Raw genomic sequence first — 55,791 nt, 5'->3', positions numbered from 1 at the left:
GCACCCCCGTGACGCGGCGATGGTCCGCCGTTGAGATCAGGCCCAAGATGCTGTGGTCGTCGAGCAGCGTGACGTTGGGGATCTGACGCAGCCGGACGCGGACGTGATCCTCGAGGAAGGGCCGGGTCGCGCTGTAGGCCGTCAACCCCGTCGCGCTGCCGCGCCGCGCCAACAGGTGGCCGCCCACGTCGTAGTACAGCCCGGACAGATCCTGGCCGTCGAAGTACTGCGCGCCGTCGAGGATCATCTCGTCGAGGACGCCGGGGAACATCCCCTCGATCACCTGGGCGCCTCGGGCCAACAGCGCGTGCAGGTGCCGGCCCTGGGGCACGCCCCGTCGGGCGGTGTCGGCGTCGGGGAGCGGGTCGCGCTCCACGACGGTGACCGTGTCGAAGAAGTCGGCGAGCGACCGCGCGGCCAGCAAACCGGCCATGCTCGCTCCCAATACCACCGCGTGGTTACCGATGCTGCCCTTCATGTCGGACATGGCCTCCGCCTTTCTGACCCGCAAGCTGACAAAAGCCATGCTCACGGCGCGCGCTGGGCGCCGATAGCGTAGTCCGCTACGCGACTTGGGTGAGCGGACCCGGCACGGCGCACCGAAACGCCGGCAATCCGCCCCGCCGGTGCCGCCGCGCGGTTATAGTCGCCGCGTGATCAGCGGCGATCTGCTGATTGGGCGCGACAACGAGTTGGCAACCATTCGACGCGCCCTGAGCGGGGCGGACCAGCACTCCGGGGTGCTGATCGCGGGCGCCGCCGGGGTGGGCAAAACCCGGCTGGCCCGCGAAGCGCTGCGGCGCGCCGCGGCGTCGGGTGAGCGCATCAAATGGATTGTCGGCACCCAGTCGGCCCGCGCTCTGCCGCTCGGAGCCTTCATCGGCCTCCTCGGTGACGCGATGTCCGATCCGCTGACCAACGTGCGACGCGTGATCGAGTCGTTCGTGGCGCGCCAGCATCGCGGCCGCGTGGTGATCGGGGTCGACGACGCGCACCTGCTGGATGGGTTGTCGGCGCTGGTGATTCACCAGCTGGCCCAGTCCGGCGGGGCCCGGCTGGTGGTCACGGTGCGCACCGGCGGCGAAGAGCCCGACGCGGTGACGGCGTTGTGGAAGGACGGCCTGCTGAGTCGCCTCGACCTGGAGCCGCTTTCCGCCGCGGCGACGCGCGAGGTGATCGAGCGAACGCTGGGCGGTCCGGTCGACGCGCGTTGCGCGGCCCGGTTCCGGCGGCTCACCGGCGGCAACACTTTGTTTCTTCGGCAGCTGCTGAGCGATCAGATGGCGGCCGGACGGGTGCGGCAGGTGGCCGGGGTGTGGATGTGGGACGGCGACGTCGCGGTCTCGGCCAGCCTGTCCGAAACGGTGGGGCGCCAGCTTGGCCGCCTGACCCCGCCGCTGGCGCTGGTTGTCGACACGCTGTCGCAGTGCGAGCCACTCCCGGTGGACCTGTTGTGCGACTTGGTTTCTCGCGAGGACTTGGTGGCGGCCGAAGCGATGGGCCTGGTGAACGTCGAACGCACCGCAGGCGGGTTGGTGGCCAGGCTCGCGCACCCGCTGTTCGGGGAACTTCGCCGCGCGGGCGCCGGCGAGATGTATCTGTCGAAGATCCGGGGCAGGCTGGCGACGCGGCTGGCGCAGGATGGCGACGCCGACATGCAGGCCACGGTGCGCCGGGCGTTGCTGGTCCTGGAGTCGGATCTGGACCCGCAACCGCAGCTGTATCTGGAATCGGCGCGGCACGCGATGTCGCTGTTGGACCTCGAGCTGGCCGACCGGCTTGCCAACGCCGCCGCGCAGGCCGGGGCACCGGGGGCGGCGGGCGTGCGCGCGACGAACCTGGTGCTGCTCGGTCGCGGCGAGCAGGCCGAGGAGGCGTTGCGCGCGATCACCGACGGCCCCGGCGGCGATGCGGCGGACGGCCATTACTGGGCGACCCTGCGCGCGGCCAACCTGGTGTGGATGCTGGGCAGGCCGGCCGACGCCGCGGTGATCCTCGACGGCCTTAGCGAGGTGTCCGAGACGCCGGCCCAGGTGGCCGCGCGGTTGGCGGTGCAGGCTTGCCTGGATGCGGTGGCCGCGCGCTGTGAGCTGGCGGCCGAAAGGGCAAGGGCTGCATTGGATTCTGCTGGTCTTCCGGATTTCCACGCGATGATGGCGTCGCTTGCCTTGATCATGGCGATGGGGGCGTTGGGACGGGTCGACGGCCTCGCCACCGAGGCCGAGCAGGCGCTGCGCCGGGCGACCACATCGTTCGAGGCCTCGCACATGCGATTTTGGTTCGGCGCCGTCTACGGGCGGGCTTGCCGGTTGACGGGCCGCATCGACGAGTTCGTCAGCCTGGCAAAGACAATGGCCGACGCCGCGCGCGACGTTCCGGGTCTGGCCTACGCGAACCTGGCCCTGCTGCTGGGCAATGCCGACCTCGCCCGCGGCGCCGTCGCCGAAGCGGCCCGGCTGGTCCACGAAGCCCTCGCGGGCGCCCAAATACACGCCACCACAAGCGGTCTGCGGCCGGCGAGCTACTTCGCCCTGGCCGAGGCGCACGGCAAGCTCGGCCACCCGGCCGAAGCGAACGACGCGGTCGCCGGGGCGCGGTCCTGCGTGCCGGCCGACTACTTGTTCATGCACACGGGCCTGTCGCTGGCCAACGGGTGGGCGCTCGCGGCAAGCGGTCGCCTCGGCGAGGCGGTGGCGACCGCGCAGAGCGCGGCGCGGCTCGCGCGCGAGCGCGGGCAGCCGACCCACGAACTGGCCTGCATTCAGGCCGCGGCGCAATGGGGCGACGCCTCCGGGGCGTCGCGGGCCCGGGAGCTGGCCGGGGCGTTGTCGCTGCCGCTGGCCGACGCCATCGCGTCGCACGCGCAGGCACTGCTGGCCGCGAATGGCGAGGGCCTGCTGGCGGTTTCGGCCGCGTATCGGGCGATCGGTGACCGGGCCGCCGGCGCCGACGCGGCGGCGCAGGCATCCGCGGCGTTCATCGACGGCCAGCAGCACAAGCGCGGCCTGTACGCCGCGGCGTTGGCCGGCGAATTGGCCGATGAATGTGGCGGCTTGTGCACACCGGCGTTGCGGACGCCCGCGGGCCTCAAGCTGTCGGGTCGCCAGCGCGACGTCATCGAACTCGCCGTGGCCGGTCTGTCCAACCGCCAGATCGCGGAGAAGTTGGTGATGTCGGTGCGCACGGTGGAGGGCCACATCTATCGGGCCTGCCAGCGGGTGGGCGCCCAGTCACGCGAGGAATTGGCGACCATCATCCGGTCGGGGCCGGGCGCCGGGTGCGGCTGACCCCGTTTCGAGTAGGCGCCTACTCATGCGCCGAACGTAATCCGGCCCTAGCGTTGCGATCCCGACGAGAAAAGGAGATCGCGATGAAATACGTGGTGGCTTGGACATATCGGCTGAACGGCACGGCGGCCGAGAACGACGAAAGCTTGCGCCGCGGCCTGGCCGCGTACTCGAAGTGGTCGCAACCGCTGACCACGACGTATCACCAGTTCGTCGGCCGCATCGACGGCGGCGGTGGGTTCGCGGTGCTGGAATCCGACAATCCGGCCGATTTGGTCGAGACCACAAGCCAATTCGCCACCGTCCTGGATTACCGGATCTATCCCGTCGTCGACATCGCCGAAGCGGCGCGGGCGCTGCAGCAGGGGGTGGAATTCCGGGAGGCGATCGGCTAGGCGCCGAGCAGCCGCACCGAAGCCCACAGGGCGAGCACCGCGATCACCAGGGAGACGGGCACGGTGCACAACCCGAGGCGGCTGTATTCGCCGACGCCGGCGTCGACATCGTGCTGGCGAAGCACGCGCCGCCACAACAGGTTCGACAGCGATCCGACGTAGGTCAGGTTGGGGCCGATGTTGACGCCGAGCAGGACGGCCAGGATGGCGACCGGTCCGCTCGGCGCGACCAATGGCAGCAACACCAGGGTGGCGGGCAGGTTGTTCACGACGTTCGCCAGCACGGCGGCCACCGCGGCGATGGCCAGCAGCGCGGGCAGCGTCGAGCCGGAGGGCAGCACCGCCGACATCGCCCTGTCCATGCCGTTGACCATGACCGCCCGCACCACCACACCGAGCGCGAGCACGAACACCAGGAACGACACGTGCACCGAGCGGGCGATGTCGACCACCGAGGTGTGCCCCCTGTTCAGGCTGCGCGCGGCCAGCACGACCGCCCCGGCGAGCGCCACCCAGGCCGGCGCCACCCCGATGGACTGTGCCACCGCGAACCCCGCGAGCGTCAGCCCCACCACCACCAACACGAACACCGGCGGCCGCGGCGCCGGTCCCGGCTGCTCCGGCTGCGGCTGCACCCGCAGGTCGCGCGCGAAGAACCAGCGAAACACCGCGTACAGCGTGACCACCACGCCCACCCACGGCAACGCCATCAGCAGGGTGAACCGCGTGAACGAGAGGTGGGCGGCGTGGAACGCCAGCAGGTTGGTCAGGTTCGACACCGGCAGCAGCAGGGAGGCGCCGTTGGCCAGGTGTGCGGTGGCATAGGCGTACGGCCGCACCGGGGTTCGCAGCCGGCGGACGGCCGCCAGCACCACCGGGGTCAGCAACACCACCGCGGTGTCCAGGCTCAGCACGGCGGTGATCAGGGAGGCGACGACGAACACCCGGCGCAACAGACCGCCCGATCCGACGCGCCCGCGCGTGATCGCCGCACCCGCCGCCTCGAACAGGCCCTCGTCGTCGCACAGCTTGGCCAGCACCAGCACGGCACCGAGGAACCCGACCACCCCAGCAAGCCCGGCCACCTCCTCGACCGCCTGATGCACCGATATCGCGCCGACTGCGATCAGGATCAGGGCCGCCGGAACCGCCGCCACCGCCTCGGGCCAGCCCCGCGGGCGCACCACGGCGAAGGCCAGCACGGCAGCGAGCAGCACCAGCGCAAGGGTCAGGGTCAATGTAACCGCTTCAGGCCCAAGGGTTCTCGCGTCGCCACACCGTAGGCAGGTGCACCGCGACACCGTCGGCCGTGGCCAACTCGTCGAGGACTCGGATCGAGGCGTCCAGGTCGTCACCCGCATACGGCAAGGCCCGCAGCGGTTTTGACAGCGGCCGGAAGAAGTCGTCCCAGTGGATGAGGATCACCCGGCGCGCCCCCACCGCGCGCACGGTCTCGTTCCAGTAGTCGGTCAAATAGGACCGTGGTTGCAGCCCGAGCTGCCCAACGGACAGGTAGACGGCGTCGGCGCGCCGGCCGGCCAGCGCGCCCTCGACGAACCCGGCGCTGCCCTGGATCAATAGCCGGCGGCCCGAGGGTCGGTGGTGCACCAGCGTGGACCATGACTCGCCGCAACGGTAGGCCGACGCCTTGACCGGCGGCGTCAGCGGCTCGTCGATCGTGCCGGGGAATCGGTCCGGCGGGCAGTGATGGGACTCCACCAGCGTCACGTCGTAGGCCCCCAACGCGATCGGCTCACCGCTGGCGGCGATTACGATGCGGTCCTCGGGCAGCCCGTATCCGCGCCCGACGTTGGCCGCCGAGGAGCCGCCCACCAGCCGCGCGCCGGTGCGGTCGGCCACCAGCGCGGAGTCCAGCGCGTGATCGATGTGGGTGTGCACCGGGATCACGGCCTGCAGCCGGGACACCTTGGCCCGGGCCAGGCAACCGTCCACGCGGGCCGGTGACGGCGCCACCTTGCCAGCGGCCACCCGCGGCAGGCCGGGCCGGGAGAAGTAGCCGTCGGTGAGCAGCGCCGACGAGCCGTCGTCGACGAGCAGCGTCGCCACGCCCATCCACGTCACCGACAGGGACCCGGGTTCGGCGGCGGGCGCGTCGAACCGGTCCGCGTACCGCGCGATGTCGGGTCGACCGGGCTTGAGCCGCATCAGCGAAACGCCCCGATCTCGACGCCGGCCGCCGTGAGCCGGTCACGCACGGCGGTCGCGATCTGCACCGCACCGGGCGAATCGCCATGCACGCAAACCGATTCCGCCGCGACCGCGACCGATGTGCCGTCGACGGCGGTGACCCGGCCGGTGGTCACCATGCCCAGCACGCGGTCGGCGATCGCGGCCGCGTCGTGCAGCACCGCGCCGGGCTCCCGGCGGGACACCAGCCGGCCGTCCGGCCGGTACGCGCGATCGGCGAAAGCTTCGGCCACCGTGCGCAGGCCACGGGTCGAGGCCTCGTCGAAGAACACCGAACCCGTCATGCCCAGCACCGGCAGCCCCGGGTCCACCATCCGCACCGCCTCCGCGACCGCGGCCGCCTGATCGCGGTTGGCGACGATCGAGTTATACAGCGCCCCATGGGGTTTGACGTAGGACACCGCGGAGCCGGAAGCGCGCGCGATCGCCTGCAGCGCGCCGATCTGATAGACCACGTCGGCGGCGAGGTCGTCGGCGGAGACGTCGATGAAGCGCCTGCCGAACCCGGCCAGGTCTCGATAGCTCACCTGCGCCCCGATGCGGACGCCGCGCTCGGCGGCCGACCGGCAGACGCGCAACAGGCCGGCCGGGTCCCCGGCATGGAATCCGCACGCGACGTTGGCGCTGGTGACGATCTGCAGCATGGCGTCGTCATCGCCCAGGCGCCAGACGCCGAAGCCCTCGCCCAGGTCGGCGTTGAGGTCGATGCGGGCCACCCGCCCAGCTTATGGGGCGGCTGTGGCTACCGGGTGACGACCGCCGCCGCGACTTGTTGGGCGATGTCCACCGCGGACCCACCCGGCAGGAAGGAGCCGCAGGTGGCCACGTCGATGACGATGTTGTTGCGCGCGGTCAGCGCTCGCTGGCACCGCCAGCCGTCCTCGCTGCCCTGCTGCTCTTCGGACGTGCTGAGCGTGCCGCCGACCGTGTGGGAATCGGCCACCGCCCACGCGACCTCGGGATGCCCCGGGGGATGGTCGACGAATCGGCGGTTGGCGCAGGCGGACCACCTGCGCACCGATGCCTCGTAGAACGCGTTGGCCTGCCGGGCGGTGGGGTAGGCGATCACGGCCTGGTCGACGGAATAGTTGCGCACCATGGGGTTGTCGTAGCTGTCGTCCAGTCGCTCGCCGCGCACCGCGGTCCAGCCGGTGTCCGCGTACACGGCCTGCTGGGCGGGCCCGGCCATGGCCAGGCAGCTCTTGTCGCTGAACGTGCCGCTGGAGTCCCACATGTCCTGCGTGCGGTACCGGATCCGCAGTGCCGCACCCAGGATGTCGTAGATCTTCCTGTCATCGAGCAGCAGCCCGTCCAGGGCGGTGACGGCCACCGGGGCCTGAGACAGCGGACCGTGGTTGTCCGCGGGCGCGGCGCTGCCGCCGACGGTGGTGGTGCAGCCGGCCGTCAGGGCACACACCGCCGCCTGCAGGACGCTCGCGAATTGCCTACGCACCAGACCCTTTCGGACGCGGGCTGATCGGTGTCGACAAGCTTAGGCGGCGAACTCCTGCCGGCGCCCCAGCAACCAACAGGCCAGGTAGATCAGGAACGAAATCCCCGCCACGAAGACCGACACCGGGACCCCCGGTGCCAGCGACAGCACGATGCCCCCGACCGCGGAAACCTCGGCGAAGATCACCGAGGCCACCAGCGCCGCCGCCGGCGAGGTCACCACCCGGGCGGCCGCGGCCGCGGGCGTGATCAGCAGCGACATCACCAGCAGCGCGCCGACCACCTGTACGGCCTGGGCGGCCACCACGCCGACCAGCGCGGCGAACACGATGCCGAGCGCGCGAACGGGCACGCCGCGGGCCGCGGCGACGTCGGGATCGACGGTCGCGAACAGCAGTGGGCGGTAGCACGTCGCGATGACCGCGATCACGAGCAGGCACACCAGCGCCAGCATGGCCAGCCCCGTGTAGCCGACGCCGACGATCTGTCCGGTGAGCAACGCGAAGCTGGTCGCGGTCCGGCCCGGGTAGAGGTAGAGAAACAGCACCGCCAGGCCCAGCCCGAAGGCCAGCACCACCCCGATGACCGAATCACGCTCGCGGGCCCGCCGGCCCAAAACGCCGAACAGCGCCGCCGCCAGTGCGCTGCCGACCAGGGCGCCCACCCCCACTTCGATGCCCACCAGCAGCGCGAAAGCCGCACCGGTCAAGGACAGTTCGCTGGAACCGTGGACGGCGAACGACATCTGGCGCATGACGATGAACGGCCCGATCAGCCCGGCCACCAGCCCCAGCAGCGCGGCCGCGATCAGCGCCTGCTGGACGAAGTCGTGGCCGAGCAGGTGGGCGGTGATGTCGAAGTCGAGCAGGTGGGCCAGGACGTCGGTGAGCCGGTGATTCACGGGTGGGCCCCGTCGGTCGTATCGCCCACCACCACATAGCGGTCCTTGACCTTGACCACCTGGATGTCGGCCCGATACAGCATCGACAGTGTCTGGGTGGTCATCACTTCCTCCACCGTGCCGATCCGGAACCGCCCGTCGACCAGGTAGATCAGCCGGTCGACGTACGGCAGGATCGCGTTGACGTCGTGGGTGACGACGATGACGGTGGTCGCGGCGTCCCGGCGGCGGCGGTCGATCAGCGCGGACACCAGCTTCGCGTTCGCCGGGTCGAGCGCCAGCAGCGGCTCGTCGCACAGCAGCAGCATCGGGTCGCTCACCAGCGCCTGCGCGACGCGTATCCGCTGCAGCTCGCCACCCGACATCACGCCCACCCGGACATCCGCCAGGTGTTCGGCGTTGACCTGCCGGAGCGCCTCGGCCACGGCCGCCCGGCGGCGGGCGCGGTCGGCGGATCGCAGGGGCATGGCGCCCCAGCGATGGCCGTCGACACCCAGCCGCACCAGGTCGCGACCCCGCAGCATCACCTCGTGGTCCATCGGTCGATGCTGCGGCACGTAGCCCACGCGCCCGCTGCTCGAAGTCATCGGCTTCCCGTCCACCAGCGCGGTTCCAGCGGACAGCGGCAGCTGCCCGAGCAGCACCTTGAGCAACGACGTCTTGCCGCTGCCGTTCGGGCCGAGGACGGCGATGAATTCGCCGCGCGACACCGACAGGTCGAGGTGGTCCCACAGCACCCGGTCACCGAACGCCAGGCGGGCGCCGCGCAGCGAGACGGTGTCCGGGTGGCGGTCGACGGCGTGGACCGCGTCGAGCGTCACGGCTGCACTGACCGGCGTGATTGCAGCGCGGCCAGCAACTGGTTGACCGTATTGCGCTGCCACGTCAGGTAATCCGTGCCCTCGGGCAGGGTCTCGCTCAGCTCGGTCACCGGCACCCCCACGCGCCGCGCGGCGTCGCGCACGCCGTTGATCGCGGCCGTGGACGTCTGCGGGTTGACCAGAAGCGCCGCCACCTGACGGTGGTTGATCAGGTCGAGGACGAACGCCATGTCGGACGGCGAGGGATCCGTCTCGTTCTCGTTGGCCGCGGTGAAGGCGGGCGGCGTGCGGTTGATCAAGCCGGACGCCGAAAGCAGGTAGTGCCCGACGGGTTCGGTCGCGATGACCGCGGTGCCCGGGTAGGCGTTGGCGATGGCGTGTTCGGAGATGGCGATCGCGTCCGCGCCGCGGCAGAACTCGGCGGCGTTGGCACGGTAGTCGGCGGCGTGCGCCGGGTCGATGGCGGCCACGCGGTCCGCGATGGCGAACGCGACCGATTTGGCGACGTCGAGGTCGTAGAAGACGTGCTCGTTGGCCGGTTGCTCCCCGGTGGCGGTTGGCTTCAGGAACGAGTAGGCGCCGATCGACTTCACGCCGGGGTGACTGGCCAGCATCTGCTCCACCCACGGGTCGTAGCCGCCGCCGTTGTAGACGACCAGGGTGGCGTCGGTGATGGCGGCCGCGTCCGACGGGCTGGCTTGGTAGGAGTGCGGGTCGGTGTCGCCCCCGGTCAGGATGGACTTGACCGCGATGTGACGGCCGGTGACGGCGCTGGCCACGCTGCCCCAAACGCCGGTGGAGGCGACGACGGTGGCCGCCCGCGGGTGCGCGACGCCGCCACAGCCGACGGCGGCCAGCAAGACCAACGCGGCGGGCAGCCAACGCAGCCCGGCCATCGGGATCCGCCCCATGCGCACGTTCGATGTCCTCTCGCCGGCCGGTCGGCCGACCCACAATACTAATGAAAATCGTTTCCATTACAAAGTGACTGGTGTACGCCGCGCACCCGCGCACGCGGATTCGCTGTAGCGTCACCGACTGTGAGTCCCGCACCACGCCGGCGTGCGACGCTGGCGTCGTTGGCGGACGAACTGAAGGTTTCGCGCACCACGATCTCGAACGCCTTCAACCGGCCGGATCAGCTCTCCGCCGATCTCCGTGAACGCGTCCTCGCGACGGCCAAGCGGTTGGGTTACCCGGGTCCCGACCCGGTGGCGCGGTCGTTGCGCACCCGCAAGGCAGGCGCGGTCGGGCTGGTGATGGCCGAGCCGCTGACCTATTTCTTCAGCGACCCGGCGGCGCGGGATTTCGTAGCCGGGGTCGCGCAGTCCTGCGAGGAGCTGGGGCAGGGCTTGTTGTTGGTGGCCGTCGGCCCCGGCCGCAGCATCGAAGACGGGACGGGCGCGGTGCTCGGCGCCGGGGTGGACGGCTTCGTGGTGTATTCGGTCTGCGAAGAGGACCCGTACCTCCAGGTCGTCTTGCAGCGCCGATTGCCGGTGGTGGTCGTCGACCAACCGAAGGGCCTCGCCGGTGTGTCCCGGGTCGCCATCGACGACCGGGCGGCGATGCGTGAGCTGGCGGAGTACGTGCTGGGGCTGGGGCATCGCGAGATCGGGCTGCTGACCATGCGGCTGGGCCGCGACCGCCGGCAGGGACTGGTGGACGCCGACCGGTTGCGATCGCCGGCCTTCGACGTGCAGCGCGAACGCATCGTCGGCGTGTGGGAGGCGATGACGGCCGCCGGCGTCGACCCCGGCGCGCTGACCGTGGTGGAAAGCTACGAGCACCTGCCGGACTCCGGCGGCACCGCCGCCAAGGCCGCGCTGGAGGCCAATCCGCGGATCACCGCGCTGATGTGCACGGCGGACATCCTGGCCCTGTCGGCCATGGATTATCTACGCGCACATGGCATTTACGTGCCTGGGCAGATGACCGTGACCGGTTTCGACGGCGTGCCCGACGCGATCGGCCGCGGGTTGACCACGGTGGCGCAGCCGAGCCTGCAGAAGGGCCGCCGGGCGGGCGAGTTGTTGTTGCGTCCGCCGCGGTCGGGCCTGCCGGTCGTCGAGGTGTTGGACACCGAGCTCATCCGGGGCCGCACGGCGGGGCCGCCCGCGTAACAATCTGGCGGCGACCCGCTTCGCCCGGTCAAGCCGCGCTTGCGATCGCCGCCTAGCCGCTTTCGGTGTCGCCGATCAATAGCCGCACCGCCAGATCCAGTCGCTTGCTGACGTCGGTCGCCGAGGCGCGCCGGGTGAGCCAGGCGAGCAGGTTGGACAGCCAGACGTCGGAGATGACCCGGGCGATGTGGTACTGATCCTCGGTCGGTTCGCCGTCGGCCATCGCGCGGGCGAACATCGAATCGATGAGCTTCTCGACCTGGTCGACCTCGCTGGCCGCGGAGGCGTCGGCGAAGACGTAGGCGCGCGTCATGGCCTCGGTGAGCAGGGGATTGCGCTGCATCGCCCGGTTCAGCTTGCCGACCATGAAGTTCAGCCGCTGGAACGGCGTGCCCCCGGTCATCGAGGAGCGGTCGGTCTTGGCGTCGATGCGGCTGAATTCCCGGCCCAGCGCCGACACCAGCAGGTGCACCTTGGACGGGAAGTACCGGTACAGCGTGCCCACCGCCACGTCGGCGCGGTCGGCGACGGCCCGCATCTGCACCGCCTCGTAGCCGCCCTTGGACGCGATGGCCATGGTGGCGTCCAGGATCCGCTTGCGGCGTTCCCGCTGGGCCTCCGAGCCAAGTTCGGACTCTGCCAATACCGCCACGTTCATCACCTCGCGCGGCTGCGAGTCGGAAGCGCGGCTCGAGTTGGCACTGGCTGGCATGTGACGGGTTGCTCCTGTTCCTGGCGGCTCGCTTGCAAACGATACGCATGCTGAGTGTGAATTTCCCACCTCCGTACCGCCGGGACAGCGGCGTGTGCTGCTGTGATGGCGTTCGACTTGACGGTCGATCGCTGGCACTATTAGAACACGTTCTAGTCTGCGAAGAGGAGGGTTGCGCAGCGACCCGATGCACGCAGGAGAATCGAGAGCTAGGGGTCGTAGGCCCCACGTCACGTCGACGCGAAGGACGCGGAGGTCCCAACGGTGGTAGCGACCGTCACAGACGAGCAGTTCGCCGCGCGCGCCCTGGTGCGCGACTGGGCCCGCAATTCGGCGTCGGGCCCCGGCGGGACCACGGCGATCCGCGAGGTCGAGCAGGGCGATGCCGACGCGTGGCGCCCGGTGTTCGCAGGCCTGGCCGAGCTGGGCATCTTCGGCGTGGCAATCCCCGAGGAGCACGGTGGCGCGGGCGGCAGCGTCGAGGACCTGTGCGCGATGGTCGAGGAGGCGGCCAAGGCGCTGGTTCCCGGGCCGGTCGCCACCACCGCGCTGGCGACGCTCGTCGTCACCGACCCCGGCCTGTTGGCGCAATTGGCGGCGGGCGAGCGCTTCGCGGGGCTGGCGCTCGAGGGTGACGCCCAATTCGACAGCGAGACTTCGCGGGCGTCGGGGGTCCTGCCGTTGGTCCTGGGCGCCGCCGACGGCGGCGTCCTGTTGCTGCCGGCCGGCGACGAGTGGCTGCTGGTGGACACCGACAGCGACGGCGTGCAGGTCGAGGCGCTGGAGGCCACCGACTTCTCCCGGCCGTTGGCCCGGGTGGTGCTGACGTCCGCGCCGGCCACCGTGATCACGGCGTCGCGCCGGCGCGTCGAGGAATTGACGGCGACCGTGCTGGCGGCCGAGGCGGCCGGGGTGACCCGGTGGTCGCTGGACACCGCCGTCGACTACGCGAAGGTCCGTGAGCAGTTCGGCAAGCCGATCGGCAGCTTCCAGGCCGTCAAGCACCTCTGCGCGGAGATGCTGTGCCGCGCCGAGCAGGCCGAGGTGGCCGCCGCCGACGCCGCGCGCGCCGCCGCGGACAGCGACGCCGACCAGTTTTCGATCGCGGCCGCTTTGGCGGCCAGCACCGGCATCGCCGCCGTGAAGGCCAACGTGAAGGACTGCATCCAGGTGCTCGGCGGCATCGGCTGCACCTGGGAACACGACGCGCACCTGTACCTGCGCCGGGCGCACGCCATCGGCCGGTTCCTGGGCGGCGCCGAACGGTGGCTGCGCCGGGTCACCGAACTGACCCAGGGCGGGGTGCGGCGCCGCCTGGGGATCGACCTCACCGAGGTCGAGGGCCAGCGCGCGGAGATCGCCGCGGCCGTCGCCGAGATCGCCGCGCTGCCCGCCGAGAAGCGGCAGGCGGCGCTCGCCGAGGCGGGGTTGCAGGCGCCGCACTGGCCGGCGCCGCACGGGCGGGGTGCGTCACCCGCCGAACAGCTGCTGATCGATCAGGAGCTCGCGGCGGCCGGCGTGGCTCGTCCGGACCTGGTGATCGGCTGGTGGGCGGCGCCGACGATCCTCGAACACGGCACGCCCGAACAGATCGAGCGTTTCGTCCCGGGCACGCTGCGCGGTGAATTCCTCTGGTGTCAGCTGTTTTCCGAGCCGGGAGCCGGGTCGGACCTGGCGTCGCTGCGCACAAAAGCCGTGCGCGGTGAGGGCGGCTGGCTGCTCACCGGGCAGAAGGTGTGGACGTCGGCCGCGCACAAAGCCCGCTGGGGCGTGTGCCTGGCGCGGACCGACCCCGACGCGCCGAAGCACAAGGGCATCACCTACTTCCTGGTGGACATGCGCTCGCCGGGCATCGAGATCCGCCCGCTGCGCGAGATCACCGGTGACTCGCTGTTCAACGAGGTCTTCCTGGACAACGTGTTCGTTCCCGACGAGCTGGTGGTCGGGCACGTCAACGACGGCTGGCGGCTGGCGCGCACCACGCTGGCGAACGAGCGGATCGCGATGGCCACCGGCACCGCGCTGGGCAATCCGATGGAGGAGCTGCTCAAGGTGCTGGAGAAGCTCGACCTCGACGCCGCGCAGCAGGACCGGCTCGGCCGGTTGATCGTCATCGCCCAAACCGGCGCGCTGCTGGACCAGCGGATCGCCCAGCTAGCCGTGGGCGGGCAGGACCCGGGGGCGCAGTCCAGCGTCCGCAAGCTCATCGGGGTGCGCTACCGGCAGGCGCTGGCCGAATACATGATGGACGTCGCCGACGGCGGCGGGCTGGTTCGCAACCACGCGGTGTACGACTTCCTGAACACCCGCTGCCTCACCATCGCCGGCGGCACCGAGCAGATCCTGCTCACCGTCGCCGCCGAGCGGCTGCTCGGCCTCCCGCGCTAGGTCGTTCGCGCCGAGATTGCCGCCACGGTCGTGGATTTCACGGAATCGCAGCCATGGGCGCAATCTCGGCGCGCCACAAGGGCTTACGAGAACGTCGTGACCGCGCAGGTGCTGGGGGAGGTGATGTTGACCCCGGGGTAGACCACCTGGATGTGGGTGCAGACGATGACGTTGTTGTCCGTCTTGGGCTGACCCGTCTGCCAATCGGTGGAGTCGATGCGCCCCGTCGTCTGGTACTTGTCCGGCGGTCCCTCGCCGAAGTAGACCGTGGTGATCTCGTCGGAGCCCATCGACTTCATCACCCGCTCGTACTGACCGGTGGCGTGCGCGTCGAGATAAGCCAGCCGGTTCGACGAGCGGATCTCGGTGGTCTGCCGGGCCCACAGCTCGTGGGGGAAGCCGGTCACCCCGTCGGGCGTCAGCATGTCGGCCCCGGCGGTGAAGTCACAGTGCCCGTCGGCCTTGAAGCAATTGAGGATGGTGCGCGTCTCCAGCTGGTTGGGTCCGTCCAGCGGGAACAACGTGGTGGCGGTGTTGCTGGCCGCGCCGGCGGGCGGTCCGGGCAGCAACGCCAAGGCCGTTGTGGCCACCGCAAACCCGGTGATCAGCCGCTTCATGCCGCTCCCCTCTCGGTTCGCCAACCCTAAGGGTGAACCTAACCCCGCGACTACTCGTCGTAGGTGACTTCTACCGAATCAGATTCCGGGTGAGATTGACAGGCCAGGATGAGGCCGTCGTCGAGGTCTTGCTGCTCGAGCACGTCGTTGACCTCCATGCTCACCTTGCCGCCCTTCAGGGTGCAGGCGCACGCGCCGCAGTGGCCCTCGCGGCACGAGAACGGCGCATCCAAACCCTTCGCGAGCAACACGTCGAGCAACTTGGCGTGACGCGGCCACGACACCGTGTGGGTTTCACCGTCCAGCTCCACCACCGCGGTGGCCGGCGGCTGGTCGCCCGCGGCGGTGTCGTCGATCTTGACCGCCGCGAACGGGTCGGAGTCCAGCGATTTGAACACCTCGATATGCACTTGCGGCGCAGGCACTTTCAGCGAGTCCAGCGCTTCGCGGGCCGCATCCATGAAGGGGCCGGGCCCGCAGATGTACACGGGCCGATCCGTGAACGGGGCGGCGAGCTTCGCCAGCGCGGGCACGCTCGGCATCCCCTGCAGCGATTCCAGCCAGTGCACCACCGTCAGCCGGTCGGGATACTTGGCCGACAGCTCGCGCAGCGCTTCGGCGAAGATCACCGAGCGGTCGTCGCGGTTGGCATACAGCAGCGTCACCTGGCCGCTGCCCTCGGCGAGCGCCGACTTGGCGATCGACATGATCGGGGTGATGCCGCTACCCGCGGCCATCAGCAAGAAGTCGTCGTCGAGCGTCTTGGGCACGAAGTTGCCGGACGGCGCCAGCACGTGGATCCGCATGCCCGCCCGCGCGTGCTCACACAGCCAGTTCGACGCGTACCCGTCCGCGGTCCGCTTGACCGTGACCGTCAGCGCGTCGTCCGTGAACGGCGAGCTGCACAGCGAGTAGCAGCGGGCCACCGAGCCGGTGCGTTCGCTGGGAACGCGCAGCGTCAGGAATTGGCCGGGCGCGTAGCGCAGCCGTTCGGGCGGAATCTCTGGGTCGCCCGGCTCGTCGGGCACCGCGAACACCAGGGATCGCGCGTCGTCGGTTTCCGCGACTACCTCGGCGATCTGCAGCTCCAGGACGTGGTCACCGAGCGGCTCGTCGAGATTGGCCTCGGCCACGACCCATCCTCCCTCTCGTCACAACTAGAACATGTTACAGAAAAGCCGATTCGTATCGCTACCAGCCGCAGGAATACCCTGCTCGACACAAATCGGAACGTGTTCTAGTCTCTGGTGTAAGTCCACTGATTAAGTTTGGCCCAGGAGGCAAACCTAGTGACGTCCATTCAACAGCGCGACGCGCAGTCGGTTTTGGCCGGTATCGATGACCTGCTGCCGCGGATTCGCGAGCGCGCGCAGGCGACGGAGGATTTGCGCCGGCTGCCCGACGAGACCGTTCAGGAGCTGCAGGACATCGGCTTCTTCACGCTGCTGCAGCCCGAACAGTGGGGCGGATTGCAATGCGATCCGACCCTGTTCTACGAGGCGGTGCGGCGGCTGGCCAGCGCGTGCGGTTCCACCGGCTGGGTCAGCTCGATCATCGGCGTGCACAACTGGCACCTGGCGTTGTTCGACCAGCAGGCCCAGGAAGAGGTCTGGGGCGAGGACCCGAACGTGCGGGTGTCGTCGTCGTACGCGCCCATGGGCGCGGGCGTGGTGACCGACGGCGGGTATCTGGTCAACGGTTCGTGGAACTGGTCGTCGGGATGTGACCACGCCACGTGGGCCTTCCTCGGCGGTCCGGTGATCAAGGACGGCCGCCCGGTCGACTTCGGCAGCTTCCTGATCCCGCGCAGCGAATACCGCATCGACGACGTGTGGCACGTCGTCGGCCTGCGCGGCACCGGCAGTAACACCGTGGTCGTCAAGGACGTTTTCGTGCCCCGGCACCGCTTCCTTTCCTACAAGGCGATGAACGACGGCACCGCCGGCGGGTACGAGACCAACACCGCGCCGGTCTACAAGATGCCTTGGGGCACAATGCACCCCACCACCATCTCCGCCCCGATCGTCGGCATGGCCTACGGCGCGTACGACGCACACGTGGAGCACCAGGGCAAGCGGGTGCGCGCGGCGTTCGCCGGGGAGAAGGCCAAGGACGACCCGTTCGCCAAGGTGCGCATCGCCGAGGCGGCCAGCGATATCGACGCGGCGTGGCGCCAGCTGAGCGGCAACGTCGCCGACGAATACGCGTTGTTGAGTGCCGGCAAGGAGATCCCGTTCGAGCTGCGCGCCCGCGCCCGCCGCGACCAGGTGCGCGCCACCGGCCGCGCGATCGCTTCCATCGACCGGCTGTTCGAGGCCTCCGGCGCCACCGCGTTGGGCAATGACCAACCGGTGCAACGTTTTTGGCGCGATGCGCACGCCGGCCGGGTGCACGCGGCCAACGACCCCGAGCGGGCCTACCAGATCTTTGGGAACAACGAATTTGGGTTGCCGCCCGGCGACACCATGGTCTAGTAGATGACCGCTACCGAAGAGCTGACTTTCGAGTCCACCTCGCGGTTCGCGGAGGTCGACGTCGACGGACCGCTGAAGCTGCACTACCACGAGGCCGGTGTCGGCAACGACCAGACGGTGGTGCTGCTGCATGGTGGCGGTCCGGGCGCGGCCAGCTGGACGAACTTCTCGCGCAACATTCCCGTGCTGGCGCAGCGGTTTCACGTGCTGGCCGTCGATCAGCCCGGCTACGGGCTTTCCGACAAGCGCGCCGAGCACGGGCAGTTCAACCACTACGCCGCGCGAGCGCTCAAGGGTCTGTTCGATCAGCTGGGGCTGGGACGCGTTCCGCTGGTGGGCAATTCGCTGGGCGGCGGCACCGCGGTCCGGTTCGCCCTGGACTACCCCGACCGGGCCGGCCGGCTGGTCTTGATGGGTCCCGGCGGGCTGAGCATCAACCTGTTCGCCCCCGACCCCACCGAGGGCGTCAAGCGGTTGGGCAAGTTCTCCGTCGAACCCACTCGGGAAAACCTCGAGGCGTTCCTGCGGGTCATGGTCTACGACCAGAAGCTGATCACGCCCGAGCTGATCGACGAGCGGTTCGCGCTGGCCAGCACGCCGGAATCCCTGACCGCGACCCGGGCGATGGGAATGTCGTTCGCGGGGGCCGATTTCGAGCTGGGCATGATGTGGCGCGAGGTGCACCGGCTGCGCCAGCCCGTACTGCTGATCTGGGGTCGCGAGGACCGGGTCAACCCGCTGGACGGCGCGCTGGTCGCGCTGAAGACCATCCCGCGTGCGCAGCTTCACGTTTTCGGGCAATGTGGACACTGGGCGCAGGTGGAGAAGTTCGACGAGTTCAACAAGTTGACCGTTGATTTCCTGGGAGGTGCGTGATGAGCATCCGGTCGCTGGGGTATCTGCGCATCGAGGCCACCGACATGGCGGCCTGGCGCGAGTACGGCCTCAAGGTGCTCGGCATGGTGGAGGGCAAGGGCAGCACCGAAGGTGCCCTGTATCTGCGGATGGACGATTTCCCGGCCCGGCTGGTAATCGTTCCGGGCGAGCAGGACCGGCTCATCGAAGCCGGCTGGGAATGCGCGAATGCCGCCGGCCTGCAAGAGATTCGGAACCGGCTCGACATCGAGGGCACGCCCTACAAGGAGGCCACCGCCGCCGAATTGGCGGATCGCCGGGTCGACGAGATGATCCGGTTCTCCGACCCGTCCGGCAACTGCCTGGAGGTCTTCCACGGCGCGGCCCTCGAACACCGTCGGGTGGTGAGCCCGTACGGGCACAAGTTCGTCACCGAGGAACAGGGCCTGGGGCACGTGGTGCTGACCACCCGCGACGACGAAGAGACCCTGCACTTCTACCGGGACGTGCTGGGCTTCAAGCTGCGCGACTCGATGCGGCTGCCGCCCCAGGTGGTCGGCCGTCCCGCCGACGGACCGCCGGCCTGGCTGCGGTTCCTGGGCTGCAATCCGCGCCACCACAGCCTGGCCTTCATGCCCGGACAGACCCCCAGCGGGATCGTCCACCTGATGGTCGAGGTCGAGAATTCCGACGATGTCGGGCTGTGCCTGGACCGGGCGCTGCGCAAGAAGGTGCCGATGTCGGCGACCCTGGGCCGCCACGTCAACGACCTGATGCTGTCCTTCTACATGAAGACGCCGAGCGGATTCGACGTCGAATTCGGTTGCGAGGGAAGGCAAGTCGAAGACGACGACTGGATCGCCCGGGAGAGCACCGCGATCAGCCTGTGGGGCCACGACTTCAGCGTCGGCTTCAAGGGCTGATGACTGCCGCGCCGATCGATCCGCGCGCCTTTCGACAGGTGCTGGGCCAGTTCTGCACCGGCATCACGATCATCACCACAATGCACGACGAGGTCCCGATCGGCTTCGCCTGCCAATCCTTCGCGGCGCTCTCGCTGGACCCGCCGTTGGTGTTGTTCTGTCCGACCAAGGTCTCGCGGTCCTGGCAGGCCATCGAGGCCAGCGGCCGGTTCTGCGTCAACGTGCTGACCGAGAAGCAGAAGCACGTGTCCGCGCGATTCGGATCGAAGGAACCCGACAAGTTCGCCGGAATCGACTGGCACGCATCCGAACTCGGCTCGCCGATCATCGACGGGTCGCTGGCCCACATCGACTGCACGGTGGCGTCCGTGCACGACGGCGGCGACCACTTCGTGGTGTTCGGCGCGGTCCAATCGTTGTCGGAGGCACCGAAGATCAAGCCGCGACCGCTGCTGTTCTATCGCGGCGAGTACACCGGGATCGAACCGGACAAGACCACCCCGGCGCAATGGCGCGACGACCTGGAAGCGTTCCTCACCGCCACCACCCAGGACACCTGGCTCTAGCGCGTCCCGCGGTACGTCTCGTGGTGGATACCCTCGACGTCGGTCGTGGGATCGTGGGACTCCGCGGATCGCGCAATGCCGGGATCGTCATGCTCGCCCGCCGGCCTTTCGGCGGCTTGCGGGTGCAGTTCGTCGGCGCGCTTCAACTGCTCATCGAGTTGTTCGCGCGACGCCGCGACCTCGCTTTGGTGGTTGGCGGCCCGCTCCTGCAGCCGCGCGGCTTCGGCCGCTTTGGCCTCCGCCTCGGCCTGGGCGGCGCGGGCTTTAGCGGCGGTTTCCTGGGCGAGGGCCTCGCGCCGTTCTACCTTCGCGGTCTCCAGCTTGGCCTGCTCGCGAATCTCCTCCGCCTGCCGTTGCCGCTGCCGGCTTCTCGTCTTGTTGACCGCCAGCAGCAGCACGGCGATCACCAGAACTGCCGCGATCACGGCGACCACGATCCAGATAGCGCTGCTATTCATCATGGGCTCCCATCAGATCTCGGTTTTCGCCTGGCGCAGGCGCCGGCTCGTAGTGGGATCCCCGTATCTGGCGCAAGTAAAACAACCGGGGCGGGATCGGCGGCTTTGGCCAGGTGACCTTGGCCTCTACCCGGTCACCGTCTGCGCCGAAATCATGAGACCGCGTGAGTCGAGGGCAGGTGAGGTCGATGGCGGGTCGCTGTGACACGCTGCGTTTCGCGTACTGGGCCGGCGCCGCGCTGGATACGGTCATGGTGGTACCGCTGCTGGTGCCCCGCGCGGCCGCCGCGATGCTGGGTCTGCACGGGTTCGCCCCGGCCCCCGATTACCGCTACGCCGCGGCGGTGGGTGCGGCCCTGATGGCCGGGTGGACGGCGCTGCTGGTGTGGGCCAGCCGCGCACCTGTCGACCGGCGAGGGGTATTGCTGCTCACGGTTTTCCCGGTGCTTGCGGGGCTCGCCGCCGCGGGTGCTTACGCGATCGGCAGCGGCCTCGTGCGCGCCGGTTACCTGGCGCCCGTCTTCGCGGTCCAGTTGGGCCTGACGGTGCTGTTCCTCACCGCCTACCGGCGCGCCCGTGCCCTTGCCGGTGAGGCGGATCGTCAAGGGTGATCCGGAAGACGGGGTAGCCGCCGGCGATCCGTTCGAATGCCGTCAACGGCGCGTCGCTGGGCAGGGGGATGTGGGGGCGTGCTCCGGGCGCGACCGCAACGTAGCGGCGCAAGACGGGCGCGCGGTCCTCGACGACGACCTCGACCAGTCGCACCGCTTCTGGATGTCCGCGGCGCAGGACGGCCCGGCCGCCGGCGGCGCGGACATTGCGCACCCAATTCGCCTTGTTGCCGAGCATCGACACCAGGTAACGCCCGCCGTCGTAATCGACCACGACGACCGGTACCGCTACCGTTCGTCCGGATCGCCGGCCACGCACCTCGAGGGTCATCGCCCGCGCCGGGGACAGGACACCGGCCGAATACTGGAGTGCGGAAAGCCGATTCAATACCCGCGCCGGAAAGCCCGGTCTGCCACCGCGATACATCCACCGCTTGGCGCCGTACAACCAGTCGACGACCCCTCGCCGGGCGCTCATGGTCTCGGTTGGCTACATGAAGTCCAGCGCCTCGACCGTCGCGATCGGGCCCTCGTGGGTCGGCCGGTTCGCACCGCCGATGCAGTAGACGGTGTTGCCGACCGTCGCCACCACTTCGGCGTGGCGCGCGGTGGGCATCGGCGCCAACGTGCTCCACTTCGCGTCGGCGATGTCGTACATCTCGACCACGTTCAGCACCATCGTCGGTTCCTCACCGCCGACCACCACGATGCGGCCGTCGATGTAGGTCGCGCCGTAGGACCCGCGCGGGGTGGGCATGCCGACCAGCTTGGTCCAGGCGCCCGACTGCGGGTCGAAGCGTTCGTTCGCGGCGGAGTTCTTGTCGGCGGAAAGGAACCGACCGCCGATCGCGTACACGTAGGTCCCGTCCGACACCGCGGCCAGATGCTCGCGCGGGGTGGGCATGTCGGCGGCGTCGGTCCACGAATTGCCGTCGAAGACCTCGGTCTGCGGAACGAGCTGTTTGGCGTTCTGCCCGCCCACCACGACGAGCTTGTCGCCCACCACCGCCGCGGCCGGCGCCGCGCGGGCGTGCGTGAGATGCGGCAGCTCAACCCAATTGCCGCCGCGCAGCGCGAACACCTTGTCCGAGGCGTCGGCGAGTTGATCGCTCGCACCGCCGAGCACCACCACTTCGTCGCGGTAGGTCGCCGCCGCGGCGTGATGCAGCGGGATGGGCAGCGGCGGACCGGTCTGCCAAACGCCGGTGTGCGGGTCGTAGCTCTCGACGGTCTGCAGCGCGACCCCGTTGCGCAGGCCGCCCAGTACCCAGATCTTGTCGCCCTGGACGGCCCACGCCATCATCAGCCGGGGGGTCGGTGCGTCCGGGAGCGAGCGCCACTGCGACGCCGGCTGGATCCGGCGGGCCGGCAGCTTCAGCGCTTCGGCCGACGAGGTGAGCTGGCCGTCGCCGGGGGCGGTCGACCCGCCGATCGCGTACACGGACTTCTCCACCGCGTCGACGGCCATGCCGTGCCGTGGGGTCGCCATGTCGGGCAGGGCGGACCAGACCTTCGTCATCAGGTCGTACGCGGCGACGCTCTTGAGCGGTTGGCCCGCGGACATGCCCCCGACCGCGACCAGCCGGCCGTCAACGATCGCCACGCCGAGGTCGCTGCGCGGCTGGCTCAGCGCGGGCAGCGACGCCCAGGTCTTCGCGGCCGGGTCGTAGGCCTCGACCGCCGCCAGGTCCGCGCTGCCGTTGGTGCCGCCCACCGCGTACACCAGCTTGCCGTCCGACGCCGCGCCCAGCAGCTGGCGCGGGGTCGGAATGGGCGCGCCGAGGGTCCAGGTGTTGCCGTCGAACACCTCGGTGGTGTTCAGCAGCGCCCCGCTGGCGTCGACGCCGCCGGTGACGATAAGGCGGTCGCCCACCACGGCTGCCGCCGCGGCGGCCCGGGGCTGCAGCAGGTGCGGCAGCTCCACCCAGCGACTGTTGACGACACGCCAAACCTGGTCGGTGGCAACGTTTTTGCCGCCTTCGTATTTCCAGCCGCCGAGCACGACGGGGTTGCCCTGCCAGGTGACCGCCATCGCGTGGGAGACGGCGACCGGTAGATCGTCGCCGCCCTTCCAGCTGTCGATGACGGGGTCGTAGCCCTCCTGCAGTCCGGTGTGGGTGCCGTCGCTGCGGATTCCGCCGAAGATCCAGATGGTCCCGTCGGCCTGCGTGGTGGCCGCCGCGTCCCGCGAGATGCGCGCGTTCGTGATCGGCTTCCACTGCATGGGCGGCTGCGCCGTCGATTGCCCGGACGCGCCCTTCGAACCGTGCTTGTTGTCGGGCGAAAGCGCGAAGAAGACGCCGCCGATGACCAGCAGCAGGACCGCGGCGAGGGCGGCGGCCACCAACGCGATGCGGTTCCGCTTCTTGCCCGGCTCGGCGAACCATGCCGCCGCCCGGGCCCGGGGACCCTGCGGCGGGCCCTGGGCGCCGCCCCGGCCCGGCGGCGCGGCGGCTTGCGGAGGCCGCGCCGTGGGCTGCGTCGACGACGCTTGTGCGGCGCGCAGCAGGCTGGCCGCGTCCGGCACCTCGGCGGGCCCGGCATGCGGGAATGGCGCGGTCTCCCGCGCATGTTGCTGGTCGATCTGGGCGCTGATCGCCGACGTCGGGTCGTCGTGCCCGGTCGGCAACCGCGGTGGGGGCGGCATGCTCGACGTGTTGAGGCCCGTTGGGCGCGCCACCTCGCTGTGCGGCCCGGGCGGGACCGGGGCGGCGTGCGGTACCTCGGTCGCCACGGCAGAGGCGCGCCCCGTGATGGCCATCGCGTCGGGTTTCAGACCGTTGCGGCGCTGGGCGGCCTGCAGTTCGCGGCCGAACTCCTCGGCCGAGGCGGGCCGCTCCGCCGGGTCGATCGACATCGCCTTCTCGATCGCCGAGCACACCGCGTCCGGGATGCCGTCGGGACGCATATCCGGGATCCCGGCGGTACTGATCCGCAGGTATTGCGCGATCAGGTCCTCGCCCTTCTTGCGCTCGTGCGCGGCATTGCCCGCGATGAGGGCGTAGAGCGTGGCGCCCAGCGAGTACATGTCGGAGGCCACCGTGGCGGGATTGCCCGTCATCACCTCGGGCGCGGTGAAGTCGATGGTGCCGGAGAAGAATCCGGTCGCCGTCTCGTACCCGCCTTCGATGTGGGCGATCCCGAAATCACTCAATTGCGGCTCGCCGTAATCGTTGACGAGTATGTTCGCGGGCTTGATGTCGCGGTGCAAGGTCCCGGTCCGGTGCGCGGTTTCCAGTGCGCCGCAAAGCTTTACGCCGATGTGCAAGGCTTCGGGCCAGGGCACCGGCCCCTCCCGGCGCAGCCGCACCGCCAGCGAATCCGCCGAGTGGTAGGGCATCACGATGTACGGCTTGCCGCTCCCGGTGACGCCCACCCGCAGGATGTTGACGATGTTCGGATGCCCGGACAGCCCGCCCATCGCGTAGCCCTCGCGGAGGAAGCGTTCGCGGCTGTCATCGTCGATGTGCGACGGCAGCACCTTCACCGCGACGTTTCGCCCGAGGGCGGTCTCGTAGCAGCAGTAGATGACGCCCGCCCCGCCCCGAGCTACCTGTCGCGCGTCTTCGAACCCGGCGGCCGCCAGCTCCGCGGCGATGCCAGCCGGTACCGGTGCGACACTGTCGGGCCGTGGCTCTTCAGGCATTTGCTGGCGCTCAACCCTCCGCGAAGTGTGTGATTGGCGAGGTCAAGAGTAGCGCCCAGAACCTCACGGATGTGCTTTTCCGGCAACCTTCGTCCGCCCGGTCGGGATCCGAGTGGGCGGCCGCGTTCAGGCGTCGATGGTCGGCGGACCCTGATACGGCCGCTGCAGCGCGGCGAATTCGGGGGCGCCGGCCATCGTCAGCACGGCCTCCAGCAACCGAACCCCGTCCTGCGCCTTCGGTGTTCGGGTCAGCACCGGTCCGGAGAACGCCCGGCCGTCGACCGCGATGATCGGGCTGCCGGCCTCGTCGCCCAGCGCGTCCTGGCTGGCTTGGTGCGCCTGCTTGACGGGTTGGTCGTAGCCGCTGTCGTCGAGCGCTTCGGCAAGGCGTTCCTCGAGGCCGTTTTCGGCCAGGGCTTCGCGGATCGTGGCCGGGGTCAAGCCTTCCTGTTGCACATGGATGCGACGGCCGATGGAGTCATAGAGGCCGGCGAACGCGTCGGGTCCGCGCTCGCCGACGGCCGCGGCGAACAACCGGCCCAGCCGCGTCGACCGCTCCATCATTCGCTGGTGTTTCTCGTCGGTGTCCTCGCCCTCGTTGAGGATGGCCAGGTTCATTTGCCGCAGGGTGACCCGAGTGTGCGTCGATGGCGCGGCGTCCAGCAGCCAGCGCGCCGTCACCCAGGAGAAAGGACAGACAGGGTCGAGGTAAAGGTCGACGTCGGCCACGGGATCCTCCTTCGCGTCGGGGACCGAACTATTGCGACGCATACCCGCTACCGGCCGCCGCACGCCTGCCGATGGCCTTGGCAGCACAATGGCGTCATGACGCTGAACCTGGGCGAGTACTTCGATCGGATCGGCTATGGCGGCGCGACGGCGCCCAACCTCGAGGTCCTGCAGGCGTTGGTGAGCGCCCACACCAGGGCGATTCCCTTCGAGAACCTCGATCCGGTGATGGGCGTGCCGGTCGACGACTTGAGCCCGGAGGCGCTCGCCGGCAAGCTCGTTCGTCGGCGCCGCGGGGGCTATTGCTACGAGAACAACGGCTTGATGGGCTACGTGCTGGCCGATCTCGGCTTTCGGGTGCGCCGCCTGGCCGGCCGGGTGGTGTGGATGCGGCCGCCCGACGCCCCGTCGCCGCCGCCGCAGACGCACACCGTGCTGGCGGTGACGTTTCCCGGCTCGCACGGTTCCTACCTCGTTGATGTGGGCTTCGGCGGGCAGACCCCGACGTCGCCCCTGCGCATCGAGACCGGCACCGTGCAGCAGACGACGCACGAGCCGTACCGGCTCGACGACCGCGGCGACGGCCTGATCCTGCAGGCGCAGGTTCGCGGCGAGTGGCAACCCCTCTACGAATTCGGTACCCGGACCGCACCGGACGTCGACTTGGTGGTGGGCAGCTGGTTCGTTTCGACGCACCCGTCGTCGCACTTCGTGACCGGGCTGATGGCCGCGTGCGTCACCGACGACGCCCGGCTGAACCTGGCCGGGCGGAACCTGTCCATCCACCGCGCCGATGCCAGCGAGAAGATCCGCCTCGACGACGCGGCGGCCGTGGTCGACACGCTCAGAGACCGGTTCGGCATCGACGTGTCCGACGTCGGCGACCGCGGCGCGCTCGAGGCGCGCCTGGACAAGGTCTTGGACGCCTAGAGCCAGGCGCCGATCCGCCGCAGGGCCTCTTCGATGTCGCCCGTCGGTCCGGCGAACGACAGCCGGACGAACGAATTGCCGTGCGTGGTGTCGAAGTCGATACCGGGTGCGATCGCAACGCCGGTGTCGTTCAACAGCTTTGAACAGAAGGCCATCGAGTCGTCGGTGTGCTGCGACACGTCGGCGTAGACGTAGAACGCGCCGTCGGTGGGGGCCAGCCGGTCGATGCCGATTCCGCGCAGCCCGCCCAGCAGCAGCGTGCGGTTGGTGGCGTAGTGGTGCAGGTTGCCCTCGGCTTCGGCGGTCGCCTCCGGGGTGAAGGCCGCCACCCCGGCGAGTTGCGAGAGCACCGGTGGACAGATGGTGAAGTTGCCGGTCAGGCGGTCCACCGCCCGCAGCAGCACGGGCGGCACCAGCATCCAGCCCAGCCGCCAGCCCGTCATCGCGTAATACTTCGAAAAGCTGTTGACCACCACGGCATCCCGTGACGTCTGCCAGGCGCAGCTGGTCTGCGGCGCCCCCTCGTACACCAGGCCGTGGTAGACCTCGTCGCTGATCAGCCTGACCCCGGAGGCCTCGCACCACGACGCGATCGCCGCCAATTCGGCCGGCGCGATCACGGTTCCGGTGGGGTTGGCCGGGCTGGCGACGATCACGCCGTGGGGCGGCGGGTCGAGTTCGGCGAGCATCGCCACGGTGGGCTGGAAGCGGGTTTCCGGCCCGCACGGCAGTTCCACCACCTCACATCCCAACGCGGACAATATGTTTCGATAGCAGGGATATCCGGGACTGGCCAGCGCCACGCGGTCGCCGGCGTCGAAGCAGGCCAGGAACGCGAGTAGGAACCCGCCCGAGGAGCCCGTGGTGATCACCACGTCGTCGAGTTCGACGCGCAGCCCTTGGCGTCGGTAATCGGCCGCGATCGCCGCGCGCAGCTCGGGGATGCCCAGGGTCACGGTGTAACCCAGCTCGTTGTGGTGCAGGGCGGCGGCCGCGGCCGCGCGCACCGGCTCGGGCGCCCCGACGCTGGGCTGGCCGGCGGACAGGTTCACCAGGTCGCCGTGGCTTCGCTGGCGCTCGGCGGCCGCCAGCCACACGTCCATCACATGGAACGGCGGGATGGCGCCCCGCAGCGCGACATGGTCGTTCACGACGTCTCGAGTACCTCGGATTCCAGGCGGCCAAGCAGCTCTCGCGGCGGGCTGAGCAGGTGCGCGCTGCCGTGGGCACGCTTGAAATACAGCTGCATGTCGTGTTCCCAGGTGATCGCGATCCCGCCGTGCAGTTGGATGCCCTCGGCGGACGCGGCGCACAGCGCCTCGGTGGCCGCCAGCCGCGCGATGGCCGCGTTGGTCGGGGTGGGCTCGTCGCACGCCTCGGCCACGACGGCCTTCGCGGCGGCGATCGCCACGTAGAGGTCGGCCATTCGGTGTTTGAGTGCCTGGAAGCTGCCGATGGGCCGGCCGAATTGCACTCTGTTCTTGGCGTATTCGACGGTCAGTTCCAGGCAGCGTTCGGCCGCGCCAATCTGCTCGGCGGCCAGCAGAATGGCCGCGGCGTCGGCCATGCCGGGGTCGGCACCGATCGTCTCGGTTTCCTCCGGCGAAACCGCGGCGACCCGCCGGGTCGGGTCCATGGTCACGACGGGTTGAGCGCTGAAGCGCGTCCAGCGTGCGAGCTGGCCGTCGGTGGCGGCGACGACGACGTCGGCGGTGTCACCGTTGACCACGTAGTCGGCGTCGAACACCAGCGCGCCGATCGAGGCGCCCTCCGCGAGCGCTCCGAGCGTCTCGGCGTCGGGCTCGGCGGCGGCCAGCAGGGCCAGCTCCGCCAGGGTGGTGCCGAGCAGCGGGGAGGGGACCAGGCCCCGCCCCAGCTCCTGCAAAACCGTTGCGGCGTCGGCCAATTCGCCGCCAGCTCCGCCCAGCTCCTCGGGGACGACCAGCGCGGCGGCGCCCACCTGCTCGCACAGCAGCTGCCACAGCGACTCGTCGTAGCCGCGCTCGGACTCGATGGCAACGCGCACCGCCGCCGGGTTCGCGTGCTTGGCCACCAGGGCCGCGACGGTATCCCGCAGCATCTCCCGTTCTTCACTCACGGGCGCCACTCCTCTCCCCCGCAAGCGGGTGGTGCCCCCACATCGCGTAGCTTCTGCATCGTCGCGGCGCGACTCACAGCGCCTCCAGCACCCGCCGCCGATGCGCCTCGGGGGTACCCCAGGCCGAACGCAATGCTTGCACGCGCAGCAGCCACAGCGACAGGTCGTGTTCCTGGGTGTACCCGATCGCCCCGTGGGTCTGCAGCGCCGACCGCGCCGCCAGCAGGCCCGCCTCGGACGCGGCCGCCTTGGCGGCGCTGACGTTCCGGGCGCTCTCGCTCGGACGATCGGCCAGCGCCAGGGCCGCGCCGTACAGCAGCGGCCGGGCCAGCTCGATAGCGATGTGCACGTCGGCGAGCTTGTGCTTGATCGCCTGATACGAACCGATCACCCGGCCGAACTGCGACCGCTGCTTGGCGTAGTCGACGGTGTCGCGCAGCAGCGCCTCGGCCGCGCCGATCAGCTGCGCCGCGGTGGCCAGCGCCCCGAACTCGTAGGCGCGCTGCAGGTCCGCGCGCCAGGTTTGTCCGGTGGGGGACACGTCGTAGAGTGGCCGGCTCGGATCCACCGACTCGTGCCTCTCACCGGCCTCCGCTTCGCTCACGCCGTCGTAGGTGGCCAGCAGCACCAGCCCGGCGGTGTCGGCGTCGACCGCGCGCGGGGTGTGCGGCGGCAGTGCGACGGTGGCGATCAGCTCCCCGGAGGCCAGGGCGGCGCAGCGTTCATCGTCGGCGAGCAAAACCGGTGCCACGGCGATGGATTCGGCCACCGGGCCGGGAACACACCAGCGTCCCAGGCGTTCGAGCGCCACGACGAGGTCGACCGGGTGCGCCTCGATGCCGTCGAACTTCTCCGGGACCGCCAGCGCGGTGACGCCGAGGTCGGCCAGCTGCCCCCACACCTTGCGGCCGGGTGCGGTGTCGCCCGCGGACCACGCTCGGACGGCGCCGGGCAGGTCGGCCGCGCCGAGCGCGGCGTCGATGCTGGCCGCGAAGTCCCGCTGCTGTTCGTCTAGTGCGAAGTCCATTACCGCTTCTCCCGGGGAAGGCCCAACAGCCGTTCGGAGATGATGTTGCGCTGAATCTCGTTGGTGCCGGCGTAGATCGGCCCGCCCAGCGCGAAGAGCAGGCCGTCGGTCCAGCCGCCCGCGAGCTCGCCGTCGGCGGCGAGGATGTCGAGCGCACTCTGGTGCAGGTCCACGTCGAGGTCGGACCAGAACACTTTGGTCACCGACGATTCGGCGCCCAGCTCGCCGCCGGCGGCCAGCCTGGTCACCGTGCCGAAGGTCTGCAGCCGGTAGGCCTGCGCCTTGATCCAGCCGTCCGCGACCCGGTCGGCGAACGCCGGCTGCGACCCGTTTTCTTTCCACAGCCGCACCAGCCGCTCGGCGGTGGCCAGGAAGCGGGCGGGGCTGCGCAGCGACATGCCGCGCTCGTTGCTCGACGTGCTCATGGCGGCCCGCCAGCCCTCGTTCGGGGTGCCGATCACGTCGTGGTCTGGAACGAACACGTCGTCGAGGAAGATCTCGCCGAAGCCGGTGTCGCCGCCCAGCTGGACGATGGGCCGCACGGTGACGCCCTTGGCCTTGAGATCGAACATGAAGTACGTCAGGCCGTGGTGCCGCTCGGCTTCCGGATCGGACCGGAACAGCCCGAAGCCCATTTCGGCGAACGGTGCGCGCGAACTCCAGATCTTCTGCCCGTTGAGCAGCCAGCCGCCGTCGGTCTTGGTCGCGGTGGATCGCAGCGAGGCCAGGTCGCTGCCGGATTCCGGCTCCGACCACGCTTGCGCCCAGATCTGTTCGCCGCTGGCCATTTTCGGCAGGATGCGGTCCAGCTGCTCGTCGGTGCCGTGCGCGAACAGCGTGGGGGCCAGCATCGAGGTGCCGTTGGCGCTCGCCCGGCCCGGCGCGCCGGCGCGGAAGTACTCCTCCTCGAACACCACCCAGTGCAGCAGCGGCGCGTCGCGGCCGCCGTACTTCTTCGGCCACGTGATCACCGACAGCCCGGCGTCGTACAGCACGCGGTCCCACCGCCGGTGCTGCGCGAAACCCTGGGCGTTGTCGTAGGACTTCGTCGGGATCGCATCGGCGTTGTCCGCCAGGAAGTCTCGCACCTCACCCTGGAAGGCCAGGGTCTCGTCGTCTAGGTCCAGATCCATCAGGCCAGCTCCCGCAGTTGTGGTTTGACCACCTTGCCGCCCGGGTTGCGCGGCAACGCGTCGACGAACCGCACCGAACGGGGTGCCTTGAAGTTCGCCAGATGTTCACGGGTGTAAGCGATCACAGATTGCTCGTCGAGTTCCGCGCCCGGTCGCGGCACCACGAACGCCCGGCCCACCTCGCCGAGCCGTTCGTCGGGGACGCCGATCACCGCGGCGTCGGCCACCCCGTCCATGCGGGCCAGCACCTGCTCGACCTCCGCCGGGTACACGTTGAATCCGCCACAGATATACATGTCCTTGAGGCGGTCGGTGATGCGGAGGTTGCCGGCCGCGTCGACGGCGCCGATGTCGCCGGTGTGCAACCAGCCGTCGGCGTCGATCGCCGCGGCCGTCGCTTCCGGGTCGTCGAGGTAACCCAGCATCACGTTCGGTCCGCGCAGCAACACCTCGCCAGCCTCACCGGGAGTGCTTGCGTCGATGCGCAATTCGAAGTCGGCGAAGGGGCGCCCGCAGGTCGTCGCGACGGTGACCGCGTCGTCCTCGGCCCGGCACATGGTGCCCATCCCGTTGGCCTCGGTCAGTCCGTAGGCGGTCAGCACGATGTCGATGTCGAGCTCGGATTGCATGCGTTCCACCAACACGACCGGCACGGTGGCCGCCCCGGTCACCGCGAACCGCAGCGAGCTCAGGTCGTAGTCCCCGCGCGCCGGGTGGTCCAGCAGCGTCTGGTAAATCGTTGGCGGCCCGGGCAATACGGTGATGCGGTGTTGCTCGATCGCCTGCAGCGCGCGCAGGGGATCGAAGGTCAGGTGCGGGATCAGGGTCGCGCCGGTTTGCAGGCAGGCCAGGATGCCGGCCTTATAGCCGAAGTTGTGGAAGAACGGGTTGATGCACAGGTAACGGTCGTCGCTGGTGATCTTGCCGTTCGCGGCCCACGACGCCGAGGCCGACAACGACTGCCGGTGCGCGCACAGCACGCCTTTGCTGCGGCCGGTGGTGCCCGAGGTGAACAGGATGTCGCTGACGTCGTCGGGCGTGACGGCGGCGGCGCGGGCGGCGACCGCTGCTGTGTCGGTCCCGTTGGCGATGAAGTCGTCCCACGTCCCTGGGACAGGATCGTCGGCGTCGATCGGGATTCGGACGACGTGCCGCAGGGCGGGCAGGGCCCCAGAGCCCAAGCGACCCAAGTCGGCGACGCGGTCGTTGCCCAGGAACCTGCCCATCGCGAACAGCACGGGCGCGCCGGTGCGGGCCAGGATGTCGCCCGCCTCTTCGGCGGTATAGCGGGTGTTCAGGGGCACCATTGCCGCGCCGGCGTGGTGGATCGCCAGGCACGCGATCACCCAGTGCCAGGTGTTCGGCGACCAGATCGCCACGCGGTCGCCGGGCTGCACGCCCAGCGCGATCAGCGCGGCGGCCGCGCGGTGAACTTCGTCGCGCAGCTCGGTGGCGGTGAACGAACGCTCGTCGGTGACCAACGCGGGCTGGTCGGGCAACTGGTGCACGAAACGATCCAGCGCCGCGGGCACGGTACGCCGGTCGCCAGTCATCGGGATGCTCCTAACAAAGCAAGTGCTTGGTAGGTTAGCCTACAGGGCATGCAGGACGTCGAGGAGTTCCGGGCGGAGGTCCGCGGTTGGCTCGCCGACAATCTGGTCGGCGAATTCGCAGCCCTCAAGGGGCTCGGCGGACCGGGACGTGAGCACGAGGCCTTCGAAGAGCGCCGGGCCTGGAACCAGCATCTCGCCAAGGCCGGACTGACCTGCCTGGGCTGGCCGGTCGAGCACGGCGGGCGCGGGCTGTCGACCGCGCACCGGGTGGCCTTCTACGAGGAGTACGCCAAGGCCGACGCGCCCGACAAGGTCAACCACTTCGGCGAGGAGCTGTTGGGCCCGACGCTGATCGCCTTCGGCACGCCCGAGCAGCAGCAGCGCTTCCTGCCCAAGATCCTCGACGTCACCGAGCTGTGGTGCCAGGGGTATTCGGAGCCCGGCGCCGGCAGCGACCTGGCCAACGTGGCGACCACCGCCGAACTCGACGGCGACGAGTGGGTGATCAACGGCCAGAAGGTGTGGACGTCGCTGGCGCACTGGGCGCAGTGGTGCTTCGTGGTCGCGCGCACCGAGAAGGGCTCCAAGCGGCACGCCGGGCTGTCGTATCTGCTGGTGCCGCTGGACCAGCCTGGCGTGCAGATCCGCCCGATCATCCAGCTGACCGGCGACTCGGAATTCAACGAGGTGTTCTTCGACGACGCCCGCACCGAGGCCACACTGGTGGTCGGCGAACCCGGCGACGGCTGGCGCGTCGCGATGGGCACGCTGACCTTCGAGCGTGGAGTCTCGACCCTGGGCCAGCAGATCCGCTACGCCCGTGAGCTTTCCAACCTCGCCGAGCTGGCGCAGCGCAACGGCGCCGCCGACGACCCGTTCATCCGGGAGCGGTTGGCCCGGGCGTGGACCGGGCTGCGGGCGATGCGTTCGTACGCGCTGGCCACTATGGACGTCGAGCAGCCCGGCCAGGACAACGTGTCAAAGTTGTTGTGGGCCAACTGGCATCGCAGTCTGGGTGAGCTCGCCATGGACGTGGTCGGTAAGTCGAGCATGGTGTTGTCGGACGGCGAGTTCGACGAATGGCAGCGGCTTTTCCTGTTCACCCGTGCGGACACCATCTACGGCGGATCCAACGAGATCCAGCGCAACATCATCGCCGAGCGGGTGCTCGGCCTGCCCCGGGAGGTAAAGGGATGAGCCTGTCCGAAGCTCCGAAAGAGGTTGCCGGGCACGGGCTTTTGGAAGGCAAGGTGGTAGTCGTGACGGCGGCGGCGGGCACCGGCATCGGTTCGGCGACCGCGAGGCGGGCCCTGGCCGAGGGCGCCGATGTGGTGGTGTCCGATCACCACGAGCGACGGCTGGGGGAGACCGCCGACGAGCTGTCCGCGCTGGGGTTGGGCCGGGTCGAAAGCGTGCTGTGCGACGTGACCTCCACCGCGCAGGTGGAGGCGCTGATCGCCTCGACCACCGCGCGGATGGGCCGGCTCGACGTGTTGGTGAACAACGCCGGGCTGGGCGGTCAGACGCCGGTGGTGGACATGACCGACGACGAGTGGGACCGCGTGCTGAACGTGACGCTGTCCTCGGTGTTCCGGGCGACCCGGGCGGCGTTGGGGTACTTCCGCGAAGCGAACCACGGCGGGGTGATCGTCAACAACGCGAGCGTTCTGGGCTGGCGGGCGCAGCACTCCCAGGCGCACTATGCGGCCGCCAAGGCCGGGGTGATGGCGTTGACCCGTTGCAGCGCAATCGAAGCCGTCGAGTACGGGGTGCGCATCAATGCCGTGTCCCCGAGCATCGCGCGACACAAGTTCCTCGACAAGACCACCTCGGCCGACCTGCTTGACCGGCTCTCCGCGGGCGAAGCGTTCGGCCGCGCCGCCGAGCCCTGGGAGATCGCGGCCACCATCGCGTTCCTGGCCAGTGACTACTCCAGCTATCTCACCGGCGAGGTCATCTCGGTGTCCAGCCAGCATCCGTGACCGGCTAGCTGGCCAAGCAAGCGCTTGGTTGATATGGTGGCCGGGTGGACCGAGTGGCCGGTCAGGCGAACAGCCGACGCGACGAGTTGTTGGAACTCGCCGCGACCATGTTCGCCGAGCGGGGCCTGCGCGCCACGACCGTGCGAGACATCGCGGACAGTGCCGGCATCCTCTCCGGCAGCCTCTATCACCATTTCTCCTCAAAGGAGGAGATGGTCGACGAGGTGCTCCGCAGCTTCCTGGACTGGTTGTTCGCCCGCTACCGCGAGATCGTCGACAGCGAGGCCAACCCGCTGGAGCGGCTCAAGGGGCTGTTCATGGCGTCGTTCGAGGCGATCGAGCATCGGCACGCCCAGGTGGTGATCTATCAGGACGAAGCCCAACGGTTGTTGTCGCAGCCCCGGTTCTCCTACATCGAGGACATGAACCGGCAGCAGCGCAAGATGTGGGTCGAGGTCATCAACCAGGGCGTCGACGAGGGCTACTTCCGGCCCGACCTCAACGTCGACCTCGTCTACCGTTTCATTCGTGACACCACGTGGGTGTCGGTGCGCTGGTATCAACCCGGCGGACCGCTGACCGCCCAGCAGGTGGGTCAGCAATACCTTGCCATCGTGCTCGGTGGGATTACCAAAGAAGGAGTCTGAAGATGGCTCGTGTCGGCGACGATGCAAAGCGAAGCGATGAGGAGGAGCGACACTATGGCTGAGGCGTACGTCATCGACGCTGTGCGCACCGCGGTCGGCAAGCGCGGTGGATCGCTCGCCGGGGTACATCCGGTCGACCTGGGTGCTTATGCGTGGCGCGGCCTGCTCGACCGGGTCGACGTCGATCCCGCCGCCGTCGACGACGTGATCGCCGGCTGCGTCGACGCCATCGGCGCCCAGGCCGGCAACATCGCGCGGCTTTCGTGGCTGGCCGCCGGTTACCCCGAAGAGGTGCCCGGCGTCACCGTGGACCGCCAGTGCGGTTCCAGCCAGCAGGCGATTTCCTTTGGCGCACAGGCGATCATGGCCGGCACGGCCGACCTCATCGTGGCCGGCGGGGTGCAGAACATGAGCCAGATCCCGATCTCCTCGGCCATGACCGTGGGCGAGCAGTTCGGCTTCACCTCGCCGACCAACGAGTCCAAGCAGTGGCTGCACCGCTACGGCGACCAGGAGATCTCGCAGTTCCGCGGCTCGGAGCTGATCGCCGAGAAGTGGAACCTGTCGCGCGAGGAGATGGAGCGGTTCGCGCTGGCCAGCCACGAGCGCGCCTTCGCCGCGATCCGCGGCGGCCACTTCGACAACGAAATCATCACCGTGGAAACGGAATCCGGGCCGTTCCGGGTGGACGAGGGTCCCCGGGAGTCATCGCTGGAAAAGATGGCCGGCCTCAAAACGCTGGTCGAGGGCGGCAAGCTGACGGCGGCAATGGCGAGCCAGATCTCCGACGGGGCGAGCGCGGTACTGCTGGCCTCGGAGCAGGCCGTCAAGGACCACAAGCTCACGCCGCGCGCCCGCATCCACCACATCAGCGCCCGCGCGGCCGACCCGGTATTCATGCTGACCGGCCCCATCCCGGCCACCCGCTACGCGCTGGAGAAGACGGGGTTGTCGATCGACGACATCGACACCGTCGAGATCAACGAGGCGTTCGCGCCGGTGGTGCTGGCCTGGCTCAAGGAGATCAAGGCCGACCCCGAGAAGGTCAACCCCAACGGCGGCGCGATCGCGCTCGGGCACCCGCTGGGCGCCACCGGCGCCAAGCTGTTCGCCACCATGCTCAACGAACTCGAGCGCGTCGGCGGCCGCTACGGCCTGCAGACCATGTGCGAGGGCGGCGGCACGGCGAACGTCACGATCATCGAGCGGCTGTAACGCCCTGCGCCGTCTCGTGTTTCGGCGCGACACTGAAACCACGCAGGCGACACGCCGCGCAGCGTGTGCGTGGTTGCAGTCTCGCGGTGCTCAATTCCGCGGTGCGGCGTCCCGGACTTTGAGGTAGTGCTGGATGCCGACGCGCGCGAACGTGCGTCGCCGCTCGGCCGACAGCATGGGCATGGCGACCGCCGCGTCGATGACCTCGGGCCGCGTCACCTGGTAGCTCTCGCCGGCCGAGGAAATGCTTGCGCCCCCGGCCGCAAGGACGTTCTGCAACCAGTCGACCCGGGTGCCGTAGGGCAGCGGTATGACGAACCCGTCGTCCGTCCGGTCCGCCACGATCGGCGTGGCGTACTGCTTGCCCGACCGTCGCCCGTTGTGGTGGATGGCCGATGCGTACCAGTGTTTGCGGCCGGCCAGGCGCAACATCAGCGGGTTGAGCAGGTATCTGTTGGAAACACGGACCGCGCCCAGTAATGGCTTGGGCCATGCCTCGGGTGTCAGCGCACTCATGACCCCACGATGGACCCGGGGCCGCAACGCAAGCCAGGGTCTTTAGTCGTCGCCCTCGACGAGTGCGGACGCCGCCCGCAGATGCGTGATCGCGTCCCGCACGATGGAGTCGATCAGCTCGGCGCACGACGGCAGGTCCTCGAGGATCCCGGCCACCTGCCCGGAGGCCAGCACCCCGGCGTCGGTGTTGCCCTCGACCAGCCCGGCCTTCAGCAGCATCGGGGTGTTGGCCGCCATCACCACCTGGGACCAGGTCAGCTCCTTGCCGTGGCGCATGGCCAGGCCGTCGCGGATCATCGAGGCCCAGGTCATCTGCGACATGTTCTTGAACTTCGCGGCGTTACGCACCGCCGCTGTCAAACCCCTTACCGGCGAGCCGCTTTCCAGCTTCTCGACCAGCCCGGTCCGCAGCACCCGGTGCGGCATGCCGTCGACGCGCGTGGTGACGACCGTGCCGTCCAGCGCGGCGTCCAGGTAGCGCCGCTTGACCGCGTCGGGCACGGTCGAGTCGGAGGTCAGCAGGAAGCGCGTGCCCATCGCCACGCCGGCGGCGCCGTAGCTCAGCGCGGCTGCCAGCCCGCGCCCGTCGAAGAAGCCGCCCGCGGCGATCACCGGAATCCCGGTGCCCTGCACCGCGTCCAGCACCGACGGCAGCAGCAGCGTCGTCGCCACGGGCCCGGTGTGCCCGCCACCCTCGCCGCCCTGCACGATCATCGCGTCGGCACCCCAGGCCGCCACCTTCTTTGCGTGCTTGGCCGCGCCGATCGACGGGATCACCACCGCGCCAGCCTCTTTCAGCCGGGCGATCAGTTCCTGCTTGGGCGCCAGGGCGAATGACGCCACCTTCACGCCCTCGCGGATCATCAAATCGACGCGGTCGCCGGCGTCGGCGGCGTCGGCGCGGATGTTCACCCCGAACGGCTTGTCGGTGGCGGCCTTGACCTTGCCGATGGCCGTCGCCAACTCGTCCAGGGTCATGGTGGCCGACGCCAGGATGCCCAGGCCGCCGGCGTTGGCCGTTGCGGCCACCAGCCGGGCGCCGGCCACCCAGCCCATCCCGGTCTGGACGACGGGGTGCTCGACACCGACCAGCTCGGTCAGCGGCGTGCGCAATTTCATCAACGGATCTCCCTGTCGCGCAGGGACTTCGGGTCGATCACCTCGCGGATCAGCCGCAGCTCCTCGTCGGTCGGGAGCCTGGTCTCGCCGGCCTCGTCGAGGCCGTGCACCTCGAACGAGGTGGCCTCGCGGACGTCGTCGGGCGACACCCCGGGGTGCAGTGTCAGCGCGCGCATCGTCCGGTCCGGGCCGCCGAAGTCGAACACCCCGAGGTTGGACACCACCCGGTAGGTGTTGGCGAAGCGGAACGCCGGGTTGTCGGGGTCCACCTTGTCCCAGCCGATGCCGCAGACCACGTCGACGGCCTCGCAGAACACCCGCTTGGAGTGGTTGCCCACCCAGTAACTGGTCGCGTGGTTGATCGTGTTGCCGGGTGCGCCCCGCAGGCCGAACATCTGCCGGGTCGGGTGCTGCAGCGGGCCGAACGCCGAAATGTTCTGATTGCCAAAGCGGTCAACCTGATTCGCGCCCATCACCACGTGCCGCCGGCCCCAGGCCAGCGTCTCGAACACCCGGCCGAACGGCATCCAGCCCTCGACGGGTCCGGTCTTGCCCAAAGCCGGGGTGTCGGCCAGCAGCTGCGCCTCGCCGTCGGTGAGCAGGATGTCGGGGGAAAACGTCAACCGCGCCAGCCGCGCGCCGACCGAGGCCATGTTGGTCATGGGGCTGACCATGATTTCGCCGGCTCCTTCGAACAAGTCGGCGCAGGCGATTGCGCACACCTCGGCGCGGGTGCTGCTCATTTGGCCGCCTCCTCTGCGAACGCGCGAACCGCCGCCTGGTAGTCGTCCTCGTCACCCGAAAGGTAGGTCTGGACGAACTGCCGCCAGCCTTCATCGGTCGAGGCCGCCTCGGCATAGTGCCGCTGGAATTTCTCGTCACGGCCGTAATCCGGTGCGGCGGTGGTGAAGTGGGCGCCACCCGGCGCCTCAACCACCGAGTCGACCATCATCCGGTTCACCAGCAGCGCCTGCGGGGGAACGGCCTTGACCAGCTCCTCGGTCGAGACGACGCGCTCCACCGACAGGAAGCGCTTCTCGGCGGCCATCAGGAACAGGTCGTCGAAGTAGGGATCGATCCCGGTGTAGGCCGCATTGCCTTGGCAGTCCCCGAGATTCAGGTGCGCAAAGGCCGCATCCAGGCGCAACGCCGGCATGGCGATCAGCGTCTCGTAGCCGCCCTCGGGCGCGGGGTACGGACTGGCTACCGTCTGCAGCTCACCCTCCCAGAAGTCGGGAACCGAGCTGCCCAGCCCGGCCCGAATGGGCAGGAACGGCAGGCGTTGGGCGGCGGCTTGCAGACCGCAGCGCAACATGCCCTCGTCCATTTCGCGGGCCTCGATGGCGCCGCTGGTGCGGGCCTTGGCGAACCAGGGGTCGTAGAAGGGCGGGGAGTCCAGCGAGACGAAGCCGTAGTAGACGCGTTTGACCTTGCCCGCCGAGCAGAGCAGCCCGAGGTCGGGGCCGCCGTAGGTGACCACGGTCAGGTCCTTCAGGTCCGTGCGCAGCATCGCCCGCACGAAGGCCATCGGCTTGCGGCGCGAGCCCCAGCCGCCGATGCCGATCGTCATGCCGCTGCGCAACTGCGCGACGGCGTCGTCCAACGTGGTTCTCTTGTCGCTCATGCTTTCTTGCCCTTAGCCGTCCCGGCGAACGCGTCGCGGTGCTCGTCGGCCACCCCGGCCAGGTTGAGCTCGAACGTAAAGCCTTGCTCCATACGGTAACTCGAGTTGACTCGCTGCACGTCGATTAGGTTGAGCGCCTCCTTGGCGGCCCGGATGACGCGGGTGTCCTTGGCGGCGATGTCGCGGGCAACCCGTAGCGCGGCCTCGTCCAGCTCGTCGCGCGGCACCACCTCGTGCACCGAGCCGAAATGGTGCAAGGTGGCGGCGTCGACGGTCGCGGCGGTGAAGAACAGTCGCCGCATCAGGTGCTGGGGCACCAACCGCGACAGGTGGGTGGCCGCCCCGAGCGCGCCGCGTTCCACCTCGGGCAGCCCGAAGGTGGCGTCCTCGGAGGCCACGATGACGTCGGAGTTGCCGACCAGGCCGATGCCGCCGCCGACGCAGAATCCGTTCACGGCGGCGACGACCGGCACCGCGCACTCGTAGACCGCGCGGAAGGCGGCGAAGCAGCCGCGGTTGGCGTCGATCAGCGCGGTGAATCCCTCGGTGCGCTGCATCTCCTTGATGTCGACCCCGGCGTTGAAGCCGCGGCCCTCCGCCCGCAGGATCACGACATGGGTCTGCGGATCCTGGCCGGCGGCCGTGATGACGTCGGCCAGTTCGAACCAGCCGCGCGACGGGATGGCGTTGACCGGGGGAAAGTCGACGGTGACCGCGACGATGCCCGGTTCGGTGGTTTTGGATGTGATGGGCAAGGTGCCACTTCCTTGTGGGGTAACTACCTAAGCAAGCACTTGCTTGGTACGCTAGCACAGTGACTCGCGCCGAAGCACCCGACGCCATCAACTTGGGGCTGGCCGGGCGGGTGGTTCTGGTCACCGGCGGGGTTCGCGGGGTGGGCGCCGGCATCAGCTCGGTTTTCGCCGGGCAGGGCGCCACCGTCATCACCTGCGCGCGGCGGGCCGTCGAGGGCCTGCCCTATGAGTTCCACTCCTGTGACGTCCGCGACGACGACGCCGTCAAGGCGCTGATCGATTCCATCGTCGACACGCATGGCCGGCTCGACGTCGTGGTCAACAATGCGGGCGGTTCGCCGTACGTGCTGACCGCGGAGTCCAGCGCGAAGTTCAACCGTAAGATCATTGAGTTGAACCTGATTGGCGCGCTGTCGGTTTCGCAACATGCCAACGCGCACATGCAAGGCCAGGACCGCGGCGGGTCGATCGTCAACATTTGCAGTTTGTCCGGTCGACGGCCGTCACCGGGCACCGGCGCCTACGGGGCGGCCAAGGCCGGCCTCGAGAGCCTCACGCAGACGCTTGCGGTGGAGTGGGGGCCGAAGGTCCGGGTGAACGCCTGCGTGGTGGGCATGGTGGAAACCGAGCAGTCCGAACTGTTCTACGGCGACGCCGAGTCCATCGCCGCGATCTCCAAGAACGTGCCACTGGGCCGGCTGGCTCAGCCCGAGGACATCGGTTGGGCCGCAGCATTTCTGGCGTCGGACACGGCGTCCTACATCAGCGGCGCCTCGCTGGAGGTGCACGGCGGCGGTGAACCGCCGCACTACCTGGCCACCACGAACGCCAGCGCGATCAAGTAGAGGAGACACGAACAATGGGAGTGGTTGACGGCCGCGTCGTCATCGTCACCGGGGCGGGCGGCGGTATCGGTCGCGCGCATGCGCTGGCCTTCGCGGCCGAGGGCGCGCGCGTGGTGGTCAACGACATCGGCGTGGGACTCGACGGTTCCCCGGCGGGCGGCGGCAGCGCGGCACAGGGCGTGGTCGACGAAATCACCGCGGCCGGTGGGGAAGCCGTCGCCAATGGCTCCAACGTCGCCGACTGGAACGAAGCGGCCGGCCTGATCCAGACCGCCGTCGACACCTTCGGCGGGCTGGACGTCTTGGTGAACAACGCCGGCATCGTCCGCGACAGGATGATGGCCAATACCAGCGAGGAGGAGTTCGACGCCGTCATCGCCGTGCACCTCAAGGGCCACTTCGCCACGATGCGGCACGCCGCGTCGTACTGGCGGGGCCTGTCGAAAGAGGGCAAGGCCGTGGACGCGCGGATCATCAACACCAGCTCGGGCGCCGGGCTGCAGGGCAGCGTCGGGCAGGGCAACTACAGCGCGGCCAAGGCCGGCATCGCGGCCATGACGCTCGTCGGTGCGGCGGAGATGGGCCGCTACGGCGTGACCGTCAACGCCATCGCGCCGTCGGCGCGCACCCGCATGACCGAAACCGTCTTCGCCGAGATGATGTCCACGCAGGACCAGGATTTCGACGCCATGGCGCCGGAGAACGTCTCGCCGCTGGTGGTGTGGCTGGGCAGCGCCGAGTCGCGGGACGTCACCGGCAAGGTGTTCGAGGTCGAGGGCGGCAAGATCCGCATCGCCGAGGGCTGGGCCCATGGGCCGCAGATCGACAAGGGTGCGCGGTGGGATCCCGCGGAATTGGGGCCCGTCGTCGCGGACCTGCTCGCCAAGGCCCGGCCGCCGGTTCCCGTATACGGGGCCTGATTTCCCTATCGCGCAACGGGATCCGGGGCGTCCCACGGGAGCGACGATGATCCCCAGTGCGTCAGCTCGGACGCTTCCTCGTTCGCATGTAGATGACGCGGCGGCGTGGCGAACGTCGCGTAGGGACGGCAGCGGATCACCAGTCTGTCTTCGCGCTCGGCCATTTCCCTGACGACGGGCCGCGCCTCCGCGCCCGCCTGCTGCCCGGACATCCGCCAGCCGACGGCCATCATGACGTCGACGACGAGGTCGGGGTCTCGATCGATGACGGCGTCGGCATACACCTGCAAGAACGAGAACGGCCAGCGCTCGTCTAGCACGCAAATGCTCACTTTCGGGTCCCGCGCCACGGCGTTCGCCTTCGCGCGGCCGGCCATGGTGGACACCAGCAGCTCGTCGTCATCGGTCGGGACGTAATACACGATCGACATGGCCGGGCCGTCATGGCGGCGGCGGTACCCGAAGACACACGTCCGGTGCGTGCGGACGAATTCGCGGCGCTCCGACGGGAGCATGTCGCGGGCGGTCGGCGGGGTGAATGGCTCGGCGGCCAAGGGTAAGAGTCTCATGCGGCAACCAGCTTGAGCGGCAGCGCTTCATGACGGCGGATGATGTTGTTAATAGCCCATTTTGGTGCGCCGGTGACCTCGATGCGGTCGACGCGTTCAAGCAGCGCGCGCAGCATGGCCGCCGTTTCCAACCGCGCCAGGCCCTGGCCGGCACAGGCATGCGCACCCTGCCCGAATCCGATTTGACGGCTGGCGTCGCGGCGGATGTCGAAGAGGTCGGGTTCCTCCCACTCGCGTTCGTCGCGGTTGGCCGAGGCGTATATCACGAGGACTCGAGCACCGGATGGTATTGGGGTGCCCTCTATTTCGGTTTGCCTTGGCACCCAGCGTGCGAATGCACGCAGCGGGGGCTCATACCGGACCACTTCGTTGACGGCGTTGGTCATCAGGGCCGGGTCCTCTTTCAGGAGCCGCCATTGCTCGGGGTGGCCGGCGAACAAATGCAACGCGTTGGAGATGGCGCTCATCGTGGTGTCGATCGACGGCGCGAGGTAGTCGACCATCAGCGGCGAACACTCGCGGTGCGGCAGCTTGCCTTCGTCGGCGGCCATCAGGAGCTCGTGTGCCATGCTGCCCTCGAGAACGGCCCGCTGGCGCACCACGCGGCGCGCGAACCGCAGCATTTGCAACGCGCGAGGCGTCGATTTGATCGCCTGCCAATTCAGCGGACCGAGGACATCGAAAGTGGCGCCGCCCCAGTCGATGAGGTGATCACGCTGATCGCGCGGCCAACCGATGAGGTCAGGCACCACGGCCAGCGGCAGGGCGGCCGCCAGGTCGTTTACGCCGTCGACGGCGCCCTGGGTGAGCGCGGCATCGACCACCGCCGCGGCGGTGGCGTCCACGCTGTCGCTGATCGCACGCAGCACGCGCGGCAACAGCCGGTGCGCCACCAGCTTTCGGCGTTGGTCGTGCTCGTCGCCGTCGCTGTTCAGCGTGGTGCCTCGCGACAAGCGGTTGGTGATCGGGTTCAGGGAGACGCCCCTGCCCGAGAGGAACGTCTTGTCGTCACGCAAGACGGCCTTGCACTCGGCGTAGCGGGGGAGCGCATACGCCTTCTGCTTGGCCAACCAGACCACCTGGCCGAGGTCGCGCAGGCGCCGGTAATGCGGGTAGGGATTGACGATGGCCTCGGTGGAATAGAGGTCTGGCTCGTATACCGGGACACCGGCCGGTGTGCGACGCATCGTTCTCCTAACAGCGCGCTGCCCGGCAATGGCGCGCTTTCTGACGAAATCGTCACACACGGCGATATGCTCAGTCAAGCGCTGACGGCGGGGCCGTCAGAATTGAGGGTCATTTCCGAACGGGGCCGGCGGGCCTGGCGCGGCTCGCGCACCACGAGCGGAATCACTCGGTCGGTGGCGTCGCGGTACTTGCGGTGAGGGCGCGCCTCAGCGGCGGCCATAGCGTTCCCGCTCAGCGGCTGTGGCCGTCGCGGGGAAGGAAACGTCAGGGATCGCAGATGACGATGGGGATGACCCTGTCGGTCCACGACCGGTAGTCGCCGAACGACGGGTACATGGCATCCAGCTTGGGCCAGTACTGCGCACGCTCGGCCTCGGTGGCATCGCGGGCCTGTAGCTGCAGCACCTCGTCCTTGATCTGCACGGAGACTTTCGGATTGGCCTTGAGGTTGAGGTACCACAGCGGGTTCTTGTCGCTGCCGCCCTTCGATGCGACCAGCACCACCCGGTTCCCTTCGCGCAGGTACAGCAGCGGGCTGACCCGCGGTTCACCGCTCTTGCGGCCCGTCGTGGTGAGCAGCGCGACGGGAGCGTTGCCGAAGGTGCCACCCAGTTTTCCGTTGCTGCGTCGATAGATCCACGTGTTGCCCTTGGCCATCCATTTGATGATGAAGCCGACCCAGGGCGCGTTCAGTGACTTTGGCTTGGGTTTGGGCATCATGCTCCTCTGTGTCTGGCCGGCGCCGCGGCGTTACCGCCGCCGCTGGATGAACGGTTGGAAGCGAACCTTGATGTGGTGGATTTCGGCTCGTCCGCTTGAGGTTTCGGCGGGTATCACGAACGTCTCGTCCACCCGTGCGCCCAGCCGCCGACCGCCGAACGCCGCCTTGGTGAGCACGTCGTATGACGCGTGCACCCGATCGCCGTCGATCCGGTAGGCCGGCGGCGTCGTGTCCGCGAGCAACCGGTACTGGGCTCCGCGATTCAGGCTGCGGCGCAGGTGGTTTCCGGAGAAGCCGTTCTTGATCCCTTGCTCGATGCGGGTGCACCCGGCGGCGAACGGAACGGAGTCGCCGTCATGGCTGACGAGCGCATCGATGTAGGACTGCGCCGCGGCGATGCGGCTCTCCTCGGAGACGGTCAAGTGCCGGGCTAGATGCGCTCGATGATGGTGCCCGTCGACAGGGCGCCGCCCGCGCACATGGTGATCAGCGCGGTGCTCTGGTCGGTGCGCTCCAGCTCGTGCAGGGCGGTGGTGATCAGCCGGCTACCGGTGCTGCCCACCGGGTGGCCCAGCGCGATGGCCCCGCCGTTGACGTTGACCTTGGCCATGTCGGGGTCGTGCACCCGCGCCCAGGACAGCACGACGGAAGCGAAGGCCTCGTTGATCTCGGTGATGTCGATGTCGCCCATCTTCATCCCGGCCTTTTCGAGCACCTTGGCCGTCGACTGCACGGGGCCGTCCAGGTGGTAGTAGGGCTCGGCGCCGACCAGCGCCTGGCTGACGATGCGGGCCCGCGGCCGCAACCCGAGGGCCTTGGCCTTGTCTTCATCCATCCACAGCACGGCCGCGGCCCCATCGGAAATCTGCGACGACGTCCCGGCGGTGTGGATCCCACCCTCGATGACCGGCTTCAGCGCGGACAGGCCCGACAGCGTGGTGTCGCGCAGGCCCTGGTCGCGCGAGATGGTGACCCGCTCCGACGTCGGTTGCTTGTTCTCGTCCAGCGCGGGGGCGTCGATCGGGGAGATCTCGCGGTCGAAGCGGCCCTCCTCCCACGCCTGCTTGGCCTTGGCCTGCGATCCGAAGCCGAACTCGTCGATGTCCTCGCGGGTGATGCCGCGCCGCTTGGCGATGCGCTCGGCCGCGGTGAACTGGTCGGGCAGGTCGATGTCCCACGACGCCGGCCGCAGGATGCTGCGGTCGGGGCCGGCGTTGGCGCCGAGTCCGACGCGGCTCATGGCCTCGATTCCGCACGCGATGCCGATGTCGATGGCGCCCGCCGCGATCAGGCCGGCGATCAGACCGTTGGCCTGCTGGCCGCTGCCGCACTGGCAGTCCACGGTCATGGCGCCGACGTGCTCCGGCAGCCCGGCGACCAGCCAGCTAACCCGGGTGATGTTGTTGGACTGCTCGCCGAACTGCGTCACGCAGCCGCCGATGACCTGTTCGACGTCGCCGGCGTCGATGCCGGCCTTCTCCACGACTGCCTTCTGCACCGCACCGAGCAGCTCGGTGGCGTGCAATCCTGAGAGCCATCCGTTGCGCTTGCCGATCGGGCTGCGGGTGGCTTCGACGATTACCGGGTTACCCATTCCGTCAGGCTAGAACACGTTTCATTAGTCTGACAAGCGAGGATGATGACCTGCCTTTTATCTGCGCAGGAGCCGTGTTTTACTGGCACTAGAACACGTTGCAATTGAGGAGCGCACACATCATGGCACCCCCCAACATTCCCGCTGACTTCGACTTCCTTGACCCTGACGTCAACCTCGCCGGGCTGCCCGTCGAGGAACTCGCCCTGCTGCGCAAGGCGGAGCCGATCCACTGGGTCGACATTCCGGGCGGCGCGGGCGGCTTCGAGGACCACGGATATTGGCTCGTCACCAAGCACGCCGACGTCAAGGAGGTGTCCAAGCGCAGCGACATCTTCTCGAGCTGGATGAACGGCGCCATCCCGACGTGGCCGCCGGAGATGAAGCGCGAGCAGGTCGAACTGCAGCGCAGCGTCATGCTCAACATGGACGCGCCCCACCACACTCGGCTGCGCAAGATCATCTCCCGCGGGTTCACGCCCCGGGCCATCGGACGGCTGGAGGCCGAACTGGCCCAGCGCGCCCAGAACATCGCCAAGACCGCGGCGACCGAGGGCCACGGCGACTTCGTCGAGCAGGTCTCGTGCGAGCTGCCGCTGCAGGCCATCGCGGGCTTGCTCGGCGTACCGCAGGAGGACCGCGACAAGCTGTTCCGCTGGTCCAACGAGATGACCGGTGGCACCGACCCCGAGTACGCCCACGTCGACCCCGCGCAGTCGTCGATGGAGCTGATCACCTACGCGATGGCGATGGCCGAGGAGCGGGGCAAGAACCCCACCGACGACATCGTCACCACGCTCATCCAGGCCGACATCGACGGCGAGAAGCTCTCCGACGACGAGTTCGGGTTCTTCGTGGTCATGCTCGCGGTGGCGGGCAACGAGACCACCCGCAACTCGATCACCCACGGCATGATCGCCATGGCGAACAACCCCGACCAGTGGGAGCTGTTCAAGAAGGAGCGCCCGTCGACCACCGCCGACGAGATCATCCGGTGGGCCACCCCGGTGTCGGCCTTCCAGCGCACCGCCAGCGAGGACACCGAGTTGTCCGGCGTGCAGATCAAGAAGGGGCAGCGGGTGGTGATGTCCTACCGGTCGGCCAACTTCGACGAAGAGGTCTTCGACGACCCGCACTCCTTCAACATCCTGCGCGACCCGAACCCGCACGTCGGCTTCGGCGGCACCGGCGCCCACTACTGCATCGGCGCTAACTTGGCCCGTATGACCATCAACCTGATCTTCAATGCGGTGGCCGACCACATGCCGGACCTCAAGCCCATCGGCGAGCCCGAGCGGCTGCGGTCGGGCTGGCTCAACGGGATCAAGCACTGGCAGGTCGACTACAGCGGCAAATCCAACTGACATGGACTTCGATCTCACCGCGACGCAACAGGCCGTCGCCGACGTCGTCACGTCGGTGCTCGACCGCGAATTGAGCTGGGAGGCTTTGGTCGGCGGGGGCGTGACGGCGCTCCCGGTGCCCGAGCGTCTCGGCGGTGACGGCGTGGGGCTGCCCGAGGTGGCCACCGTCCTCACCGAGGTGGGTCGCCACGGCGCCATCACGCCGGCGCTGGCCACGCTGGGCTTCGGCGTGCTGCCGCTGCTTGACCTGGCGACCGACGAACAGCAGGACCGGTTCCTTGCCGGTGTCGCGAAGGGCGGCGTGCTGACGGCCGCGCTCAACGAGCCCGGCACCGCGTTGCCCGACCGGCCGTCGACCACCTTCGCCAACGGCCGGTTGTCGGGCACGAAAGTGGCTGTGCCGTATGCCGAATCCGCCGACTGGATGGTCGTGACCGCCGACAACGCGGTGGTCGTGGTGTCGCCGAAGGCCGATGGCGTGCAGGTGATTCAAACCCCGACATCCAACGGCTCCGACGAGTACACGGTCACCTTCGCCGACGTTGCGGTCGAAGACGCCGCCGTTTTGTCGGGTGCCGGGGCGCCGCGGGTCAACCAGCTGGCGCTGGCGGCCATCGGCGCCTACACCGACGGCCTGGTGGCGGGCGCGCTGCGGCTCACCGCGGACTACGTGGCCAACCGCAAACAATTCGGCAGGCCGCTGTCGACGTTCCAGACCGTGGCCGCGCAGCTCGCCGAGGTCTACATCGCTTCGCGCACCATCGATTTGGCGGCGAAGTCGGTCGTGTGGCGGCTGTCCGAAGGGCGGGACGCCGACGACGATCTCGACGTGCTCGGCTACTGGATCACGTCGCAGGCGCCGCCGGTGATGCAGCTCTGCCACCACCTGCACGGCGGCATGGGCATGGACATCACCTATCCGATGCACCGGTACTACTCCACGATCAAGGACCTGACCCGGCTGCTGGGCGGGCCTTCTCATCGTCTCGATCTGGTGGGAGCGCAATGTTCATAGACCTGACTCCGGAGCAGCGTCAGCTGCAAGCGGAACTGCGGGAATACTTTTCGAACCTGATCTCGTCCGACGAGATGAAGGCGATGGAGGAGGACCGTCACAACGAGGCCTATCGCGCGGTGATCCGGCGGATGGGCCGGGACGGCAAGCTCGGCGTCGGTTGGCCAAAGGAGTTCGGCGGCTTGGGCTTCGGCCCAATCGAGCAGTCGATCTTCGTCAACGAGGCGCATCGTGCCGACGTTCCGCTGCCCGCGGTCACGCTGCAGACCGTCGGTCCGACGCTGCAGCAGTTCGGCAGCGAGGCACAGAAGAAGAAGTTCCTGCCGGCGATATTGGCGGGCGAGGTGCACTTCGCGATCGGTTACAGCGAACCCGAGGCGGGCACCGATCTGGCGTCCCTGCGGACGACCGCCGTCCGCCAGGGTGACGAGTACATCGTCAACGGCCAGAAGATGTGGACCACCGGCGGGCACGACGCCGACTACATCTGGCTGGCCTGCCGCACCGACCCGGATGCCGTGAAGCACAAGGGCATTTCGATCCTGATCGTGGACACGAAGGATCCCGGGTTCTCCTGGACGCCGATCATCCTGTCCGATGGTGCCCACCACACCAACGCCACCTACTACAACGACGTGCGGGTGCCCGCCGACATGCTGGTCGGCGAGGAGAACGGCGGATGGCGGCTGATCACGACCCAGCTCAACAACGAGCGCGTCATGCTGGGCCCGGCGGGCCGCACCGCGGGCATCTACGACCGGGTCCACGCGTGGGCGTCCAAGCCGGGCGCCGACGGCGTCACGCCGATCGACCACGCCGACGTCAAACGGGCGCTCGGTGAGATCCACGCGATGTGGCGGATCAACGAGCTGCTGAACTGGCAGGTGGCCGCCGCCGGCGAGGACATCAACGTCGCCGACGCCGCCTCGACCAAAGTGTTTGGCACGGAGCGCATTCAGTACATCGGCCGGCTGGCCGAGGAAATCGTCGGCAAGTACGGCAACCCGGCGGAACCGGAGACCGCCGAGCTGCTGCGTTGGCTGGATTCGCAAACCAAGCGCAACCTGGTGATCACCTTCGGTGGCGGCGTCAATGAAGTGATGCGAGAGATGATCGCGGCGGCCGGCCTCAAGGTGCCGAGGGTGCCTCGATGACGGATATCGCCCAAGCGGTCGCGGAGATCACCGCCACCGTCGTGGCAGCGCCGCGCGCGGGCCGGGATCCGGTGAACCAGCCGATCATCAACAACTGGGTGGAGGCCCTCGGCGACCGCAACCCGATCTACGTGGACGAGGATGCCGCCAAGGCCGCGGGTCACCCCGGGATCGTCGCGCCGCCGGCCATGATTCAGGTGTGGACGATGTTCGGGCAGGGCGGTGAACGCCCCACCGACGATCCAATGGGCCCGATCATGAAGCTGTTCGACGATGCCGGCTACATCGGGGTGGTCGCCACCAACTGTGAGCAGACCTATCACCGCTATCTGCGTCCCGGCGAGCAGGTCACCATCCATTCCGAGATGCGCGACGTGGTCGGCCCCAAGCAGACCGGCCTAGGTGAGGGTTACTTCATCAACCAGCACATCACCTGGCGGGTCGGGGAGGAAGCCGTCGCCGAGATGGCTTGGCGGATCCTGAAGTTCAAGCCCCGCGAAGCCGCGCCGTCCTCGGTGCCCGAGGACCTGGATCCCGACACCATGATGCGCCCGGCGTCGTCGCGGGACACCGCCTTCTTCTGGGAGGGCGTCAAGGCACACGAGTTGCGGATTCAGCGCCGGCCCGACGGCAGCCTGCAGCATCCGCCGGTGCCGGCGGTGTGGCAGGACAAGGTCCAACCCATCGACTACGTCTTGGCCGGCGGCCGCGGCACGCTGTACAGCTACGTCGTGCACCACGCGCCGAAGGTGCCCGGACGCACGCTGCCGTTCGTGATCGCGCTCGTCGAGCTGGAAGAGGGTGTTCGTATGCTCGGCGAGCTGCGCGGCGTCGACCACGCCGAGATCAAGATCGGAATGCCGGTTCGCGCAACCTATATCGACTTCCCGGCCGGTGACTCCGGCCCGGAGTGGAGCCTCTACGCGTGGGAGCACTTGGGAGATCAAGCATGAGCGCGCCTGCTGTTGAGGTGGGTACCACCCTGCCCGAACTGAAGATTTACGGCGACCCGACGTTCATCATCTCGACTGCGCTGGCTACCAGGGACTTTCAGGACGTGCACCATGACCGGGACCTGGCGCAGGCCAAGGGTTCCAAGGACATCTTCGTCAACATCCTGACCGACACCGGGTTGGTGCAGCGTTACGTCACCGACTGGGCGGGCCCGGCCGCACGGATCAAATCGATCGGGCTGCGGCTCGGCGTGCCGTGGTACGCCTACGACACCGTCACCTTCTCCGGCGAGGTGACCGGTATCGACGACGGCGTGATCGCGTTGAAGGTGTTCGGCCGCAACAGCCTTGGCGATCATGTGATCGCGACGGTGACGCTGACGATGGGGGACGCTTGATGCTCTCGGGTAAGGCCGCCATCGCCGGGATCGGCGCCACCGACTTCTCCAAGGACTCCGGCCGCAGCGAGCTGCGGCTGGCCGCCGAGGCGGTCCTGGACGCGCTGGACGACGCCGGCCTTTCGCCGTCGGACGTCGACGGGCTGACCACCTTCACGATGGACACCAACAACGAGACCGCGGTGGCGCGCGCGGTCGGCATCGGTGACCTGAAGTTCTTCTCGCAGATCGGCTACGGCGGCGGCGCCGCGTGCGCGACCGTGCAGCAGGCGGCGATGGCCGTCGCCACCGGGGTGGCCGACGTCGTCGTCGCGTACCGGGCGTTCAACGAGCGGTCGGGCATGCGGTTCGGTCAGGTCCAGACCCGGCTGGTGGGAAGCGCCGGCGTGCAGGCCGATTCGACGGCGGCCGACAACTCCTTCTCGTATCCGCACGGGCTGTCGACGCCCGCCGCGCAGGTCGCGATGATCGCGCAGCGGTACATGCACTGGTCCGGCGCGACCAGCCGGGACTTCGGCGCCATCTCGGTGGCCGACCGCAAGCACGCGGCCAAGAACCCGAAGGCGTACTTCTACGAGAAGCCGATAACCATTGAGGATCACCAGAATTCGCGGTGGATCGCCGAGCCGCTGCGGCTGCTGGACTGCTGCCAGGAGACGGACGGCGCGGTCGCGATCGTGGTGACCTCCCCGGAGCGGGCGAAGGATCTCAAGCAGCGGCCGGCGATCATCGAGGCCGCGGCGCAGGGCTCCAGCCCCGACCAGTACACGATGGTCAGCTACTACCGCGACGAGCTCGGCCTGCCCGAGATGGGGCTGGTCGGTCAGCAGATGTGGCAGCAGTCCGGTCTGCAGCCGTCCGACATCCAGACCGCCGTGTTGTACGACCACTTCACGCCCTTCACGCTGATTCAGTTGGAGGAGTTGGGATTCTGCGGTCGGGGCGAGGCCAAGGACTTCATCGCCGACGGTGCGATCGAGGTCGGTGGCCGGCTTCCGATCAACACGCATGGCGGTCAACTCGGTGAGGCCTACATCCACGGCATGAACGGCATCGCCGAGGGTGTGCGGCAGCTGCGGGGAACGTCGGTGAATCCGGTCCCCGACGTCGAGCACGTGCTCGTCACCGCGGGAACCGGCGTGCCCACGTCGGGCCTAATCCTCGGCTAGCTCTTCTCTTCGTGCCGAACGTGCGGCCAGCCGCACGTTCGCGTTCGAGTGTGCGGCCAGCCGCACGTTCGGCGGAGTGTTGATAGTTGAAGTGACGATGATGGCGTTGCCTGCGAGGCTGCCACGGTGCGAGAGCCGATGATTGGCAGCGAGGCCATCTCTGCAGGGGTGATGTCTAAGTCGCAGCTGGCTCGCTTTCGCCCGTTGTTCCCAGACGTCTACGTGGAGCGTGATGTCGGCATCACTGCCGAACTACGCGCCAAAGCCGGCTGGCTGTGGAGCGGCCGCCGAGGTGTTGTCGCAGGGTTCGCTGCATCCGCGCTGCACGGCAGCAAGTGGGTCGATGATGCGCGCGTCGTGGAGTTGATTCACGACAATCGGCGCAGTCCACCTGGTATCCAGGCACACGGGGACCGCATCGAGGAGGACGAGATCGAGCTGGTGGCCGGCATGCGGGTCACCTCGCCGGCCCGGACGGCACTGGACCTCGGCTGCTGGTACCCGACGATGACCGCTGTGGCGGGGATCGACGCGCTCGCCAGAGTCATCGAAATCAAGGCCGTCGATATTGAGCTGTTGGCTCGTCGATACGTCGGACGCAGAGGCATCGCGCGAGCACGCCAAGCGATAGACCTGTTCGACCCGGGCGCCCAGTCGCCGAAAGAATCGTGGCTCCGCGTCGTCTTGATCGAGGCCGGCCTGCCGCGGCCGCAAACACAAATCCCGGTGCTCAACGAGTTCGGCAGCGTGTTCGCGTATCTGGATATGGGTTGGGAAGAGGTCAAAGTCGCCGTCGAGTACGACGGCGAACAGCACCGCAGCGACCGCCGGCAATACACCTGGGACGTAAGGCGACTGGAAATGCTGGAGCGTCTCGGGTGGATTGTCGTGAGAGTGCTGGCAGGTGACCGGCCCGCCGAGGTCGTTGGCCGCGTTCGGGCCGCATTGGCCCGGCGAGCGTGCGGCTAGCCGCACGCTCGGTCTCGACTGTGCGGCCAGCCGCACGCTCGGTCTCGACTGTGCGGCTAGCCGCACGCTCGGTCTCGACTGTGCGGCTAGCCGCACGCTCGGCGCAAAGGGCTACGCGCGTGCGACAACACCGAAGACGGTCTCCATTCCGCGCCGGCCCTTGATCTCCACCTGCTCGGAGTGGCCCCAAATGTATTGCGCCTCGACGGCTGCGTGAACGCCGGTGCTGACCATTACGACCGGGCGCCCGCCCCGTCCGGCAATGCCGGCCAACCGGAACGCCACGTTGGTCGCGTCGCCGATCACGGCCGTGACCGTTCGTGTCATGGCGGCGATCGCGGCCCGGCCCTGCACCACCCCCCAACCCATGCGGATCGGCGACCCGTCCGGGCTACGCAGCGGGAGCGTGGGCCCGAGCTCCTCGACCCTCCGGTTCGCGGCGAGCGCGAAGTCGATCGCGAGCTCGTTGGCGTTCGGAATGGTCCGCGGTTCCCAGACCGCATACAGCGCATCGCCGGCGTAATGGTTGAGCGTGCCGCGATGGGCGCGCAGCACGAGGTTGAGCTCGTGCCAGAGATAGTTCAGGCTCTGGGCGATCACCCGGTTGTCGGTCACTTCGGAGATCGTCGAGTAGTTGGTGATGTCCCCGACCACCATGACCATGGTCTCCTCGACGATGCGGGTCAGGGTCGGGCTCGTGTTGGTTACCCCGGCGGCAGTGAACCGGTCCGATCGGAAGATGAGCACGACGTCGCCTATCGAGATCCGGTCCTCGGGCTTGATGGGGACCTGGACGGCGCGCTCAAGCGGCATGCCATTGAGCAACGTCCCGTTGGTGCTGGTGTCGATGAGGTAAGCCCGGTCGGTGCTGACGTCCAAGCGAATCTCGAGGTGGTTGCGGGAGATGTTCGGATCGGCAATGACCAGTCGGCGCTGTTCGTCGATGCCCGCGCACTGACGGCCGACGAATAATTGATCGAAGATGGGCACGATCTTCTCGCCGCCATTGGAGTGCATGACCAGATTGGCCAGCGGCTTGTCCCACCAATCGGAGCCCATGGATTAACGGCCTCGCCGCACTCGAACGGCCGCGTGCGCGAGCGAGACTCGTCGTTGTCTGCCCCGCTCGCCCTGACCACCCTGTGCACACACTAAGCGTCTGCCACCTGAAGATGCTGAGCCGTTGCTGCAGCGTAATCGTACAGGCTCAGCGAACGAGCGACGGCTGCGCTTCGAGGGTTCTGCGGGCTGCGACCCGCCCGGCCTTCAGGGCCGCATCGATGTTTTTGAAGTCCAACGGGCCGATCGCCGAGACGTCCGGCTCGATGATCGCCGCGACTCGGGGGAGCTCGCGCAGGTTCCACTTGGGGGCCGCGAGTTCGACGCTGCGAAGCAACGTGTCTTGCAGCGGCGGCAGGGCTACATCCGTGCCGGTCACGAGCCGACGCACGAACGCGGGGGGTTGAAGCTTCGCCGGCAGCGGGCCAAATCCCTTCGATGGCACCCACGTCGTGCGCAGATCGACGCAGATCACCTCGCCGTCCGGGTCGGCGCACATCACGTCGGCCGGGAGGATGTTCATCAGTCCGCCGTCGACGAGCAGCCGTTCCCCATGCTGCACCGGCGGCAGGAGCCCGGGTATCGAGATCGATGCGCGCACCGCGACCCACAGCAATCCACGGCGATGGATGATCTGATCGCCCGTGATGATATCGGTGGAGACGGAGAAGAACTCCCTCGGCAGGCGCTCGATCAGGGTGGTGCCGCCGAAGAATCCCTCGATCAGACGGTCGACGCGGCGGCCTCGCGTGAGGGCTATCGCAGGGATCGTGTAGTCGCTGACCGGCCTGGTCTCCGCGACGTACTTCCGTGCCGCCGCGGTGCAATCTCGCGCGTCGAGCCCCAGCGCGAAGGTGGCGGCAGCGAGGGCGCCGGAACTGGTTCCGCCGAACCGGTCGATGACGACGCCTGCCCGCGTGAGCTCTTCGTAGACGCCGTAATGCGCCAGGCCCCGAGCGCCCCCACCCCCCAGCACGAGACCGAGAGATCGGCCGGCGATTCTGCGGGCCAGCGCGCCGATGCCATCGTCGTCGGCGGGGTGATGCGAGACCGGCTGCAGCAGATCCCACCAGCTCGGGTCCGGCACGACACCGCAAGTGACGAGGTGGACCGGCCCTTGCGTCACGGGTGGTTCGAGCGCCTCCGGCGGATGGGTTTGGTCGGCGACGACCACGACTCGGTCGCTTTGCGCGGTGACGTAGCGTCGCCAGCTGTCGCCCGAGCCCCGATCGGCCACCAGCAAGACCCAATCGTTGCTTCGCTCGGCGCGGTCGAGGGTTTCGCTGAACGCTTCGACGAGCTCGCCGTAATGATTGGCCGCAGCCGTGGTTTCGACGGGCGGCGCGACGACGGCGGCCCGACCGTGCGATCGCAGCCGAGTCATGATCGCGTCGACGATCGGCATCGCGACCGCATCCCCGCTCGACACCACGCCGACGACCCGGCGACCGCGAGAGACGGTGGCGGCTCGTGACTCGCGAAGCATTACCGCCATCGCCCGGAACATCGCCGATTGCAATTGCGGGGCCTTGGCGAGCACCTCGCTGAACGTGTCGGCGGCGATCCTCCAGACGACGCCGTCCCGAAGGGCTCGTACCCCCGCCGAGCGAGGGGCGCCGGTGATGACGCCCAGGTCTCCGATCGAGTCACCTGACGCCATCTCACGAAGCACCTGTCCGTCGAGGCCGATGGCCGCGAATCGTCCCGAGGCGATTACATAGATGGCGTCCGACGGGTCGCCCAGGTGAAAGAGCCATTCGTTGGCGGGTACGTGCTGGCGACCTACGGTCTTCGTTAGCAGGTGGAGTTGTTCGTCGTCGATCTCGGCGAATATCGGAATGCTCCGCAGTGCGGCTCGCTCGTCGGCCGCACGTGGTTCGGGCGACTGCCCTTCAGCGACCATTAAAGGACGAAAGCATATTGTGCCGTTCAGCGGTAGTCCGCGCGGCGCAAAGGCGCTACGCCGGGAGGTTGGTTCGCCGACCGTGGGGGGGGCCCCCCCCCCCCGGCCCCCCCCACGGGGGGGCGGGCCCGCCGGGCCCCGCCCCCCCGGGGGCGGGGGGGCCGGCCCCCCGGGCGCGCCCCCCCCGGGGGGGGGGGGCGGGCGGCCC

The 55,791-nt window shown here is 68.9% G+C and carries 55 protein-coding genes (1 of these 55 only partly in view); 23 read left to right on the top strand and 32 right to left on the bottom strand.

The annotated features are described in order from the left end of the window. Positions 1–487, bottom strand: partial view of an NAD(P)/FAD-dependent oxidoreductase gene (locus A5730_RS16195; protein WP_082946863.1) — the start only. It extends 911 nt beyond the left edge of the window; only the first 487 of its 1,398 coding nucleotides appear in the window; its start codon is at positions 485–487; the stop codon falls past the left edge of the window. A 166-nt stretch (positions 488–653) separates the two neighbouring features. Between A5730_RS16195 and A5730_RS16190 the strand changes: the two genes are divergently transcribed. Further along, positions 654–3,287, top strand: a complete 2,634-nt coding sequence (locus tag A5730_RS16190; protein WP_067902332.1) for a LuxR family transcriptional regulator — start codon at positions 654–656, stop codon at positions 3,285–3,287. 83 nt (positions 3,288–3,370) lie between these two features. Continuing rightward, positions 3,371–3,682: a DUF3303 domain-containing protein gene (locus A5730_RS16185; RefSeq protein ID WP_067902330.1), complete on the top strand. Its 312-nt coding sequence runs from the start codon at positions 3,371–3,373 to the stop codon at positions 3,680–3,682. Here the strand turns inward: A5730_RS16185 and A5730_RS16180 are convergent. The 7 genes from A5730_RS16180 to A5730_RS16150 are packed head-to-tail and all read right to left on the bottom strand — an operon-like array spanning position 3,679 to position 9,960. Next, entirely contained in the window at positions 3,679–4,920 is a 1,242-nt protein-coding gene (locus A5730_RS16180; protein ID WP_067902327.1) for an SLC13 family permease, read from the bottom strand. The genes A5730_RS16185 and A5730_RS16180 overlap by 4 nt on opposite strands. 10 nt (positions 4,921–4,930) lie before the next feature. Continuing rightward, entirely contained in the window at positions 4,931–5,848 is a 918-nt protein-coding gene (locus A5730_RS16175; protein WP_067902325.1) for an MBL fold metallo-hydrolase, read from the bottom strand. Beyond that, entirely contained in the window at positions 5,848–6,606 is a 759-nt protein-coding gene (locus A5730_RS16170; RefSeq protein ID WP_067902322.1) for a LamB/YcsF family protein, read from the bottom strand. Before A5730_RS16170 ends, A5730_RS16175 begins: the two co-directional genes overlap by 1 nt. A 26-nt stretch (positions 6,607–6,632) precedes the next feature. Continuing rightward, a complete protein-coding gene (locus A5730_RS16165) occupies positions 6,633–7,346 on the bottom strand; it encodes a sensor domain-containing protein (protein WP_067902318.1) in 714 nt (237 codons plus the stop codon). A gap of 36 nt (positions 7,347–7,382) precedes the next feature. Continuing rightward, entirely contained in the window at positions 7,383–8,243 is an 861-nt protein-coding gene (locus A5730_RS16160) for a metal ABC transporter permease (protein WP_067902315.1), read from the bottom strand. Continuing rightward, the gene (locus tag A5730_RS16155; RefSeq protein ID WP_067902311.1) at positions 8,240–9,064 is read right to left on the bottom strand and encodes a metal ABC transporter ATP-binding protein; all 825 of its coding nucleotides are present in this window, start codon (positions 9,062–9,064) and stop codon (positions 8,240–8,242) included. Before A5730_RS16155 ends, A5730_RS16160 begins: the two co-directional genes overlap by 4 nt. Then, positions 9,061–9,960, bottom strand: coding sequence for a metal ABC transporter solute-binding protein, Zn/Mn family (locus A5730_RS16150; protein ID WP_067902428.1), 900 nt, complete (start codon positions 9,958–9,960; stop codon positions 9,061–9,063). Before A5730_RS16150 ends, A5730_RS16155 begins: the two co-directional genes overlap by 4 nt. Before the next feature lie 144 nt (positions 9,961–10,104). Here A5730_RS16150 and A5730_RS16145 point away from each other — a divergent pair, with 144 nt between their 5' ends. Continuing rightward, the gene (locus tag A5730_RS16145; RefSeq protein ID WP_067902308.1) at positions 10,105–11,184 is read left to right on the top strand and encodes a LacI family DNA-binding transcriptional regulator; all 1,080 of its coding nucleotides are present in this window, start codon (positions 10,105–10,107) and stop codon (positions 11,182–11,184) included. A gap of 52 nt (positions 11,185–11,236) precedes the next feature. Here A5730_RS16145 and kstR read toward each other — a convergent pair whose 3' ends face one another. Beyond that, positions 11,237–11,836, bottom strand: coding sequence for a cholesterol catabolism transcriptional regulator KstR (gene kstR, locus A5730_RS16140; RefSeq protein WP_197506277.1), 600 nt, complete (start codon positions 11,834–11,836; stop codon positions 11,237–11,239). 324 nt (positions 11,837–12,160) lie between these two features. Between kstR and A5730_RS16135 the strand changes: the two genes are divergently transcribed. Then, positions 12,161–14,284, top strand: coding sequence for an acyl-CoA dehydrogenase (locus A5730_RS16135; protein WP_067902306.1), 2,124 nt, complete (start codon positions 12,161–12,163; stop codon positions 14,282–14,284). Positions 14,285–14,367: 83 nt separating this feature from the next. On the opposite strand, the gene A5730_RS16130 is transcribed toward A5730_RS16135, so the two are convergent. Continuing rightward, entirely contained in the window at positions 14,368–14,901 is a 534-nt protein-coding gene (locus A5730_RS16130; protein ID WP_067902303.1) for a hypothetical protein, read from the bottom strand. Between the two features lie 50 nt (positions 14,902–14,951). Then, positions 14,952–16,034: a ferredoxin--NADP reductase gene (locus A5730_RS16125; protein ID WP_055399745.1), complete on the bottom strand. Its 1,083-nt coding sequence runs from the start codon at positions 16,032–16,034 to the stop codon at positions 14,952–14,954. Between the two features lie 156 nt (positions 16,035–16,190). On the opposite strand from A5730_RS16125, the gene hsaA reads away from it, so the two are divergent. Genes hsaA through hsaB form a run of 4 tightly spaced genes read left to right on the top strand, consistent with a single transcriptional unit; the run spans position 16,191 to position 19,719 of the window. Then, the gene (gene hsaA / locus A5730_RS16120; RefSeq protein ID WP_067902301.1) at positions 16,191–17,375 is read left to right on the top strand and encodes a 3-hydroxy-9,10-secoandrosta-1,3,5(10)-triene-9,17-dione monooxygenase oxygenase subunit; all 1,185 of its coding nucleotides are present in this window, start codon (positions 16,191–16,193) and stop codon (positions 17,373–17,375) included. Between the two features lie 3 nt (positions 17,376–17,378). Then, positions 17,379–18,251, top strand: coding sequence for a 4,5:9,10-diseco-3-hydroxy-5,9,17-trioxoandrosta-1(10),2-diene-4-oate hydrolase (gene hsaD / locus A5730_RS16115; RefSeq protein ID WP_067902299.1), 873 nt, complete (start codon positions 17,379–17,381; stop codon positions 18,249–18,251). Next, a complete protein-coding gene (gene hsaC / locus A5730_RS16110; protein WP_067902296.1) occupies positions 18,251–19,153 on the top strand; it encodes an iron-dependent extradiol dioxygenase HsaC in 903 nt (300 codons plus the stop codon). The genes hsaD and hsaC overlap by 1 nt, the downstream gene beginning before the upstream one ends. Next, positions 19,153–19,719 carry a 3-hydroxy-9,10-secoandrosta-1,3,5(10)-triene-9,17-dione monooxygenase reductase subunit gene (gene hsaB, locus A5730_RS16105; protein ID WP_067902294.1) on the top strand — a complete coding sequence of 189 codons (567 nt, stop codon included), beginning with the start codon at positions 19,153–19,155 and terminating at the stop codon, positions 19,717–19,719. Before hsaC ends, hsaB begins: the two co-directional genes overlap by 1 nt. On the opposite strand, the gene A5730_RS16100 is transcribed toward hsaB, so the two are convergent. Then, the gene (locus tag A5730_RS16100; protein WP_231994695.1) at positions 19,716–20,177 is read right to left on the bottom strand and encodes a hypothetical protein; all 462 of its coding nucleotides are present in this window, start codon (positions 20,175–20,177) and stop codon (positions 19,716–19,718) included. The genes hsaB and A5730_RS16100 overlap by 4 nt on opposite strands. A 188-nt stretch (positions 20,178–20,365) precedes the next feature. Here A5730_RS16100 and A5730_RS16095 point away from each other — a divergent pair, with 188 nt between their 5' ends. Further along, on the top strand, positions 20,366–20,788 hold the full coding sequence (locus tag A5730_RS16095) for a hypothetical protein (protein WP_067902281.1): 423 nt from the start codon (positions 20,366–20,368) through the stop codon (positions 20,786–20,788). On the opposite strand, the gene A5730_RS16090 is transcribed toward A5730_RS16095, so the two are convergent. The 3 genes from A5730_RS16090 to A5730_RS16080 form a co-directional block, all read right to left on the bottom strand. Then, a complete protein-coding gene (locus A5730_RS16090; protein ID WP_067902279.1) occupies positions 20,733–21,266 on the bottom strand; it encodes a nitroreductase family deazaflavin-dependent oxidoreductase in 534 nt (177 codons plus the stop codon). The genes A5730_RS16095 and A5730_RS16090 overlap by 56 nt on opposite strands. A 12-nt stretch (positions 21,267–21,278) precedes the next feature. Next, positions 21,279–24,434: a serine/threonine-protein kinase gene (locus A5730_RS16085; RefSeq protein WP_067902277.1), complete on the bottom strand. Its 3,156-nt coding sequence runs from the start codon at positions 24,432–24,434 to the stop codon at positions 21,279–21,281. A gap of 126 nt (positions 24,435–24,560) precedes the next feature. Then, complete coding sequence (locus tag A5730_RS16080; RefSeq protein ID WP_067902422.1) at positions 24,561–25,163, bottom strand: DsbA family protein; 603 nt, start codon at positions 25,161–25,163, stop codon at positions 24,561–24,563. Positions 25,164–25,259: 96 nt separating this feature from the next. On the opposite strand from A5730_RS16080, the gene A5730_RS16075 reads away from it, so the two are divergent. Continuing rightward, entirely contained in the window at positions 25,260–26,093 is an 834-nt protein-coding gene (locus A5730_RS16075) for an arylamine N-acetyltransferase (protein ID WP_067902274.1), read from the top strand. On the opposite strand, the gene A5730_RS16070 is transcribed toward A5730_RS16075, so the two are convergent. From A5730_RS16070 to fadD3, 5 genes are all read right to left on the bottom strand, one after another. Beyond that, complete coding sequence (locus tag A5730_RS16070) at positions 26,090–27,244, bottom strand: pyridoxal phosphate-dependent aminotransferase (protein ID WP_067902271.1); 1,155 nt, start codon at positions 27,242–27,244, stop codon at positions 26,090–26,092. The genes A5730_RS16075 and A5730_RS16070 overlap by 4 nt on opposite strands. Continuing rightward, the gene (locus A5730_RS16065; RefSeq protein WP_067902420.1) at positions 27,241–28,191 is read right to left on the bottom strand and encodes an acyl-CoA dehydrogenase family protein; all 951 of its coding nucleotides are present in this window, start codon (positions 28,189–28,191) and stop codon (positions 27,241–27,243) included. Before A5730_RS16065 ends, A5730_RS16070 begins: the two co-directional genes overlap by 4 nt. Positions 28,192–28,264: 73 nt before the next feature. Further along, positions 28,265–29,218 (bottom strand): acyl-CoA dehydrogenase family protein, encoded by a 954-nt coding sequence (locus A5730_RS16060; RefSeq protein ID WP_067902268.1) that lies wholly within the window; start codon positions 29,216–29,218, stop codon positions 28,265–28,267. Further along, the gene (locus A5730_RS16055; RefSeq protein ID WP_067902257.1) at positions 29,218–30,351 is read right to left on the bottom strand and encodes an acyl-CoA dehydrogenase family protein; all 1,134 of its coding nucleotides are present in this window, start codon (positions 30,349–30,351) and stop codon (positions 29,218–29,220) included. The genes A5730_RS16060 and A5730_RS16055 overlap by 1 nt, the downstream gene beginning before the upstream one ends. After that, positions 30,351–31,904, bottom strand: a complete 1,554-nt coding sequence (fadD3, locus tag A5730_RS16050; protein ID WP_067902255.1) for a 3-((3aS,4S,7aS)-7a-methyl-1,5-dioxo-octahydro-1H-inden-4-yl)propanoate--CoA ligase FadD3 — start codon at positions 31,902–31,904, stop codon at positions 30,351–30,353. The genes A5730_RS16055 and fadD3 overlap by 1 nt, the downstream gene beginning before the upstream one ends. Positions 31,905–31,952: 48 nt before the next feature. Here fadD3 and ipdE1 point away from each other — a divergent pair, with 48 nt between their 5' ends. From ipdE1 to fadA6, 4 genes are read left to right on the top strand one after another with little or no spacing between them, the layout of a single operon-like run. Next, positions 31,953–33,101 carry an acyl-CoA dehydrogenase IpdE1 gene (gene ipdE1, locus A5730_RS16045; RefSeq protein WP_067902252.1) on the top strand — a complete coding sequence of 383 codons (1,149 nt, stop codon included), beginning with the start codon at positions 31,953–31,955 and terminating at the stop codon, positions 33,099–33,101. After that, positions 33,098–33,886, top strand: a complete 789-nt coding sequence (gene ipdF / locus A5730_RS16040; protein WP_067902249.1) for a (5R,7aS)-5-hydroxy-7a-methyl-1-oxo-2,3,5,6,7,7a-hexahydro-1H-indene-carboxyl-CoA reductase — start codon at positions 33,098–33,100, stop codon at positions 33,884–33,886. The genes ipdE1 and ipdF overlap by 4 nt, the downstream gene beginning before the upstream one ends. A 44-nt stretch (positions 33,887–33,930) precedes the next feature. After that, the gene (kstR2, locus tag A5730_RS16035) at positions 33,931–34,533 is read left to right on the top strand and encodes a TetR family transcriptional regulator KstR2 (protein ID WP_156745831.1); all 603 of its coding nucleotides are present in this window, start codon (positions 33,931–33,933) and stop codon (positions 34,531–34,533) included. A gap of 54 nt (positions 34,534–34,587) precedes the next feature. Then, a complete protein-coding gene (fadA6, locus tag A5730_RS16030; RefSeq protein WP_067902245.1) occupies positions 34,588–35,748 on the top strand; it encodes a steroid 3-ketoacyl-CoA thiolase FadA6 in 1,161 nt (386 codons plus the stop codon). Between the two features lie 90 nt (positions 35,749–35,838). Here the strand turns inward: fadA6 and A5730_RS16025 are convergent, their stop codons facing one another. From A5730_RS16025 to echA20, 5 genes are read right to left on the bottom strand one after another with little or no spacing between them, the layout of a single operon-like run. Further along, positions 35,839–36,264 (bottom strand): nitroreductase, encoded by a 426-nt coding sequence (locus tag A5730_RS16025; RefSeq protein ID WP_067902241.1) that lies wholly within the window; start codon positions 36,262–36,264, stop codon positions 35,839–35,841. 42 nt (positions 36,265–36,306) lie between these two features. Further along, positions 36,307–37,383 carry a (3aS,4S,5R,7aS)-5-hydroxy-7a-methyl-1-oxo-octahydro-1H-indene-4-carboxyl-CoA dehydrogenase gene (ipdC, locus tag A5730_RS16020; RefSeq protein ID WP_067902238.1) on the bottom strand — a complete coding sequence of 359 codons (1,077 nt, stop codon included), beginning with the start codon at positions 37,381–37,383 and terminating at the stop codon, positions 36,307–36,309. Further along, positions 37,383–38,126 (bottom strand): cholesterol ring-cleaving hydrolase subunit IpdB, encoded by a 744-nt coding sequence (gene ipdB / locus A5730_RS16015; protein WP_067902237.1) that lies wholly within the window; start codon positions 38,124–38,126, stop codon positions 37,383–37,385. Before ipdB ends, ipdC begins: the two co-directional genes overlap by 1 nt. Next, on the bottom strand, positions 38,123–39,007 hold the full coding sequence (ipdA, locus tag A5730_RS16010) for a cholesterol ring-cleaving hydrolase subunit IpdA (protein ID WP_067902235.1): 885 nt from the start codon (positions 39,005–39,007) through the stop codon (positions 38,123–38,125). The genes ipdB and ipdA overlap by 4 nt, the downstream gene beginning before the upstream one ends. Beyond that, positions 39,004–39,762 carry a (7aS)-7a-methyl-1,5-dioxo-2,3,5,6,7,7a-hexahydro-1H-indene-carboxyl-CoA hydrolase gene (gene echA20 / locus A5730_RS16005; RefSeq protein WP_067902234.1) on the bottom strand — a complete coding sequence of 253 codons (759 nt, stop codon included), beginning with the start codon at positions 39,760–39,762 and terminating at the stop codon, positions 39,004–39,006. Before echA20 ends, ipdA begins: the two co-directional genes overlap by 4 nt. Positions 39,763–39,821: 59 nt before the next feature. Between echA20 and A5730_RS16000 the strand changes: the two genes are divergently transcribed. Then, positions 39,822–40,607 (top strand): SDR family oxidoreductase, encoded by a 786-nt coding sequence (locus A5730_RS16000; RefSeq protein ID WP_197506276.1) that lies wholly within the window; start codon positions 39,822–39,824, stop codon positions 40,605–40,607. 14 nt (positions 40,608–40,621) lie between these two features. Continuing rightward, on the top strand, positions 40,622–41,527 hold the full coding sequence (locus A5730_RS15995) for an SDR family oxidoreductase (RefSeq protein WP_067902231.1): 906 nt from the start codon (positions 40,622–40,624) through the stop codon (positions 41,525–41,527). Between the two features lie 5 nt (positions 41,528–41,532). On the opposite strand, the gene A5730_RS15990 is transcribed toward A5730_RS15995, so the two are convergent. The 5 genes from A5730_RS15990 to A5730_RS15970 form a co-directional block, all read right to left on the bottom strand. Then, positions 41,533–42,096, bottom strand: coding sequence for a pyridoxamine 5'-phosphate oxidase family protein (locus A5730_RS15990; protein ID WP_082946861.1), 564 nt, complete (start codon positions 42,094–42,096; stop codon positions 41,533–41,535). Further along, entirely contained in the window at positions 42,093–43,283 is a 1,191-nt protein-coding gene (locus A5730_RS15985; RefSeq protein ID WP_067902229.1) for a cytochrome P450, read from the bottom strand. Before A5730_RS15985 ends, A5730_RS15990 begins: the two co-directional genes overlap by 4 nt. A 265-nt stretch (positions 43,284–43,548) precedes the next feature. Further along, positions 43,549–44,001 (bottom strand): nitroreductase family deazaflavin-dependent oxidoreductase, encoded by a 453-nt coding sequence (locus A5730_RS15980; RefSeq protein ID WP_067902414.1) that lies wholly within the window; start codon positions 43,999–44,001, stop codon positions 43,549–43,551. Between the two features lie 33 nt (positions 44,002–44,034). Beyond that, positions 44,035–44,427, bottom strand: coding sequence for a hypothetical protein (locus A5730_RS15975; RefSeq protein WP_067902226.1), 393 nt, complete (start codon positions 44,425–44,427; stop codon positions 44,035–44,037). 8 nt (positions 44,428–44,435) lie between these two features. After that, positions 44,436–45,599, bottom strand: coding sequence for a steroid 3-ketoacyl-CoA thiolase (locus A5730_RS15970; RefSeq protein WP_067902223.1), 1,164 nt, complete (start codon positions 45,597–45,599; stop codon positions 44,436–44,438). A gap of 122 nt (positions 45,600–45,721) precedes the next feature. Here A5730_RS15970 and A5730_RS15965 point away from each other — a divergent pair, with 122 nt between their 5' ends. The 7 genes from A5730_RS15965 (at position 45,722) to A5730_RS15935 (ending at position 52,621) form a co-directional block, all read left to right on the top strand. Next, positions 45,722–46,963, top strand: coding sequence for a cytochrome P450 (locus tag A5730_RS15965; protein WP_067902220.1), 1,242 nt, complete (start codon positions 45,722–45,724; stop codon positions 46,961–46,963). A gap of 1 nt (position 46,964) precedes the next feature. Further along, on the top strand, positions 46,965–47,978 hold the full coding sequence (locus A5730_RS15960; RefSeq protein ID WP_067902217.1) for an acyl-CoA dehydrogenase family protein: 1,014 nt from the start codon (positions 46,965–46,967) through the stop codon (positions 47,976–47,978). Continuing rightward, positions 47,969–49,132, top strand: a complete 1,164-nt coding sequence (gene fadE29 / locus A5730_RS15955) for an acyl-CoA dehydrogenase FadE29 (protein WP_067902214.1) — start codon at positions 47,969–47,971, stop codon at positions 49,130–49,132. Before A5730_RS15960 ends, fadE29 begins: the two co-directional genes overlap by 10 nt. After that, positions 49,129–50,085, top strand: coding sequence for a bifunctional MaoC family dehydratase N-terminal/OB-fold nucleic acid binding domain-containing protein (locus A5730_RS15950; RefSeq protein ID WP_067902211.1), 957 nt, complete (start codon positions 49,129–49,131; stop codon positions 50,083–50,085). The genes fadE29 and A5730_RS15950 overlap by 4 nt, the downstream gene beginning before the upstream one ends. Next, the gene (locus A5730_RS15945; RefSeq protein WP_067902209.1) at positions 50,082–50,483 is read left to right on the top strand and encodes a MaoC family dehydratase; all 402 of its coding nucleotides are present in this window, start codon (positions 50,082–50,084) and stop codon (positions 50,481–50,483) included. The genes A5730_RS15950 and A5730_RS15945 overlap by 4 nt, the downstream gene beginning before the upstream one ends. Continuing rightward, positions 50,483–51,652, top strand: coding sequence for a lipid-transfer protein (locus A5730_RS15940; RefSeq protein WP_067902207.1), 1,170 nt, complete (start codon positions 50,483–50,485; stop codon positions 51,650–51,652). Before A5730_RS15945 ends, A5730_RS15940 begins: the two co-directional genes overlap by 1 nt. A 126-nt stretch (positions 51,653–51,778) precedes the next feature. Next, positions 51,779–52,621 carry a DUF559 domain-containing protein gene (locus A5730_RS15935; RefSeq protein ID WP_067902205.1) on the top strand — a complete coding sequence of 281 codons (843 nt, stop codon included), beginning with the start codon at positions 51,779–51,781 and terminating at the stop codon, positions 52,619–52,621. A gap of 111 nt (positions 52,622–52,732) precedes the next feature. On the opposite strand, the gene A5730_RS15930 is transcribed toward A5730_RS15935, so the two are convergent. Both A5730_RS15930 and A5730_RS15925 read right to left on the bottom strand, forming a co-directional pair. Next, positions 52,733–53,680, bottom strand: coding sequence for an adenylate/guanylate cyclase domain-containing protein (locus A5730_RS15930; protein WP_067902202.1), 948 nt, complete (start codon positions 53,678–53,680; stop codon positions 52,733–52,735). Between the two features lie 148 nt (positions 53,681–53,828). Continuing rightward, positions 53,829–55,583, bottom strand: a complete 1,755-nt coding sequence (locus A5730_RS15925; RefSeq protein WP_067902199.1) for a patatin-like phospholipase family protein — start codon at positions 55,581–55,583, stop codon at positions 53,829–53,831. Positions 55,584–55,791: the final 208 nt, after the last annotated feature.

This window comes from Mycobacterium sp. ACS4054 (assembly GCF_001667275.1).
Taxonomy (GTDB): domain Bacteria; phylum Actinomycetota; class Actinomycetes; order Mycobacteriales; family Mycobacteriaceae; genus Mycobacterium.
This window is presented reverse-complemented; position numbering and strand designations above follow the sequence as displayed.

Bases quoted from the DNA above. Each gene is read 5' to 3' on its own strand.
- A5730_RS16130 (WP_067902303.1), bottom strand. From the start codon at position 14,901: ATGAAGCGGCTGATCACCGGGTTTGCGGTGGCCACAACGGCCTTGGCG.
- hsaC (WP_067902296.1), top strand. From the start codon at position 18,251: ATGAGCATCCGGTCGCTGGGGTATCTGCGCATCGAGGCCACCGACATG.
- hsaB (WP_067902294.1), top strand. From the start codon at position 19,153: ATGACTGCCGCGCCGATCGATCCGCGCGCCTTTCGACAGGTGCTGGGC.
- A5730_RS15950 (WP_067902211.1), top strand. From the start codon at position 49,129: ATGACGGATATCGCCCAAGCGGTCGCGGAGATCACCGCCACCGTCGTG.
- A5730_RS16095 (WP_067902281.1), top strand. From the start codon at position 20,366: ATGGCGGGTCGCTGTGACACGCTGCGTTTCGCGTACTGGGCCGGCGCC.
- ipdE1 (WP_067902252.1), top strand. From the start codon at position 31,953: ATGCAGGACGTCGAGGAGTTCCGGGCGGAGGTCCGCGGTTGGCTCGCC.
- A5730_RS16090 (WP_067902279.1), bottom strand. From the start codon at position 21,266: ATGAGCGCCCGGCGAGGGGTCGTCGACTGGTTGTACGGCGCCAAGCGG.
- A5730_RS16075 (WP_067902274.1), top strand. From the start codon at position 25,260: ATGACGCTGAACCTGGGCGAGTACTTCGATCGGATCGGCTATGGCGGC.
- fadD3 (WP_067902255.1), bottom strand. From the start codon at position 31,904: ATGACTGGCGACCGGCGTACCGTGCCCGCGGCGCTGGATCGTTTCGTG.
- A5730_RS16100 (WP_231994695.1), bottom strand. From the start codon at position 20,177: ATGAATAGCAGCGCTATCTGGATCGTGGTCGCCGTGATCGCGGCAGTT.
- A5730_RS16150 (WP_067902428.1), bottom strand. From the start codon at position 9,960: ATGGCCGGGCTGCGTTGGCTGCCCGCCGCGTTGGTCTTGCTGGCCGCC.
- A5730_RS15930 (WP_067902202.1), bottom strand. From the start codon at position 53,680: ATGGGCTCCGATTGGTGGGACAAGCCGCTGGCCAATCTGGTCATGCAC.
- A5730_RS16175 (WP_067902325.1), bottom strand. From the start codon at position 5,848: ATGCGGCTCAAGCCCGGTCGACCCGACATCGCGCGGTACGCGGACCGG.
- A5730_RS15940 (WP_067902207.1), top strand. From the start codon at position 50,483: ATGCTCTCGGGTAAGGCCGCCATCGCCGGGATCGGCGCCACCGACTTC.
- A5730_RS15960 (WP_067902217.1), top strand. From the start codon at position 46,965: ATGGACTTCGATCTCACCGCGACGCAACAGGCCGTCGCCGACGTCGTC.
- ipdC (WP_067902238.1), bottom strand. From the start codon at position 37,383: ATGAAATTGCGCACGCCGCTGACCGAGCTGGTCGGTGTCGAGCACCCC.
- A5730_RS15980 (WP_067902414.1), bottom strand. From the start codon at position 44,001: ATGCCCAAACCCAAGCCAAAGTCACTGAACGCGCCCTGGGTCGGCTTC.
- ipdB (WP_067902237.1), bottom strand. From the start codon at position 38,126: ATGAGCAGCACCCGCGCCGAGGTGTGCGCAATCGCCTGCGCCGACTTG.
- hsaD (WP_067902299.1), top strand. From the start codon at position 17,379: ATGACCGCTACCGAAGAGCTGACTTTCGAGTCCACCTCGCGGTTCGCG.
- A5730_RS15990 (WP_082946861.1), bottom strand. From the start codon at position 42,096: ATGAGACTCTTACCCTTGGCCGCCGAGCCATTCACCCCGCCGACCGCC.
- A5730_RS15925 (WP_067902199.1), bottom strand. From the start codon at position 55,583: ATGGTCGCTGAAGGGCAGTCGCCCGAACCACGTGCGGCCGACGAGCGA.
- ipdA (WP_067902235.1), bottom strand. From the start codon at position 39,007: ATGAGCGACAAGAGAACCACGTTGGACGACGCCGTCGCGCAGTTGCGC.
- ipdF (WP_067902249.1), top strand. From the start codon at position 33,098: ATGAGCCTGTCCGAAGCTCCGAAAGAGGTTGCCGGGCACGGGCTTTTG.
- A5730_RS15970 (WP_067902223.1), bottom strand. From the start codon at position 45,599: ATGGGTAACCCGGTAATCGTCGAAGCCACCCGCAGCCCGATCGGCAAG.
- A5730_RS15945 (WP_067902209.1), top strand. From the start codon at position 50,082: ATGAGCGCGCCTGCTGTTGAGGTGGGTACCACCCTGCCCGAACTGAAG.
- A5730_RS16025 (WP_067902241.1), bottom strand. From the start codon at position 36,264: ATGAGTGCGCTGACACCCGAGGCATGGCCCAAGCCATTACTGGGCGCG.
- fadA6 (WP_067902245.1), top strand. From the start codon at position 34,588: ATGGCTGAGGCGTACGTCATCGACGCTGTGCGCACCGCGGTCGGCAAG.
- A5730_RS16085 (WP_067902277.1), bottom strand. From the start codon at position 24,434: ATGCCTGAAGAGCCACGGCCCGACAGTGTCGCACCGGTACCGGCTGGC.
- A5730_RS16060 (WP_067902268.1), bottom strand. From the start codon at position 29,218: ATGGACTTCGCACTAGACGAACAGCAGCGGGACTTCGCGGCCAGCATC.
- fadE29 (WP_067902214.1), top strand. From the start codon at position 47,969: ATGTTCATAGACCTGACTCCGGAGCAGCGTCAGCTGCAAGCGGAACTG.
- A5730_RS15995 (WP_067902231.1), top strand. From the start codon at position 40,622: ATGGGAGTGGTTGACGGCCGCGTCGTCATCGTCACCGGGGCGGGCGGC.
- A5730_RS16185 (WP_067902330.1), top strand. From the start codon at position 3,371: ATGAAATACGTGGTGGCTTGGACATATCGGCTGAACGGCACGGCGGCC.
- A5730_RS16055 (WP_067902257.1), bottom strand. From the start codon at position 30,351: ATGGATCTGGACCTAGACGACGAGACCCTGGCCTTCCAGGGTGAGGTG.
- A5730_RS15985 (WP_067902229.1), bottom strand. From the start codon at position 43,283: ATGCGTCGCACACCGGCCGGTGTCCCGGTATACGAGCCAGACCTCTAT.
- A5730_RS15965 (WP_067902220.1), top strand. From the start codon at position 45,722: ATGGCACCCCCCAACATTCCCGCTGACTTCGACTTCCTTGACCCTGAC.